This window comes from Mesorhizobium sp. M5C.F.Cr.IN.023.01.1.1 (assembly GCF_003997585.1).
Taxonomy (GTDB): Bacteria; Pseudomonadota; Alphaproteobacteria; order Rhizobiales; family Rhizobiaceae; genus Mesorhizobium; species Mesorhizobium wenxiniae.
The window spans coordinates 1-48,461 of record NZ_RZSU01000048.1; the positions used below are offsets into that span (position 1 = coordinate 1).

The 48,461-nt window shown below is 62.5% G+C and carries 52 protein-coding genes and 1 pseudogene; 29 read left to right on the forward strand and 24 right to left on the reverse strand.

The annotated features are described in order from the left end of the window. From EOA78_RS19425 to lptF, 4 genes are all read right to left on the reverse strand, one after another. Positions 1–578 (reverse strand): peptidylprolyl isomerase (locus tag EOA78_RS19425; protein WP_164783826.1); only part of this gene is annotated, 578 nt, incomplete at its 3' end. Positions 579–814: 236 nt separating this feature from the next. Next, on the reverse strand, positions 815–3,232 hold the full coding sequence (locus tag EOA78_RS19430; protein ID WP_164783827.1) for an LPS-assembly protein LptD: 2,418 nt from the start codon (positions 3,230–3,232) through the stop codon (positions 815–817). Continuing rightward, entirely contained in the window at positions 3,232–4,314 is a 1,083-nt protein-coding gene (lptG, locus tag EOA78_RS19435) for an LPS export ABC transporter permease LptG (RefSeq protein ID WP_127316528.1), read from the reverse strand. The genes EOA78_RS19430 and lptG overlap by 1 nt, the downstream gene beginning before the upstream one ends. Positions 4,315–4,330: 16 nt before the next feature. Then, on the reverse strand, positions 4,331–5,533 hold the full coding sequence (lptF, locus tag EOA78_RS19440) for an LPS export ABC transporter permease LptF (protein WP_127316529.1): 1,203 nt from the start codon (positions 5,531–5,533) through the stop codon (positions 4,331–4,333). Positions 5,534–5,701: 168 nt separating this feature from the next. On the opposite strand from lptF, the gene EOA78_RS19445 reads away from it, so the two are divergent. The 3 genes from EOA78_RS19445 to EOA78_RS19455 are packed head-to-tail and all read left to right on the forward strand — an operon-like array spanning position 5,702 to position 8,069. Next, the gene (locus EOA78_RS19445; protein WP_127316530.1) at positions 5,702–6,034 is read left to right on the forward strand and encodes a hypothetical protein; all 333 of its coding nucleotides are present in this window, start codon (positions 5,702–5,704) and stop codon (positions 6,032–6,034) included. A gap of 54 nt (positions 6,035–6,088) precedes the next feature. After that, on the forward strand, positions 6,089–7,600 hold the full coding sequence (locus EOA78_RS19450) for a leucyl aminopeptidase (RefSeq protein ID WP_127316569.1): 1,512 nt from the start codon (positions 6,089–6,091) through the stop codon (positions 7,598–7,600). Positions 7,601–7,619: 19 nt separating this feature from the next. Next, the gene (locus tag EOA78_RS19455) at positions 7,620–8,069 is read left to right on the forward strand and encodes a DNA polymerase III subunit chi (RefSeq protein WP_127316531.1); all 450 of its coding nucleotides are present in this window, start codon (positions 7,620–7,622) and stop codon (positions 8,067–8,069) included. A 129-nt stretch (positions 8,070–8,198) separates the two neighbouring features. On the opposite strand, the gene EOA78_RS19460 is transcribed toward EOA78_RS19455, so the two are convergent. Next, positions 8,199–8,921, reverse strand: a complete 723-nt coding sequence (locus EOA78_RS19460; protein WP_127316532.1) for a haloacid dehalogenase type II — start codon at positions 8,919–8,921, stop codon at positions 8,199–8,201. Positions 8,922–9,114: 193 nt separating this feature from the next. Beyond that, complete coding sequence (locus tag EOA78_RS19465; protein ID WP_127316533.1) at positions 9,115–9,603, reverse strand: RidA family protein; 489 nt, start codon at positions 9,601–9,603, stop codon at positions 9,115–9,117. Positions 9,604–9,799: 196 nt separating this feature from the next. On the opposite strand from EOA78_RS19465, the gene EOA78_RS19470 reads away from it, so the two are divergent. From EOA78_RS19470 to EOA78_RS19515, 10 genes are all read left to right on the forward strand, one after another. Then, positions 9,800–10,492 carry a TetR/AcrR family transcriptional regulator C-terminal domain-containing protein gene (locus EOA78_RS19470; RefSeq protein WP_127316534.1) on the forward strand — a complete coding sequence of 231 codons (693 nt, stop codon included), beginning with the start codon at positions 9,800–9,802 and terminating at the stop codon, positions 10,490–10,492. A gap of 232 nt (positions 10,493–10,724) precedes the next feature. Beyond that, positions 10,725–11,465 carry a FadR/GntR family transcriptional regulator gene (locus tag EOA78_RS19475; RefSeq protein WP_127316535.1) on the forward strand — a complete coding sequence of 247 codons (741 nt, stop codon included), beginning with the start codon at positions 10,725–10,727 and terminating at the stop codon, positions 11,463–11,465. Then, complete coding sequence (locus EOA78_RS19480) at positions 11,462–12,637, forward strand: PLP-dependent transferase (RefSeq protein ID WP_127316536.1); 1,176 nt, start codon at positions 11,462–11,464, stop codon at positions 12,635–12,637. The genes EOA78_RS19475 and EOA78_RS19480 overlap by 4 nt, the downstream gene beginning before the upstream one ends. Before the next feature lie 27 nt (positions 12,638–12,664). Beyond that, on the forward strand, positions 12,665–13,924 hold the full coding sequence (locus EOA78_RS19485; protein WP_127316537.1) for a sugar ABC transporter substrate-binding protein: 1,260 nt from the start codon (positions 12,665–12,667) through the stop codon (positions 13,922–13,924). Between the two features lie 103 nt (positions 13,925–14,027). Next, entirely contained in the window at positions 14,028–14,963 is a 936-nt protein-coding gene (locus EOA78_RS19490) for a sugar ABC transporter permease (RefSeq protein ID WP_127316538.1), read from the forward strand. A 19-nt stretch (positions 14,964–14,982) separates the two neighbouring features. Continuing rightward, positions 14,983–15,816, forward strand: coding sequence for a carbohydrate ABC transporter permease (locus tag EOA78_RS19495; RefSeq protein WP_127316539.1), 834 nt, complete (start codon positions 14,983–14,985; stop codon positions 15,814–15,816). 10 nt (positions 15,817–15,826) lie between these two features. Then, the gene (ugpC, locus tag EOA78_RS19500; RefSeq protein ID WP_127316540.1) at positions 15,827–16,927 is read left to right on the forward strand and encodes a sn-glycerol-3-phosphate ABC transporter ATP-binding protein UgpC; all 1,101 of its coding nucleotides are present in this window, start codon (positions 15,827–15,829) and stop codon (positions 16,925–16,927) included. A gap of 194 nt (positions 16,928–17,121) precedes the next feature. Further along, complete coding sequence (locus EOA78_RS19505; protein WP_127316541.1) at positions 17,122–17,745, forward strand: hypothetical protein; 624 nt, start codon at positions 17,122–17,124, stop codon at positions 17,743–17,745. 7 nt (positions 17,746–17,752) lie between these two features. Next, positions 17,753–18,598 (forward strand): 23S rRNA (adenine(2030)-N(6))-methyltransferase RlmJ, encoded by an 846-nt coding sequence (locus tag EOA78_RS19510; RefSeq protein WP_127316542.1) that lies wholly within the window; start codon positions 17,753–17,755, stop codon positions 18,596–18,598. Between the two features lie 131 nt (positions 18,599–18,729). Then, positions 18,730–19,182 carry a hypothetical protein gene (locus EOA78_RS19515; RefSeq protein ID WP_127316543.1) on the forward strand — a complete coding sequence of 151 codons (453 nt, stop codon included), beginning with the start codon at positions 18,730–18,732 and terminating at the stop codon, positions 19,180–19,182. Here EOA78_RS19515 and EOA78_RS19520 read toward each other — a convergent pair. From EOA78_RS19520 to EOA78_RS36460, 3 genes are read right to left on the reverse strand one after another with little or no spacing between them, the layout of a single operon-like run. Next, the gene (locus tag EOA78_RS19520; protein WP_127316544.1) at positions 19,152–19,490 is read right to left on the reverse strand and encodes a transcriptional regulator; all 339 of its coding nucleotides are present in this window, start codon (positions 19,488–19,490) and stop codon (positions 19,152–19,154) included. The two genes, EOA78_RS19515 and EOA78_RS19520, sit on opposite strands and share 31 nt — an antisense overlap. Positions 19,491–19,523: 33 nt before the next feature. Further along, the gene (locus EOA78_RS19525; RefSeq protein ID WP_127316545.1) at positions 19,524–19,877 is read right to left on the reverse strand and encodes a hypothetical protein; all 354 of its coding nucleotides are present in this window, start codon (positions 19,875–19,877) and stop codon (positions 19,524–19,526) included. A 56-nt stretch (positions 19,878–19,933) separates the two neighbouring features. After that, positions 19,934–20,455 (reverse strand): hypothetical protein, encoded by a 522-nt coding sequence (locus EOA78_RS36460; protein WP_206533463.1) that lies wholly within the window; start codon positions 20,453–20,455, stop codon positions 19,934–19,936. A gap of 453 nt (positions 20,456–20,908) precedes the next feature. Between EOA78_RS36460 and EOA78_RS19535 the strand changes: the two genes are divergently transcribed. After that, positions 20,909–21,505 carry a glutathione S-transferase family protein gene (locus tag EOA78_RS19535; RefSeq protein WP_127316547.1) on the forward strand — a complete coding sequence of 199 codons (597 nt, stop codon included), beginning with the start codon at positions 20,909–20,911 and terminating at the stop codon, positions 21,503–21,505. 74 nt (positions 21,506–21,579) lie between these two features. Here EOA78_RS19535 and EOA78_RS19540 read toward each other — a convergent pair whose 3' ends face one another. Next, positions 21,580–22,230 carry an outer membrane protein gene (locus EOA78_RS19540; protein WP_127316548.1) on the reverse strand — a complete coding sequence of 217 codons (651 nt, stop codon included), beginning with the start codon at positions 22,228–22,230 and terminating at the stop codon, positions 21,580–21,582. Between the two features lie 405 nt (positions 22,231–22,635). Here EOA78_RS19540 and EOA78_RS19545 point away from each other — a divergent pair, with 405 nt between their 5' ends. The 5 genes from EOA78_RS19545 to EOA78_RS19565 all read left to right on the forward strand — a co-directional run bounded on the left by EOA78_RS19545 (position 22,636) and on the right by EOA78_RS19565 (position 26,926). Then, the gene (locus EOA78_RS19545) at positions 22,636–23,412 is read left to right on the forward strand and encodes an SDR family oxidoreductase (RefSeq protein WP_127316549.1); all 777 of its coding nucleotides are present in this window, start codon (positions 22,636–22,638) and stop codon (positions 23,410–23,412) included. Beyond that, positions 23,409–25,496, forward strand: a complete 2,088-nt coding sequence (gene uvrC, locus EOA78_RS19550) for an excinuclease ABC subunit UvrC (protein WP_127316550.1) — start codon at positions 23,409–23,411, stop codon at positions 25,494–25,496. The genes EOA78_RS19545 and uvrC overlap by 4 nt, the downstream gene beginning before the upstream one ends. A 99-nt stretch (positions 25,497–25,595) precedes the next feature. Further along, the gene (pgsA, locus tag EOA78_RS19555; RefSeq protein ID WP_127316551.1) at positions 25,596–26,192 is read left to right on the forward strand and encodes a CDP-diacylglycerol--glycerol-3-phosphate 3-phosphatidyltransferase; all 597 of its coding nucleotides are present in this window, start codon (positions 25,596–25,598) and stop codon (positions 26,190–26,192) included. A gap of 1 nt (position 26,193) precedes the next feature. Next, positions 26,194–26,451 (forward strand): molybdopterin converting factor subunit 1, encoded by a 258-nt coding sequence (gene moaD / locus EOA78_RS19560; RefSeq protein ID WP_065008951.1) that lies wholly within the window; start codon positions 26,194–26,196, stop codon positions 26,449–26,451. A gap of 1 nt (position 26,452) precedes the next feature. Beyond that, positions 26,453–26,926, forward strand: a complete 474-nt coding sequence (locus EOA78_RS19565; RefSeq protein ID WP_127316570.1) for a molybdenum cofactor biosynthesis protein MoaE — start codon at positions 26,453–26,455, stop codon at positions 26,924–26,926. A gap of 45 nt (positions 26,927–26,971) precedes the next feature. Here EOA78_RS19565 and EOA78_RS19570 read toward each other — a convergent pair whose 3' ends face one another. From EOA78_RS19570 to EOA78_RS19585, 4 genes and pseudogenes are all read right to left on the reverse strand, one after another. Continuing rightward, positions 26,972–27,469, reverse strand: coding sequence for a DoxX family protein (locus EOA78_RS19570; protein WP_127316552.1), 498 nt, complete (start codon positions 27,467–27,469; stop codon positions 26,972–26,974). A 2-nt stretch (positions 27,470–27,471) separates the two neighbouring features. After that, positions 27,472–28,272 (reverse strand): annotated as a pseudogene (locus EOA78_RS19575) (DNA-binding domain-containing protein). Next, positions 28,259–29,182: a DUF692 domain-containing protein gene (locus EOA78_RS19580; RefSeq protein ID WP_127316553.1), complete on the reverse strand. Its 924-nt coding sequence runs from the start codon at positions 29,180–29,182 to the stop codon at positions 28,259–28,261. Before EOA78_RS19580 ends, EOA78_RS19575 begins: the two are co-directional and overlap by 14 nt. Before the next feature lie 32 nt (positions 29,183–29,214). Next, entirely contained in the window at positions 29,215–29,538 is a 324-nt protein-coding gene (locus tag EOA78_RS19585) for a DUF2282 domain-containing protein (protein ID WP_164783829.1), read from the reverse strand. A gap of 275 nt (positions 29,539–29,813) precedes the next feature. Here EOA78_RS19585 and EOA78_RS19590 point away from each other — a divergent pair, with 275 nt between their 5' ends. Beyond that, complete coding sequence (locus EOA78_RS19590; RefSeq protein WP_127316554.1) at positions 29,814–30,578, forward strand: YbaY family lipoprotein; 765 nt, start codon at positions 29,814–29,816, stop codon at positions 30,576–30,578. Positions 30,579–30,715: 137 nt separating this feature from the next. On the opposite strand, the gene ndk is transcribed toward EOA78_RS19590, so the two are convergent. The 4 genes from ndk to EOA78_RS19610 all read right to left on the reverse strand — a co-directional run bounded on the left by ndk (position 30,716) and on the right by EOA78_RS19610 (position 33,106). Then, positions 30,716–31,138 carry a nucleoside-diphosphate kinase gene (ndk, locus tag EOA78_RS19595; protein ID WP_127316555.1) on the reverse strand — a complete coding sequence of 141 codons (423 nt, stop codon included), beginning with the start codon at positions 31,136–31,138 and terminating at the stop codon, positions 30,716–30,718. 129 nt (positions 31,139–31,267) lie between these two features. Continuing rightward, positions 31,268–31,564 (reverse strand): DUF1905 domain-containing protein, encoded by a 297-nt coding sequence (locus tag EOA78_RS19600; RefSeq protein ID WP_127316556.1) that lies wholly within the window; start codon positions 31,562–31,564, stop codon positions 31,268–31,270. A 129-nt stretch (positions 31,565–31,693) separates the two neighbouring features. Further along, positions 31,694–32,329 (reverse strand): 5,6-dimethylbenzimidazole synthase, encoded by a 636-nt coding sequence (gene bluB / locus EOA78_RS19605; protein WP_127316557.1) that lies wholly within the window; start codon positions 32,327–32,329, stop codon positions 31,694–31,696. Between the two features lie 81 nt (positions 32,330–32,410). Next, positions 32,411–33,106, reverse strand: coding sequence for a glutathione S-transferase family protein (locus EOA78_RS19610; RefSeq protein ID WP_127316558.1), 696 nt, complete (start codon positions 33,104–33,106; stop codon positions 32,411–32,413). 91 nt (positions 33,107–33,197) lie between these two features. On the opposite strand from EOA78_RS19610, the gene EOA78_RS19615 reads away from it, so the two are divergent. Next, positions 33,198–33,710: a DinB family protein gene (locus EOA78_RS19615; RefSeq protein ID WP_127316559.1), complete on the forward strand. Its 513-nt coding sequence runs from the start codon at positions 33,198–33,200 to the stop codon at positions 33,708–33,710. Positions 33,711–33,810: 100 nt separating this feature from the next. Continuing rightward, positions 33,811–34,599, forward strand: a complete 789-nt coding sequence (locus EOA78_RS19620) for a GGDEF domain-containing protein (RefSeq protein WP_127316560.1) — start codon at positions 33,811–33,813, stop codon at positions 34,597–34,599. Positions 34,600–34,688: 89 nt separating this feature from the next. Here EOA78_RS19620 and EOA78_RS19625 read toward each other — a convergent pair whose 3' ends face one another. The 3 genes from EOA78_RS19625 to EOA78_RS36040 all read right to left on the reverse strand — a co-directional run bounded on the left by EOA78_RS19625 (position 34,689) and on the right by EOA78_RS36040 (position 37,501). Further along, on the reverse strand, positions 34,689–34,991 hold the full coding sequence (locus tag EOA78_RS19625) for a DUF982 domain-containing protein (RefSeq protein WP_127316561.1): 303 nt from the start codon (positions 34,989–34,991) through the stop codon (positions 34,689–34,691). Between the two features lie 156 nt (positions 34,992–35,147). Next, positions 35,148–37,229, reverse strand: a complete 2,082-nt coding sequence (locus tag EOA78_RS19630) for an ATP-dependent helicase (protein ID WP_127316562.1) — start codon at positions 37,227–37,229, stop codon at positions 35,148–35,150. A gap of 101 nt (positions 37,230–37,330) precedes the next feature. Next, on the reverse strand, positions 37,331–37,501 hold the full coding sequence (locus EOA78_RS36040) for a hypothetical protein (RefSeq protein WP_082982452.1): 171 nt from the start codon (positions 37,499–37,501) through the stop codon (positions 37,331–37,333). Between the two features lie 149 nt (positions 37,502–37,650). On the opposite strand from EOA78_RS36040, the gene EOA78_RS19635 reads away from it, so the two are divergent. The 5 genes from EOA78_RS19635 to EOA78_RS19655 all read left to right on the forward strand — a co-directional run bounded on the left by EOA78_RS19635 (position 37,651) and on the right by EOA78_RS19655 (position 43,659). Continuing rightward, on the forward strand, positions 37,651–37,836 hold the full coding sequence (locus EOA78_RS19635; protein WP_065008966.1) for a hypothetical protein: 186 nt from the start codon (positions 37,651–37,653) through the stop codon (positions 37,834–37,836). A gap of 396 nt (positions 37,837–38,232) precedes the next feature. Further along, a complete protein-coding gene (locus EOA78_RS19640; protein WP_127316563.1) occupies positions 38,233–40,110 on the forward strand; it encodes an ABC-F family ATP-binding cassette domain-containing protein in 1,878 nt (625 codons plus the stop codon). 48 nt (positions 40,111–40,158) lie between these two features. Further along, a complete protein-coding gene (locus EOA78_RS19645) occupies positions 40,159–42,267 on the forward strand; it encodes a molybdopterin oxidoreductase family protein (RefSeq protein ID WP_127316564.1) in 2,109 nt (702 codons plus the stop codon). A 58-nt stretch (positions 42,268–42,325) separates the two neighbouring features. Then, on the forward strand, positions 42,326–43,024 hold the full coding sequence (locus tag EOA78_RS19650) for a DUF2270 domain-containing protein (protein ID WP_127316565.1): 699 nt from the start codon (positions 42,326–42,328) through the stop codon (positions 43,022–43,024). 362 nt (positions 43,025–43,386) lie between these two features. Next, positions 43,387–43,659, forward strand: coding sequence for a DUF680 domain-containing protein (locus tag EOA78_RS19655; protein ID WP_127316566.1), 273 nt, complete (start codon positions 43,387–43,389; stop codon positions 43,657–43,659). Positions 43,660–43,857: 198 nt separating this feature from the next. Here EOA78_RS19655 and EOA78_RS19660 read toward each other — a convergent pair whose 3' ends face one another. From EOA78_RS19660 to purM, 3 genes are read right to left on the reverse strand one after another with little or no spacing between them, the layout of a single operon-like run. Continuing rightward, positions 43,858–44,382 (reverse strand): histidine phosphatase family protein, encoded by a 525-nt coding sequence (locus tag EOA78_RS19660; protein ID WP_127316567.1) that lies wholly within the window; start codon positions 44,380–44,382, stop codon positions 43,858–43,860. Positions 44,383–44,398: 16 nt separating this feature from the next. Further along, positions 44,399–45,109: a phosphoribosylglycinamide formyltransferase gene (gene purN, locus EOA78_RS19665; protein ID WP_127316568.1), complete on the reverse strand. Its 711-nt coding sequence runs from the start codon at positions 45,107–45,109 to the stop codon at positions 44,399–44,401. Further along, positions 45,106–46,170: a phosphoribosylformylglycinamidine cyclo-ligase gene (gene purM, locus EOA78_RS19670; protein ID WP_245477593.1), complete on the reverse strand. Its 1,065-nt coding sequence runs from the start codon at positions 46,168–46,170 to the stop codon at positions 45,106–45,108. Before purM ends, purN begins: the two co-directional genes overlap by 4 nt. Positions 46,171–46,790: 620 nt before the next feature. Between purM and EOA78_RS19675 the strand changes: the two genes are divergently transcribed. Together EOA78_RS19675 and EOA78_RS19680 are read left to right on the forward strand one after the other, a co-directional pair. After that, complete coding sequence (locus EOA78_RS19675; RefSeq protein ID WP_127316572.1) at positions 46,791–47,348, forward strand: CDP-alcohol phosphatidyltransferase family protein; 558 nt, start codon at positions 46,791–46,793, stop codon at positions 47,346–47,348. Next, positions 47,320–48,461 (forward strand): AI-2E family transporter (locus tag EOA78_RS19680; protein ID WP_164783830.1); only part of this gene is annotated, 1,142 nt, incomplete at its 3' end. The genes EOA78_RS19675 and EOA78_RS19680, both read left to right, overlap by 29 nt.

Genomic DNA, 48,461 nt, shown 5'->3' on the forward strand with positions numbered 1-48,461 from the left:
CGCTTGGACAGCGTAGCGCTGCGCTCGGCCGCCGGCACGACGAAAATGACCTGCTGCAGCATGTACTCCATGGCGGTCGGCTTGGTGCCGCCATTGTCGAGCATGCGCCTGACCACGTCCTGCTCGCTCAACGCGCCGCCGCTCTTGGAGCGATGGCGCGCGGTCAGCGCCTGGTTCCAGGCCATCTGGGAGCGGATGAACTCCTTGAAATGTTCCTTGCCGACGCCGGACTGCGCCATGACGCCGTCGAGTTGTTTGAGCTGCATCTTGTTGGTCGTGGCAAAGCGCTGATAGGCAGCGTCGACCTGGGCGTCGCTGATGCGGATCCCGAGACGCCTGGCTTCGGCGACGCGCAGCGTCTGCTCGATCATTTCCTCGGCAGCGTCGCCTTTCTTGCGCTGCAGGCGCAGGAAGGCAGCCCGATGCTGGATGTCGCCGGTCGTGATCGGTACGTTGTTGACGACGTATTTGATCTGGCTGGCTAAGGCCGGCGGCGTCATCACTGTGATCGAGGCCGAGGTAGCCGCCACCAGCAGCGTGAACCCTGCCGAAAAGAGGTATTTCCTCATCGAAAGCATCCCAATATTATCTCGGTTCCGGCCCAATTCTATCCCATTTTGAGGGAGCTGGAATCCGTGCCTGCCCTATGCGGCGAAACGATGTCGTTAGAAGTGATGTGCGTCCAATAGGACGCACAAGATACGCTCTAACACTTTGAATCTACGCATCGTGCTTTCCGAAAATTAATTCCGATTTTCGGGCCGATGCGTTGGCCGGCCGCCCGTTCCGCCCGTCTGTAATTGGCAGGCGCCTGCTACTGGACAGCGTTGAAGGAGCTTTGTGTCGAGCCGAAATCGCCGAGCGTGCGGAACGACAGGTTGAAACCGATGTTCTGCGACACTTCCTTGGTGCTCAGGTCGCGGGATTCCGAGAATGTCATCAAGTAGGTGAAACATGAATCGCTATAGGCAAAGCCGACCCCGTCCTTAACCAGGACACTTTGCTCCAGATCGTAGGTGCCGGTACCGAAGACACGCCAGTTCTCTGCAAGTTGCGTCGAGGCGCCAAGCGTGACCTCGTGACGATCGGTCGTGAAGCCATAGAGCGGCTGCGCCTGGATGAAGGCGTATTTGGCGCTGAACGAAATCGGCAGGCCGGAATAGGCTGCCTTGACCTCGGCGCGGCGAACCTCGAAGCTCTGCTCGTCGAAACGGCCGCTGATCGAGCCGGAAAGCCCGCTGGGGCTGTTGAAGCCGACGAGACCGACATAATCGGAGGTCGCGGTCTCAAGGCCCGAATCGGCGCCGACGTTGACCAGGTCCGGCGCGGCGAAGGAGTTCTGGCCGTCAAGCTGGTACGATTGGCCGAACAGCGCGTTGGTGCTCCAGCCATTGTCATAGGCGCCGGAATAGCGCAGCCCGACATTGGCGCGCGTGCCGCCTTCCAAGCGGTCGTAACCGGAGAACTTGTCGCGCTCGAACAATGTTGTGGCGTCAAAGACGAAGCTCTGCGCGTCCTCGTTGGGAACAGCGAGGCCGCCGACATACTGCTCGTTCGGACGCACGAACACCTGCGCCATCGGCTCGAAGATGTGGCTGGAACTGGTCGACGAGAACAGCACCGGCCAGCGCATTTCCAGCCCGGCGGTCGCCATGAAGCGGGCGAGCGACGATCGCATATCGTCGTCGACGCTGAGGTTAGACGCCATCTGATTGATGGCATTGAGCGATCCCGAAGAGGCATTGACATAGCCGGCGTCGCCGCGCAGCGCCAGCAGCGGCGTCAGCAGCAGCCCGCCATCGGTGGTGAATGTGCGCTTCCATTCCGCTTCGGCGGTGAGACGGCCCGACTGGCCCTCGATGCCGCGGACACTGGTGACGGACGCAGCGTTGTTCGGATCGGCAAGGACCCTGTCCAGCCTGTCTCGGCTGATGGCCTGCGCGTTTACATTGAACGACAACTGCCCGCCGCCCACTGCCATGTCTGGGATGTAGGCGTAGTCGAGCGAGGGCAGCACCCAGGGCTGCTTGCCGGCGCGCGCGGTCGGATCGTCGGAGAGCGTCTCTTCCTGGACCTCGAAGCGCATGGCGCGCACGTCGAAATAGTTGCGGCCGTTGAGGCCGGTCAGGTAGATCGAGGAGCGATGCACACTGTCGTTGAAGTCTTCGATGGCGTAGGTGCGCGAGAAGTTCTTGTCGGTCTGCAGCAGGACATCCCAGCCGAAGTCCCAGCGCGGATTGATGGCGAACTGGCCCTTGGTGCCCATCATGCCGCGGAATTTGTTCGGGTCGCCGGCCGTCCCTGAATCAACATTGTGCCCGTCGCTGTCGATGAACTCGTCGGGATCCACTTGCCGGATGCCGGCGATCTTCAGGCTGTACTGGCCGTTGTTGAAGCGCTGACGCCAGTCGGCTTCGCCGAGAAAGCCCTGCTTGGTGTAGCCGCTGCCGGTGACGGTGAGATCGTAGGTTGGTGAGAGAGCGAAATAATAGGGGACTTTGACGCCGACGCCGAGATCGCTCTTGTAGGAGATGCCAGGGATCAGGAAGCCGCTCTTGCGCTTGACGGTCGGGTCGGCAATCTCGAAAGCCGGCAGATAGGCGAGCGGAAAGCCGAAGAACTCGAAATTCGAATTCTCGAAGCGAACCGTCTTCTTCTCGCCGTTCCAGATGATTTTTCTGGCCTTGATGCGCCAGGTCGGCGCTTTGTCGGGTTTGTCCTCGCACGGCTCACAGGCCGTGTAGACGCCGTTGTGGAACGTCGTCAGCACGCCGCCCATGCGTTCCGCGCTTTCGGCGGCGAAATAGGCCTTGTCGACGGTTTCGACACGCAGCGCGTTGACGAAGCCGTCGGCGAAATCGTCGGTGATGTCGACGTGCTGCGAGTAGATCTTGCTGCCGTCGCTGTTGACGACCTCGACATTGCCGCTGGCGACGAGCCGCTTGGTGTTGCGATTGTATTCGACCCGCTGGGCGACGAGGCGGTTGCCGCCGTAATCGATCTGCACGCCGCCGACGGCCGTCACTGTCTGGTTGTCGTTGTCATAGACCAGCGTATCTGCCGCCAGCAGCATTTGCGAGCCGGCGGGGACGTCGGCTGCCATGTCGCTGATATCCTGGGCAAAAGCCGGGATACTCGGGACGACACAAGCGAGCAGGCATGCCAAGGCGCTCGCCCCATAGAGGCGCGCCAAACCGGCCTGCCTATGGATGCGCAAAACTGCCCCCCTCACTAGCCGTCTTCCTTGTACAGCAAGAAAGTCACCCCGTAGAACATAGCCACGACAACCGGAACCCATGCAGCCACGACTGTGGGTACGAATCCCGCCACGCCGAATGCCTTGACCAGCACCGTCACGACATAAAGCAGAAACCCGGCCAGGACGCCACCCAGAATCATCGTCGCGGATTGTCCCATCCTCGCAAATCGCATCGACACTGTTGCGGCGATCAGCGTCATGGCGACGAGAAGGAACGGCAGCGCCACCAGCGAATGGAACTGCATGGCAAAGGCATTTGCCTTGAGGCCGAAGGAGCGGGCAACCTCGATCTTGCCGGGCAGATTATAGAAAGGGATGGTTTCCGGGCGCGCCAGCCGCTCTTGCACGAATTCGGGCTTGAGATTGGTCGGCACCCGGTCGCTTGCCACCGATTGGATATTGCCGTCCCGGAAAACCTTGACGTCCTGCAGTTCCCAGTAGCCATCCCGCAAAAAGGCGTGCGCCGCGTCCTTGCGTTCGACGATGTCGCCTTGCGGGTTGAAGGCGAAGAAGACGGCATCGGCCATCTCCAGGCCCTGATTGAGAATGGCGCGCGCGCCGATGATGGTATCGCCGGAACTGGTCTTCTGCCGGATCCAGGGCTCGGCGTCGGCCGAGACGGTGTTCGACTTGCCGGAGCGGAGCTGGGTTTCGATTTCTTCAGACCAGGAAAACGCATGCGCGGCGATCGGATTGATGACGCCGACCGACAACACCCCGAACAGCAGCGCCCCGATGCAGCACGGCAGCAGGAATTGCCAGGCGGACACGCCGGCGGAGCGCGCGATGACCAGTTCATACCTGCGATTGAGCGAGACCAGTGTCGCCATCGCCGAGAACAGGCCGACGAACGGCACCGTCTGCAGCATGATCATCGGCATTCGCAACCCTGAAATGGCGAACGCCGTGCCGTAGGTGAAACCCGGCAAGCCGGTCGTGCGGCCGGAAAGTTCGGTGAAGTCGATCAGGAACACAAGCGCCAGCAGGCCGATGAAGAACCAGATGGTGATCGTCACGTAGCGGAAGAAGAAGTATCTACCCAGAGTCCAGCCCATTAGCGTATCCAGCCCATTAGCCGGCCCCTTGGCCAGAAGCGCCGCGCCTGGCGAAGCGGAGCTTCAGGGCGCTCCAGCCGCCACTGAAGCGGCCGGCGAAATTCGTCATCCAGTCGGCCCAGGCGACCGGCAGTTCCATGGTCCGGTTTGAGACGATGAACCATGTCGCGACCGCGGACGCCACGATAGGAACGCCGTAGACCATATAGGCGTATTGCGGAACGTTGTCGGCCTTGCCGGCGGCAAAGAAACCGAGCCAGCGCACGAAAAGCGCAATCGCGATCGACGTGATCAGCGGATGAATGCGCGCCTCGCGATGGGAGCGCGCGTCTCCCGCGACCCCAAGCGCGATCAGCGCGAAGACGAGTGAATAGGACCATTCGGAAAAACGCTGGTTGAGTTCGGCCAGGTACTTGTTCGGCTTTTTCTGGAACACCTTGTCGTTCGGACTGGGATTGAGCAGGTACTGGGTCGTCCGGTCCTTCGGCAAAAGCAATACGTCCGATGAGGCTGACATGAAGGCGGACAGGTCGAAGGCATAGGAGGTGAACCGGATGACCGAAAGATCGCCGGCCAGCGTCTCGCGATGGATGACGCCGTCATTCATCATCAGCACTTTCTCGTCGCCGTTTTCGATGATGGCGCCGGTCTTGGCATAGTAGACGAGGTTGGCGCCTTCTTCGCGCGAGTCGGCGACGAAGATGCCGCCGAGGCGGTTGTCCGGAAGCCGCTCGCCAATCTGCAGGAACAGGCCGTCGTCGATCTTGCGGAAGGTGCCTTCCTGGATGATCAGCGACAACAGATCGGCGCGCGACGACGCCACCAGCTCGCGGTTTTTCTGTCGTGCATAGGGATCGACGCCGTTGTCGACGGCGAACGAAAAGACGCTGGCCGCCAGCGCCAGGAACATGACCGGCCTGACGATGGTCCAGCGCGAAGCGCCCGCTGCGTTCAAGACGGCAAGCTCAGAATCGGAATTCATCGCGCTCAGTGTCTGAGCGACCGCGACCACCAGGGCGAAAGGCACGACGATCGGGACGATCGACGGAATGATCAGCGCAGCGACCTCGAAGAAGGTCAGCACCGACTGCCCGCTGTCGGTGACGAGGTCGATGCGGGCGAGCACCTGCGTCGTCCACACGATCGCCAGCGTCCAAATGAGCGCTGCCAGGAAGACCGCCAACGCACGACGCATGATGTAGCGTTCAACGACCTTCATGAAGGCTTTTCTCGATTTTGCCGAACGGCATCATGCCTCCGGACAAGGTAGTCGCCCGGCGACGCCTGTACAACCGGTCGGTTGGCGGTTCGATCTGGTTCCGTCCCACATCGATATTTCCGGTGGGCCGGAGTGTCGGCGGCAATGGATAAGAAAGGGCGAACATCAATGGTTAACAACACGTTGCGGCAGGAAAGCGGGGCCGTGCCGCGACGAATCGCCATCGATTCCATCCGCCATATGGGATCGGATTCCGGCAAAGTCTTGCCAAATGCCGGAAAACGACCAAATGTCGCGCCGATCACGGTTATGGCCGCCGTTGCTGCGACAGGTACAGGCATGGAAGCAGAAGTAACAGAAGCAGCCAAGCCGGCCAAGCATTCGCGGTTGCTTCGCCAATGCCCGAATTCAGGCCAACGCAATCGCGCAGCAGATCGTCAGGCAGGGGCGATGATTGAAAATTGGGGTGGTGCTTCCGGTCGGAAACAGCCAAATATCTAGTTTCATCAAGGCACTCTCCCAAAAACCCAACGCCGTTCCCGAAAGCAGGACATGATGACTTCGAGACCTTCGATCGCCTTCGCCAAATTCGCAGCGCCTAAAAAGGGCAGTGTCTTCGTGCTGGCGGCCAACGATGGCGGTCTCGGCGACGCCGCAAAGGCTTGCGATCCGGCAAAGACCCTGGAGCGGGCGTTCCCGGTGGCCGACTTTTCCGGCAAATTCGCCGGCTTGGTCGAAGTGCTGGCGCCCGAGGGCACATCGCTCGACCGGCTGGTGGCGGTCGGCGCCGGCAAGGTCTCGGGACTCGACGATCATGCCTGGCTCAAGCTTGGCGGCACCATCGCTGCATCCTTGCGCAAGGCGACGGAGGTGGCCGTCGTGCTCGATCTTCCGGGTACTGACGTCGGCGGCAGGCAAGCGGCACAGCTTGCCGCGGGCATCCTTCTGCGCAGCTACGCTTTCGACAAGTACAAGACGAAAAAGGACAATGGCGATGGCCAGCGCGATGGCAAGAAGGCCGAGCTCAAAAAGCCCGTCAAGGTGACCATCCACACCACCGATCCGGCGGCCGCGAAAAAGACCTTCGCCGACGAGGCGGCGGTGATCGACGGGGTTCTCCTGGCGCGCGATCTGGTCAATGAGCCGGCCAATGTACTCGGGCCGGTGGAATTCGCCGCCCGCGTCAACGAACTGGAAGCGCTCGGCGTCACGGTCGAGATCCTGGTCGAGAAGGAGATGAAGAAGCTCGGCATGGGCGCGCTGCTAGGCGTCGCGCAAGGCTCGCCGCGTGGCGCCCGCCTGGCCGTCATGCGATGGGACGGCGGCAAGGCCAAGGACAGCCCGATTGCCTTCGTCGGCAAGGGTGTCACTTTCGATACCGGCGGCAACTCGATAAAGACGGCGTCCGGAATGGAGGACATGAAGGGCGACATGGGCGGCGCGGCCGCCGTGACCGGGCTGATGCACGCGCTGGCAGCCCGCAAGGCCAAGGCCAATGTCGTCGGCGTCATCGGGTTGGTGGAAAATGCCGTTGACGGTCATGCGCAACGCCCGGGCGACATCGTCACTTCGATGTCGGGCCAGACCATCGAGGTGCTCAACACCGACGCCGAAGGCCGCCTCGTTCTGGCCGATGCGCTGTGGTACTGCAACGATCGCTACCAGCCGAAATTCATGGTCAATCTGGCAACGCTGACCGGCGCCACCATGGTCGCGCTCGGCCAGCACTATGCCGGCCTGTTCTCCAACAATGACGAACTGGCGAACAGGCTGACGAGCGCCGGGCAGGCGACGCAGGAACGCGTGTGGCGGATGCCGCTCGGCACCGAATACGACAAGCTGATCGATTCGAAAAATGCCGACATGAAAAACATCGGCGGCCGCTACGGCGGCGCTATCATCGCCGCACAGTTCCTGCAGCGCTTCGTCAAGGATACGCCCTGGGCGCATCTCGACATTGCCGGCACGGCGATGGGCGCGCCGTCCAACGAGATCAACCAGTCATGGGCCTCCGGCTTCGGCGTCAGGCTGCTCGACCGGCTGGTGCGCGACAATTACGAGGGGTGAGGCCTTTCAAGGCGCAATCATGGCCGACGTGCTGTTCTATCACCTGACCGAATCGACTCTGGAGGATGCGCTGCCCGGCCTGCTCGAGCGCAGCGTCGATCGTGGTTGGCGCGCCGTGGTGCAGACCGGCACCGAGGAGCGGCGCGACGCGCTGGACCAGCATCTTTGGATCTTCACGGACGATTCCTTCCTGGCGCATGCGACGGATCGCGAATCCTACCCGGCCGAGCAGCCGATCCTTTTGACAACCGGCCATGACAATCCGAACGAGGCGCAGATACGCTTCCTGGTCGACGGCGCGGTGCCACCTGAGCTTGTCGGTTATGAACGCGCCGTGTTCATGTTCGACGGCCACGATGCGGCCCAGGTCGAGGCGGCGCGCACGCACTGGAAGACGATGAAGGAAGCCGGCCACGTGGTCACCTACTGGCAGCAGACGTCAGACCGGCGCTGGGAACGCAAGGCGTAAAGCTGCCGCGTTGGCTATCCTCAACCTGCGATCAGATCGCTGAGCAATTGGGGTCACCATGCCGAAGAGAGCGTCGGACCGAAATTGGGAGAACCCTGGAGGGGGTGGTTTGCTGATCGTTGAGACGCGCTACAACTGAAGCCGTTCAGCCAAGTCAATGAAGTCGCTGGCCACCAAGTCCCAGGCTTGATCGGGGTGCAAGTCCGTGGTCTGCGCTAACCCGTGCTCGGTCGGACGCGGGACAAAGGCTGTTCGTAGTCCGCATGCCCGAGCCGCTGCAAGGTCGCCATTGTGGGCGGCCACAAGACAGATCTCATCCGGCTTCATTGCCAGCACGTCAGCGGTGCGAAGATAAGCTTCCGGCATCGGCTTGTACGCTTGCACGACTTCGGCGCCGAGGATCGCATCCCAGGGGATGCGACTACGCTTCGCCATGTTGAGCATGAGGACGATGTTGCCGTTCGAGAGCGGCGCGATGATATAGCGGACCTTCAGCCGCGTGAGGCCAGCCACCGCGTCCGGCCATGGCTCCAATCGGTGCCATGCCAGGTTCAGTTCGTCCAGTTCGGAGGCTGGCACCGAAGCCGGGTCGATCCCGAATTCCGGCAAAACAGCTTCCAAATTCTCCCGATGCAGCACGTCGAGACGTGTAAAGGGCCGCCGGCCGCTGCACACCTCCTCCATCGCTGGCGAGTAACGGCGGCGCCAGGCATCCGCGAAAGCGGTAGGAATGGCCGTTCCGGCTCCATACCGCTTCAGGAACGGTTCAGCTTCGCGCGCCACGCCGCTGCGCCAATCGACGACAGTGCCGAATACGTCGAAGACCAAGGCACGTACACCATCCAAGACCATTACATTCGGCTCCTCGATCCGCACAACTGCATACCGTCGCATTCGGGTGGCGAGCGCCCCTTGCGGCTGTCGCAAAAATCGGTCGCGAAACACCACTTTTGCGAGGGCATTTGCGACAGGCAAACCATTGACTGGATGGACAGGGTGAAACTATCGCGAAGCTTAGGATATTTGCGAAAGGCGATCGGCACCACTACTCCAGAATGACGACGGCTTCCACCTCGAAGAGCATGGGGTCAATTGCAAGTTTGGGCACGGGAATCATGGTCTGCGCCGGCAGCGCCTCGCCGAATATTTTCTTGACGTTCTTGGTCAACACCTCAAGCTTCGACATATCGTGATCGACCACGAAGACCGTGAGCTTTGCGACCTGATCCGGCCTGGCACCGAGCGCATCGAGGGCGGTGCGCAAATTTGCGTAGGCCTGCTCGACCTGGACAGCGAAGTCGGGCGACAAGGCTCCCGTACTGTCTTGGCCGCCCTGTCCGGAGATGTAGGCCACCCGGGCTTCGCGGGGCGTGATCACCGCCGTGCTGTAGCCGTTCGGCGACGGGTCGTACAGGTTTTGTGGATTGACGATGGTCAGCTTGAGATGGTTCTCATTCGCTGTCGTCGTAGTGGGAACTCCGATGGTCATGATGATTAGCCCTCCGGTAAGCAGATGCTTGATTGCGCGTGACATGATTTTCTTTGGCTTTGCGGACTGCGAGCAACGTACCCTCGCGGCCGGCATGATTGAACTTTAACCGTATCGCCTATTACGATGAGTCGTGCGACGTACGAGTCATCCTATGGTACACCGTACGAGTCAATCATCCAAGATCGACATTCCTTGCGTTGCCGGTCAAAATCGACGTTCTCAACAGCGAGGAAGACGGATGGCAGCCAAACGTACCGGCGCCCGGAGCAAACGGTCTCAACCGATAAGTGAGTGGCTCCAGCCCACGCAGGCGCGCAGTGAACCGCCGCTCTCTCGGGAACGCATCGTAGCGACCGCGGTAGAACTGCTGGACGCGCAGGGAGTCGACGGATTGACGATGCGTCGGCTGGCCGATCGCCTCGGCTCGGGCGTGATGAGCCTGTATTGGCACGTCGACAACAAAGAGGATGTCTTTGATCTGGCGCTCGACTCGGTGCTCGAATATCGCGGGCCGCCACAAATGGGTGAGTCTCAAGACTGGCGCGGAGAAGTCGTTCATATGCTTGAAGACTGGCGCGTCAGCATGCTGCGCCATCCTTGGTCGGCATCGCTGTTGCCGCGCCGGGCGCTCGGCCCGAACATGCTCAGCCGCCTGGAACTGCTAAGCAAGACCTTGTCCAGAGCCGGTGTAGCGGACGCAGATCTGAACGTCGCGATATGGTCGCTCTGGAACTATGTGATGGGCGCCACCATCACCCGGGCGAGCTTCGATCTCTCGGACGACGACAGGGTCGCCGCGCAGCAGCGCCTTACACGTCTCAGCGAACGTTACCCCACAATCGAACGCTCTCGTCTGCTTTTGGACAACGATTGGGACGGCGCTTTCCGGAAAGGCCTCGGCTTTCTGCTCGATGGCCTCTCTCCAAGATGAGGCTGAACGGTAGCTTTGGGACTCAAAGCCACTGTCGCAAAATCCCGATTAGAACGACAGTTTGCACCTGATTTTTGCGACGTCGCATCAAAAGCCTTTGCGGCAAGGTTCAAGGTTCCACAAGTGGGTCGTGAGCCGAAATGCAAGCTGAGACACTGTTCTGGCACTTGACGAAAGGTCGGCCGCGCGCAATTCTGCTAAGATGTCAGACCAATTTTGGACGTAGGTACCCATGCGAGCGCGCGGCGAACTGCCCGGGGCACCTGGCACGCGTGTGGCAATCGCCACGCTCCCGCCGTTGGACCGCGGCAAGCAGGTTATGGAAGCGCTAGCCGATTATGTCGAGCGCGCGGCGCTGAAGAGCGGTGACCGTCTTCCGACCGAACGCGAATTGATGGCCGCGCTTTCCGTCGGGCGCTCGACGATCCGCGAGGCGATGGGGCGTTTCGAAGCGCTCGGCGTCACCGAGACCCGCAAAGGCAGCGGCACCTATCTGCTGAAGCCGATATCCGTCGGCACGATCCATTTGCCGCTGTCGCTCGATACGGCAGAGCTGCGCGATGGCCTCTTGCACACCCTCGAGGTACGCCGCGGCATCGAGGCCGAGGCAAGCATGGTCGCGGCGCGGCGGCGCACAGTCGACGATCTGCGGACGATCGAGGAAAAACTCGTCGAGATGGAGCGCGTCCATCTCGCCACGGGCACGTCGGGTCCGGAAGACTTGGCCTTTCACCTGGCCGTCTACGACGCCACGCACAACCCGCTTTTCCGCCAACTCCTGGGGCAGATGCGCGATGCGTTCGAGCGCTTCTGGGACCATCCTTTCGACCGGCAGGATTTCGCGCGGCGATCGTTCCCGTATCACCGCGAGCTGTTCGATGCCATCGTCGCCAGGGACGCGGAGCTGGCGCGCGGAAAAACGCTGAAGATCCTCGAGATAGTGGAAGAGGATATCGAGGAAATGTCGAAATGAACGGTGCCGATTTTTTCGACCAGGCGTCGCTGATCGCCGCCCATGACGAGGGCAACGCCTTCGATGCCGTCGTTCCGCCGATCGTGCAGACCTCGCTCTTCACCTTCCCGAACTATGACGAGATGCTCGAGACATACCGCGGCGAAAAGGTGCGGCCGACCTACACGCGCGGGCTGAACCCGACCGTGCGCACGTTTGAGGAAATGCTGGCAAAGCTGGAGGGCGCCGAGGACGCGATCGGTTTTACAAGCGGCATGTCCGCCATCTCGTCGGCAGTGCTGAGCTTCGTCGAGCCGGGCGACCGCATCGTCGCGGTCAGGCATATCTACCCGGACGCGTTCCGACTGTTCGGGACGCTGCTCGCGCGCATGCGCATCGAGGTGACCTATGTCGACGGGCGCGACGAGGCGGCTGTCGCGAGCGCCCTGCCTGGCGCCAAGCTGTTCTATATGGAAAGCCCGACCAGCTGGGTCATGGAAACGCATGACATCGGTGCACTCGCTGCGCTGGCAAAATCCCGTGGCATCCCGACCATCATCGACAACAGCTGGGCCAGCCCGGTCTTCCAGCGGCCGCTGTCGCTCGGCGTCGACGTTGTGGTCCACTCCGCATCCAAGTATCTGGGTGGCCACAGCGATGTGGTGGCCGGCGTGGTCGCGGGCTCGAAGGACTTGATCGGCCGCATCCGCGGCGAAGCCTATCCATATCTCGGCGGCAAGCTGTCGCCATTCGACGCCTGGCTCTTGATCCGCGGCTTGCGCACGCTGCCGATCCGCATGCGCGCGCATCAGGCCTCCGGCCTCGAAATCGCACGGCGCCTGCAGGATCATCCGATCGTCGAGAAGGTCTGTCATCCGGGGCTGGCCAACCAGCTTCCTGCGGGGCTCACCGGCACGTCGGGCCTGTTCTCATTTGTCTTCCGCGACGGCATCGATATCCGCACGTTTGCCGACCGCCTCAAGCTGTTCAAGCTGGGCGTGTCCTGGGGCGGCCACGAAAGCCTCATCGTGCCCGGCGAGGTCGTGCTGCAGCAGAAGGCCCAACCCAATTCCGCGATGGCGTTCGGCGTCCATCCGCGGTCCGTGCGTCTCCATGTCGGCCTTGAGGGAACCGAGGCGCTGTGGAGTGACCTGGAAACGGCGATCGACGCCGCTTCCGAAGAAAAGACCTGAAGCAACCAGACAAGAAGGGAACGGAAAATGAAGAAGCTTCTTATCGCCGCATTCGCCACCGTACTGATGTCGGGTGCTGCACTCGCCGACACGACGCTGAAGCTCGTGGAGGTGATCACCAGCCCCGAGCGCACCGAAACCCTGAAATCAATCGTCTCCAAATTCGAGGCTGCCAACCCGGGCACGAATGTCGAAATCATCTCGCTGCCATGGGGCGAGGCGTTCCAGAAATTCGCGACCATGGTGTCCGCCGGCGAAATCCCCGACGTCATGGAGATGCCGGACACCTGGCTCTCGCTCTATGCCAACAACGGCCTTCTCGAAAGCCTCGAACCCTATCTTGCCAAATGGGAGCACACCTCGGGCCTCACCGATCGCGCGCTCGAACTCGGCCGCGACGTGAACGACACCGCCTACATGCTGCCCTACGGCTTCTATCTCCGGGCGATGTTTTACAACAAGAAGCTGTTCCAGGAGGCTGGTGTCGCCGAGCCGCCCAAGACGATGGACGAGTTCGTGGCGGCGTCGGAAAAAGTCTCCAAGCTTCCGGGCAAATATGGCTACTGCCTGCGCGGTGGACCGGGCGGCCTCAACGGCTGGATCATGTTCGGCGCAACCATGGCCGGGTCCAACAAATTCTTCAACGATGATGGCACCTCGACGATGAACAGCGAAGGCTGGATCAAGGGACTGACCTGGGTCGTCGATCTCTACAAGAAGGGACTGGCGCCGAAAGACAGCGTCAACTGGGGCTTCAACGAAATCGTCGCCGGATTCTACACCGGCACCTGCGCAATGCTTGATCAGGATCCGGACGCACTGATCGCGATCGCCGAGCGGATGAAGCCGGAAGACTACGGCGTCACGACCATGCCGAAGGGGCCAGGCGGCAAGACGTTCCCGACCATCGGCTATGCCGGTTGGTCGATGATGGCGGCCAGCCAGAACAAGGACCTGTCCTGGAAGCTGATCGAAACGCTCGAAGGGCCCGAGGGCAACGTCGAGTGGAACAAGCGCACTGGAGCGCTGCCGGTCCACAAGTCGGCCGAAAAGGATCCCTTCTACTCAAGCGAGCAGTTCAAGGGCTGGTTCGCCGAACTCGAGGACAAGGATGCAGTGCCGACGGTCATGCCGACCTATCTCGAGGAGTTCGCCTTCTTCAAGGACTCGATGGTCATCAAGACCAGTCAACAGGCCCTGCTCGGCGATATCACACCCGAGGAAATGGCCAACCAGTGGGCCGACTATCTGACCAAGGCGCAGCAGAAATACCTGGCCAAGAAGTAAACGGCGGACCTAGAGCATCGGAGCCGCCCATCGTGGGCGGCTCCGATAGATCTCATCCATGGTCGATTGGAAGGATGGCCAATTGGAACGAAAGCGTTAGCTGATGGTTTTTGACGCCACCGCCGGGTTCACGGAACCGCGCCGCCGGTCGCTGGTCGAACGGATCACGCGCCATGCCGAGCCGTATCTTTACACCGCCCCGGCGCTGATTCTGATCGTCACCATCATGCTGGCGCCGCTGGTGCTAGGCCTGTCCTACGCCTTCCGCGACGTGCACTTGCTCAACCCCTTCTCTGGCGGCTATGTCGGGCTCGATCATTTTCGCACCCTCTATGACGACGACAATTTCTATCGGGCGCTGCGCAATACGCTGTGGTGGACCGGCGCATCCGTCTTCCTGCAATTCGTGTTCGGCCTGGTCCTGGCGCTGTTGCTCGACCGGCCGTTTGCCGGCCGCGCCATCGCGCAGGCGCTGGTGTTCCTGCCCTGGGCGGTGCCGACCTTCCTCACCGGGCTCAACTGGGCGTGGCTGTTCAACCCCGTCATCGGACCGCTGCCGCATTGGCTTTATGTGCTCGGCCTGATGAGTGAGCCGGCCAACATCCTTTCCAATCCGCAGCTCGCCATGTGGGGACCGATCATCGCCAACGTCTGGTGGGGCATTCCCTTCTTCGCCATCACGCTGCTGGCGGCGCTCCAGGCCATCCCGCGCGACCTCTACGAGGCGGCGGCGATCGACGGCGCCGGCGCGGTCAGGCGGTTCACGTCAATAACGTTGCCATTCCTTGCGCCGACCATTGCGATCACTGTGCTGTTGCGCACCGTCTGGATCGCGAACTTTGCCGACCTGATCATCGTCATGACCAGCGGCGGCCCAGCCGACCGCACGCAAATTGTCGCGAGCTACATCTTCACGCAGGCTTTCAGGGCCCTTGATTTCGGCTATGCCTCGGCCATTGCGCTGGTGCTGCTCGTTCTGCTGCTCGCCTATTCGATGCTGATCGTCATGCTTCGGCAAGTCCTGATGGATCGGGCTTGATGGATCGGGCGATGACCAGATGAACAGGTATTCGATTTTCGGCACCGCGCTGCACCGCCTGGCGATCCTCTGCTACGTGGTCTTCGCGCTGTTCCCGCTGTTCTGGCTGTTGAAAGTATCGGTGACGCCGAACGATCTCCTCTATTCGGAGGGCGTGCGGATGTGGCCGTCGCGGATGAGCTTTGAACATTTCCGCTTCGTGCTCGCCCACAGCGCATTCCCGGTCTTCTTCAGGAACAGCATGATCGTTGCCGGCGCAACGGCCGTGATCGTGACGCTGCTCGCGTCTCTCTCTGGCTATGCGTTGTCGCGCTTCACCTTCCGCGGCAAATACTGGCTGGTCGCGCTGATGCTGCTCACCCAGATGTTTCCATTGGTGATGCTGGTCGCGCCGATCTTCAAGATGCTCTCGCCGCTCGGGCTGACCAACAGCCTGACCGGGCTGGTCGTCGTCTACACCGCCTTCAACATCCCTTTCGCGACGTTCCTGATGCAGTCGTTCTTCGACGGCATTCCCAAGGAGCTGGAGGAGGCGGCCAAGATCGATGGCGCTACGCAGTTCATGGCATTTCGCCAGATCATCCTGCCGTTGACGCTGCCGGGCATTGCGGCGACGCTGGGTTTTGTGTTCACCGCCGCATGGAGCGAACTGCTGTTCGCGCTGATGCTGATTTCGGGCAACAGCGCCGCCACGTTTCCGGTCGGTCTGCTCACCTTCGTGTCGAAGTTTTCGGTCGATTTCGGGCAGATGATGGCGGCCGGCGTGCTGGCACTGATCCCGGCCTGCCTCTTCTTCCTGTTCATCCAGCGCTATCTGGTCCAGGGCCTGACGGCTGGCGCGGTCAAGGGCTGAGTGAGGGTTCATGGCATCGATCGACATCCGCAACGTCCGCAAGAATTTCGGCATCGTCTCCGTGCTGCACGGCGTCGATCTGGCGATAAAGAACGGCGAGTTCGTGGTGCTGGTGGGCCCGTCGGGCTGCGGCAAGAGCACGCTGCTGCGGATGATCGCCGGGCTCGAGGAGGTGACCGAAGGTGAGATCCGGATCGACGGCATGCGCGTCAATGAGCGGGCGCCCAAGGACCGCGACATCGCCATGGTGTTCCAATCCTACGCGCTCTACCCACACATGAACGTCGCCGAGAACATGAGCTATGGCCTGCGGATCCGGAAGGCCGCCCACGAGAAGATCACAGCCGCTGTCAGCAATGCCGCCCGGAAGCTTGAGCTGCAGCCGCTGCTTGCGCGGCGGCCGAAGGCACTGTCGGGCGGTCAGCGCCAGCGCGTCGCGATGGGCCGCGCGATCGTGCGCCAACCCAAAGCATTCCTGTTCGACGAGCCGCTGTCCAATCTCGACGCGCGCCTGCGTGAGCAGATGCGGGCAGAGATCAAGAAGCTGCACCGCGATCTCGGCGCGACCTCGATCTATGTCACCCACGACCAGATCGAGGCGATGACACTGGCCGACCGGATCGTCGCCATGCATGAGGGCGTGGTGCAGCAGGTCGGCAGCCCGCTGGAGCTTTACGACCGCCCTGCCAACCTGTTCGTGGCCGGCTTCATCGGATCGCCGGCCATGAATTTTCTGTCGGCACGCTATGAGGTCGGCGCAGGCACGGCCGGCGCACGATTGCCTGACGGAACGCTGATTGGGCTTTCGTCTGGTTATCAACTGGAGGAAGGCGCGGCGGTGACGCTCGGCATCCGGCCGGAGCATGTCGAGATGTCGCCGGCCTCGGAGAGCAGCCTGAGGGCGACGGTCGACCTGATCGAGCCGACCGGCTTCGGCATCATCCTGCATCTCGGCCTGCACGGCCTGCCATTCAATGTCTTCACGCTCGACCGGGTGGCGCTGACGGCCGGCCCGACGGTGACGGTGGCGTTCCCGCCGCAGCATCTGCATTTGTTCGATGAGACGGGAAAGCGCGCATTGGAATCGAGCCTCCAGAAGGGGAAGGGCTGATCCTCCTTATCGATCGCTCAGATCATTCGGATTCTCCCAAAACCGGTTCCCACTCTCAGGTCCCATGTTATTGTCTATCTTGGCACCGCCGAATTCGATACGACGTCCGAGCTCGGCCTCGACATGCTCTTGGACGAAATGGAACGCGCCCGCGGCGGCGCTAATGCTAATATCCGGGCAAGGTAGTCGAGCGCATGCGCTTTCTGTTTTTTCTGATCCTGCTCGCCGGCACCGGCATCGGCGTCGTCTATCCCTGGGCGATGGGCAATTTCTCCGGCCATGAGATCGGCACCTGGCGGGTCTACGAGCAGGGCCGGTTCAAGCCGGTGACGGTACCGCTCGCCGCTCGCGACGCGCCGGTGCGGGTGCTGGTCGACCTCACCGCGAGGGCCGAACGCATCGTCGTCTCGCAACAGCGCACCGTGCTGACGCTGACCGCCGCCACCGGCGGCAGGACGGTGCTCGCCTCGACGCTGCAATTCAACCATTCGGAAAATCCGCGCCAGGTCAGCCCGCAACTGCCGGACAAGATCTTTCGCGACGAGGCAGGACTGATCCCGACGGTCAGCCCCGGCCCCTACATCTTCACCGTCGGCCCAGGCGACGCCGAGGGCATCGAGATGCGGGCGGTGGACCTAGTGCTGCGCTCCGGCGTTGGCGAGGTCGATCAACGGGCGCAGCCGGTCGGCTTCTCGTTGATGGCAGTCGGCCTGATCGGGCTGGTGCTGGCGTTTCGTTTCGGTGGCGGCGGCCGGCCGCAAAATCCGAATTCGCAGCCGCCACCGCCGCGCTGGGGCAGGGGCGGGTCGTCGAATTGAGTATCGCATGAACTACCACCACGCCTATCACGCCGGAAACTTCGCCGATGTCGTCAAGCATGTCGTGCTGAGCCGGCTCGTCGAATATCTGAAGCAGAAGGACAAGGCGTTTCGCGTCATCGACACCCATGCCGGCATCGGCCGCTACGACCTGTCATCGACTGAAGCGCAAAAGACCGGCGAATGGCAAGGCGGCATCAGCCGGCTTTTCGATGCCGCGCTCGACGCGCCGGCGGCAGCACTTCTGGCGCCTTATCTGGAAGCCGTCCGTTCGCTCAATTCTGAAGCCGGCCTGAAAAAATATCCGGGCTCGCCGCTGATCGCGCGTCATCTCATGCGCAAGCAGGACCGGCTGTCGGCGATCGAGTTGCATCGCCAGGATGCCGCGAAGCTGAGAGCGCTATTCGCCGGCGATTTCCAGACCCGGGTGATCGAGCTCGATGGCTGGCTGGCGCTCGGCGCGCATCTGCCGCCGAAGGAAAAGCGCGGTCTCGTGCTGGTCGATCCGCCGTTTGAGGAGGAGGGCGAGTTCGACCGCCTCGTCGACGGGCTGCGGAAAGCCCACAAGCGCTGGCCGGGCGGCATCTATGCGCTGTGGTATCCGGTCAAGGACCGCAAGGCGGTCATCGCCTTCCGGAAAGCGCTGGTGCAGTCAGGCGTCCCGAAGCTGCTCGACATCGGCTTCGAGATCAGGCCGCCATCGGCCGAGCCCAGCCTCGACGGCAGCGGGATGGTGGTGGTCAACCCGCCGTTCACGCTGGAGCGCGAGCTGCGCACGCTGCTGCCGGCCTTGCACAAATTGCTTGTCGTCGAAAAACCGGCGCACTGGACGCTGGAATGGCTGGCGGCGTAGGGCGGCAGAGGTATCCACGCGCCTGCATTGGCTGAAGGCGATTTCAAACTAAGAAACCATCGTGTCTACAACCGCTTGACCGCGCGCAAGCGAATCCGCACAGTGCGCGCAGTCGACCATAAGAGGCTGCCATGACTCGCTTCGCCCAATCCGCCCTTGCCGCAATGCTCGCCCTTTGCACGCCGCTCGGCGCGTCCCTCGCTGTCACTCAGGCAGCAAAGGCGGCCGACCTTGCCGTCTATACCGAAGAAGACAGCGGCGTTTGCGGTGAGGCCTGGGTGCTGAACAAGATCACCAGCCGCTTCTCCTACCAGGTGCGCCACGTGCCGAATCTGCCCGATGTCGAGATCACCGATTTCCAGCGAATCCACCAGCACCGCTATCTACCAGCCAATGAAACCTGGCCGATCGGCCGTCGCTATTGCGGCGCCACCGTCAGCCTGTCCGATGGCCACACCCGCACCATCTGGTATCTGATCGAGGAAGGGCAGGGCTTTGCTTCGATCGGCGATAATGTCGAATTCTGCGTCGCGGGCTTCGACCGCTGGATGGTCTATAACGGCCGCTGCCGCGTCCTGCGCTGAACGCATTTACCTGGCTGCTCCGCCTCATCGAGGATGGCGCGAAGGAAGGCGGCGTGACCGCGAAAGGCGCGCCGTCCGATTGACGTCGCCTTGACCCGCGTTTGCGGCCGGCGTCCGACAAACAGCTTTTCGACATCGACATATCCCGCCTTGGCAAGCGTATCGATATGCGCGCCGAGATTGCCGTCGGTGACATTGACGATGGCCTTCAATCGGGTGAATTCCAGCGCTTCGCGCCTTTCCAGAGAATTCAGCGCCGCCATGATCCTGAGCCGCACGCTCTGGTGGATGATTTCGTCGGCAGCCATCATTGGGCCTGCTATGGTGTTAGGCGTTCAGTCTCACTGATCTGGGACAGCGCCGCTAGATCTTGCGCGAATGACATTACGCTTCTCCCGCATACCAGAATACTCTGTCGGATCGAGTAATCTGTCAACTAGCAGAATGGTTGCCTTCTCGAGCCCAGACAAGTCATGGCGCAGAACGAGCCGGGCTTTGCTTTTGTAGCTTGTGTAGATCGTCTCGTTGGCCAAGACGATGAGATCGATGAAGCAGCCCATCATGATGTTGCCGGTCGATGATAGACGAGCAAAACGCTTGCTAACCTTCAGCACTTTGTAGTGGGATTGGTTCCGGCTAAGCGCGCAGAATGTCTGTCGCAAACCCTCGGCAAGCTCGAAGAGCAGCAGCGACATTTTGCGAAATCAGGACGAGCGTGTGTCGCCGGTAATCAAAATTTAAACTGAAAAAATCATGCTAATGCTTCGCTGGCTAGACAAGCGCGAGTCAGATATGCATTACGCGCCGGGTCATTAACGGCCGTCGGCACAACGAAGGGGCATGATATGGCTAAACAGTCATCCAAAGCGCCGGCATCCAAGTCTCCGGCAAAGAAGGCACCGGCAAAGAAAGCACCAGTAAAAGCAGTGGCGGAAAAGACAGCAGCAGCTGTGAAGAAAGCAGCACCTGCTGCCAAGCCGAAGGCCACCGCGGCCAAGGCAAAAGCAGCGCCGGCCAAGAAGCCGGCCGCGAAAGCCGCGGCAAAGCCGGCAGTGAAAAAAGCAGCACCAGCCAAGGCCACAGCCAAGAAGCCGGCTGCAAAGGCCGCGGCGAAGCCGGCAGCGAAGAAAGCAGCACCTGCCAAGGCTGCACCGGCCAAGAAGGCTGCGCCGGCAAAGAAAGCGGCTGCAGCGAAGTCTTCGGTAGCAGTGAAGAAAGCAGCGCCGGCGGCCAAGCCGAAGGCGAAGGCAGCGCCCGCGAAGGCGAAAGCCAAGAAGTAATCGCGTTTCTTTAGCTCGCGGAGGACAGTACTGAAGACCGTTGAGGGCGGGTGCCGGAAAGGCGCCTCGCTCGCAGGGTCAGTGCTCGGGCAAGAATAGAGGCGGAGGGAAGACAGCTTTTCGCAACTCCCAGGACTTCGCCGTACGGCGAAGTCCGGTGGGGCATTTCTATGTGCCCGGAGAGAAATTCTCTGTGCAAGAGCGGGTTGGCTAGGTTCGGATCCGCCTGACCTGTTCAGATCCTCTTGGGCTGCAACTGCCGTACCGCTTATTGCCTAAAATCGCGGAGGAGGACGTCGTTCTCCGTGGCGCCCGGTTTTTCCGCCTGTGGCTGTTGATCATGCCGGTATGTCCAGTCAACAGTGCACAAAAATCAAAGCGCTACGGCATCCTTTGCGCGTCCAATAGGATGTGCGGCGCTGTAGCCGGCAACCAGGAACCCGATCATGCCCAGACTGCTCTACGCCTCCACGTCACCCTACAGTTCTAAGGTGCGCATGGCCGCGCTTTATGCCGGCATCGCAGTCGATCTCGTGCCGATAAAAACCGAAGACAAGCCGGCCGAGCTGATCGACGCCAATCCGCTCGGCAAGATCCCGGTGCTGGTGCTCGACGACGGCCGCTCGATCCACGACAGCCGCGCCATTACCCAGCATCTCAACCGCATGTCGAAGAACGCGCTGTTCCCGCGCAATCCCGACAAGCGCCTCGAGGCAGAAGTACTGGAGGCACTGGCCGACGGCATCTGCGACTGCGCGCTGTCGATGGTTTATGAGCGGCGCACGCGCCCCGAAGACATGGTCTACCAGCCTTGGCTCGACCGCCAGTGGGCGAAGATAACCGGTGCGCTCGATCTGCTCAACGCCAATCCGCCAAAGCTGCCGAAGAAGATCACCGCCGGCCAGCTGGCGCTGCGCGCCTGCCTTGGCTATCTCTCGCTGCGCTTTGCCGGAAAATGGGAAAAGGGCCGCAACCGGCTGGTCCGCTGGGCAGCGCGCTTCGACGAGAAGTTTCCGGAGCTGAAACCCTGCGTCCCGGCGTGAGCGGCAGCCAGAGAAGGGGTGATAAAAAAGCCGGGCACGAGGCCCGGCTTTTTCGTGTCGTGGCTTGGACGATTTTAGAACTTCATACCGACGCCGAAGGTGACGCGGTTGTCGGTCGACTTGACCTTGCCGATACCGTCAAAGTCCTTGTCGCCGAAGTCGGTGTAGCGATACTCGACACGGCCGAACACATTGTCGGTGATCTTGATGTCGGTACCGACGCCGGCCGTCCAGCCGAGCATGGTGTTTTCGTCGCTGGAGCCAGCGGCCTCGATTTCCTGGTTCTTGAGCGCGCCACCGGCGGTGCCGTAGAGCAGGATCTCCGGGGTGACCGCGTAGCCGAGGCGGGCGCGCAGCGAGCCTTCGAAGCCGCCCTTGGCCTCGACGCCGCCATCGTCGCCCTCGATGCCGCTATAGCCGATATCGGCTTCAGCACCGTACACGAAGTTCTCCTGCTGCCACTGATAGCCGCCGAAGACGCCGCCGACAAAACCATCGGTGTCGACGTCAGTGCCGATATCCTCGGCATCTGCGTGACCGCTGAAGCCGTAGCCGACGCTCACACCGGCATAGGGACCGGCCCAGGAAGCGACCGGAAGCTCGGCGATCGGGGCGGGTGCCGGCGGCTCTTCCGAGATGACGTCAGCAGCATAGGCGGTTCCGCCGAGGGCGAAGAGCCCGAGCGCCACCGCCAGCGGTCGCGCAAATTTAAGATTGGCTTGCATTGTTCTTTACTCCTTAAGCCACAGGCACAGGCTTGCTTTCACGAGCGCCCTCAACCCGCCGGGGGGACAAACGGATCTGGCGCTCAACGGTTCCGAATGTCGTGTCAAAATGCGGCTGAAGCGAACCTGAACTTGGGTCATTACCGGGCACGAATGAGGCCGAACTTTGACGTTGCATCTGCGCAACAGATGGTGTCAGGAGGCTCTGCCGTGCCATGCTGAACACCGCTTGGAGCAAGGAGTCCGCCGCCCTATATTGCGGTCTGGCAGCCGAGTCCCGGCCACAGTCGAAGACCGATCCGGCCGCTTTGCCACAATGCTGCCCAAGGTCCGAACGGCATTTAACGCTTGGCCGGCCATATTTCGCTGGCGGGCTGAAATCGAAGCCCATTGAGGATTGACAGGATGAGCAAGGCCGCTGGAACGGCGCTGGTGACGGGCGGGGGCAAGCGGATCGGCAAGGCGATCGTCGAGGATCTTGCCGCGAACGGTTTTGCTGTCGCCATCCATTGCAACCGCTCGCGGGCCGAGGCGGAAGCGTTGGCCGCGCGGATCAACGGCGGCCATTTTGGCCAGGATGGCCGTGCCGCTGTGGTCGCCGTCGACCTGACCGACATGGCCGCGGTCGGCGACATGATCGGCCGCGCCGAAGCCGCGCTCGGACCTGTTACACTGCTGGTCAACAATGCCTCGCTGTTCATGGACGACACGGTTCAGGACGTCGACTGGCTTGCCTGGGACCGTCACTTCGCCGTCCATGTGAAAGCGCCGGTACTTTTGGCGCAAGAATTCGCCCGCGCGCTGCCAGAAGGCCAGGAAGGGCTGATCGTCAATATAATCGACCAGCGCGTCTGGCGCCCGACGCCACGCTATTTCTCATATGCGCTGTCGAAATCGACATTGTGGACGCAGACACAAATGATGGCGCAGGCGCTGGCACCCCGCATTCGCGTCAACGCCATCGGCCCCGGCCCGACGCTGAAGAGCGCGCGCCAGAAAGACAGCGATTTTGCCGCGCAGGTCGACGGCCTGATCCTGAAGCGCGGCCCGGAATTGCCTGAATTCGGCGCCACCATCCGCTATCTCTGGGGCGCGCGCTCGATCACCGGCCAGATGATCGCGCTCGACGGCGGCCAGCACCTTGCTTGGCAGACGCCGGATGTGACAGGCATTATCGAATGAGTCCCATGGACCAGAAACACAAACGAGGCGGCGCCGCCGACGACCTGCCCCCCGATGTCGACCTCGAGGACGAGGCGGCGGAGGAGATCGTGGAAACGTCAGCACCCGGTTCCGGCGGTCCTGACGTTGCCTTCACGGTCATCGATTGGACGCCGCATGCCGGCGATGCCGACGGCATGGTCGGCGCCGAAGTCATCCAGACGCTGGTCAAACGGCTGCCCAACGCGCCCGGCGTCTACCGCATGATGAATGCCGCAGGCGACGTGCTCTATGTCGGCAAGGCGCGCAGTCTGAAGAAGCGGGTGACCAATTACGCGCAAGGCCGTTTCCACACCAGCCGCATCGGCCGCATGGTGCGCGAGACCGCGACGATGGAATTCGTCGTCACCCGCACCGAGATCGAAGCGCTGCTGCTGGAAGCCAACCTCATCAAGCGCTTGCGGCCGCGATTCAATGTGCTGATGCGGGACGACAAGTCGTTCCCCTACATCCTTTTGACCGGCGATCACGTCTCGCCCGGCATCTACAAGCATCGCGGCGCGCGTTCGCGCAAGGGCGATTATTTCGGCCCCTTCGCATCGGCCGGCGCCGTCGGCCGCACCATCAACTCGCTGCAGCGCGCCTTCCTGCTCAGGAGTTGCACCAACTCCTTCTACGAGAACCGCACCCGGCCGTGCCTGCTGTTCCAGATCAAGCGCTGCGCCGGCCCGTGCACCGGCGAAATCTCGCATGGCGACTATGCCAAGCTGGTCGCCGAGGCGAAGGAGTTCTTGTCCGGCCGCAGTCAGAAGGTGAAGACCGATATCTCCGCTGCCATGCAGCAGGCTTCGGAAAATCTCGATTTCGAGCGCGCCGCCATCTATCGCGACCGGCTGGCGGCGCTGTCGCATGTGCAGAGCCATCAGGGCATCAACCCGCAGACCGTCGACGAGGCCGATGTCTTCGCCATCCACCAGGAAGGCGGCCAGGTCTGCATCCAGGTGTTCTTCTTCCGCACCGGGCAGAACTGGGGCAACCGCGCCTATTTCCCCAAGGCCGATCCGGCGCTGGACGCGGCCGAGGTGCTGGGCTCGTTCCTGGCGCAATTCTATGACGACAAGCCGACGCCGTGTACCATCCTGTTGTCGCATGGCGTCGAGGACCAGGAGTTGCTGGCCGAGGCGCTCTCCACCCGCGCGGGCCGCAAGGTGGCTATCTCGGTGCCGCAGCGCGGCGAGAAGAAGGATTTAACCGACAACGCACTGCAGAATGCCCGTGAGGCGCTCGGCCGCCGGCTGGCCGAGACCTCGACGCAAGGGCGGCTGCTCACCGGCTTCGCCGAGACCTTCGGCCTGACGAAAACACCGGTGCGCATCGAGGTCTACGACAACTCCCACATCATGGGCACCAACGCCGTCGGCGCCATGGTTGTCGCCGGCCCTGAAGGCTTCGTGAAGAACCAATACCGGAAATTCAACATCCGCTCGACCGAGATCACGCCGGGAGACGATTTCGGCATGATGCGCGAGGTGATGGAGCGGCGTTTTTCCCGACTACTGAAGGAACATGGCGACGTGCCGCCGAGCGAACAGCCGGCGGACGACATCCTGTCCGAACAGGGCGGCGATATCGAGGATGCGGGCGGTTTCCCGGCCTGGCCAGACGTCATCCTCATCGACGGCGGTCAGGGCCAGATGACAGCGGTGCGCAAGATCCTCGCCGATCTCGGCATCGAGGACCGTGTTCAGGCCATCGGCATTGCCAAGGGCCAGGACCGTGATGCCGGCCGCGAACGCTTTTTCGTCATGGGCAAGCCACCGTTTTCGCTCCCCGTGCGCGACCCCGTGCTCTATTTCGTCCAGCGGCTGCGCGACGAGGTCCACCGCTTCGCCATCGGCACGCACCGCGCCCGCCGCAAGAAGGAGATGGTCAAGAGCCCGCTCGACGAGATCAGCGGCATCGGTCCCGGCCGCAAACGCGCGCTGCTCATGCATTTCGGCACCGCCAAGGCGGTCAGCCGCGCCGCGATCGAGGATTTGGTCAAGGTCGACGGCATTTCCGAGCAGGTGGCGAAGCTGGTCTACAACCATTTTCACGAGAGCTGATGGATTCGGCTATTTTCGGTTGGTCCATCGACTATCGCCTGTTGACCCCCCACATTCGCTTCTGATTTGAGTAGGCAGGCAGAAAGAGTTCCCAAAAATATGGCCCAGCGCGCATTCAACCTGCCCAACATGCTCACCTATGCCCGCATCCTCGCGGTGCCGCTGGTTGTGCTGTGTTTTTTTCTCGAAGGACATCTGAAGTCGAGCGACTTCGCCCGCTGGTCGGCGCTGATCATTTTCCTGCTGGCCTCGATCACCGACTATTTCGACGGCTATCTGGCGCGCGCCTGGCAGCAGACCTCGAATATCGGCAAGATGCTCGATCCGATCGCCGACAAGTTGCTGGTCGCCACTTGTCTGCTGCTGCTGGCGGCCGACACCGATCGCCATGCCGGCATCGCAGGCTGGTCGCTGTGGGCGGCGATCATCATCCTGTGCCGCGAGATCCTGGTCTCGGGCCTGCGCGAATATCTGGCGGCGCTGAAGGTCTCGGTACCGGTGACGCAGCTGGCAAAGTGGAAGACCACCATCCAGATGGTCGCCATCGCCTTCCTGCTCGCGGGACCTGCCGGCGACAAGATCTTCCCGCTGACCACCCAGACCGGGCTCGTGCTGTTGTGGATCGCCGCTTTGGTCACGCTCTACACCGGCTACGACTATTTCCGCGCCGGCCTCAAGCACATCATGGACGAGTAGGATGTCGACGAGGCTCATTTATTTTGCCTGGGTGCGCGAGCGGATCGGCAAGCCGCAAGAGGATGTCGAATTGCCCGCCGGCATCGAGACGGTGGCCGACCTGCTGCGCTGGCTGAAATCGCGCGGCGAGGAGTACGAGCACGCGCTGCAATATCCTGATGTGATCCGCGTCGCCATCAACCAGGAACATGTCGAGCACCGCGAGAAGATCGCCGGCGCGCGCGAGATCGCGCTGTTCCCGCCGATGACGGGTGGCTGAAATGCCCGGCGCGGTGGTGCCGACGGTGCTTATCCAGGCGGAGGATTTCGATGTCGCCGCAGAGATCGCCAAGATGACGCAAGGCCGCGCCGACATCGGCGCCGTGGTGACTTTCTCGGGTCTCTGCCGCGATGAAGCGGGCAGGCTCGCGGCACTCGAACTCGAACATTATCCCGGCATGGCCGAGGCCGAGATCGGCCGCATCGCCGCCGAGGCGGTTCACCGCTGGCCGCTGCAGGGCCTCACCGCCATCCATCGCCATGGCAGGATCGCGCCCGGTGAGAACATCGTGCTGGTGGTCGCTGCCTCCACGCACCGGCAGGCGGCATTCGAGGCGGCGAATTTCCTGATGGATTATCTGAAATCGCGCGCGCCGTTCTGGAAGAAGGAACACCATACCGACGGGTCCGAAGGCGGCTGGGTCGATGCCAAGGAGGCCGACGACGAGGCCGCAAGCCGCTGGAAGCGAAATTGACGTTTCGCGTCACCGCCAGAGGGGTGGAAACCTATCAGCCCCCGATCAGCCCTTGTCGGTGCCAATCCAGTGATCGAGCGCAATCCGGCCGGGTCCCCACGCCATGATGCCAAGCGCCATAGCGGCCCAGGTGACGTGCAGCGGCCAGCCATCCGGCACGGTGAGCTGTATGATCAACGTCATCAGCAGCAGCCCGAATGCCGCCAGTCGTGTCGCCAGGCCGAGAACAAGGAGAATTGGCAGCAGGATTTCCGCCGATCCTGAGACGAACGCCACCAGCCCAGGTGCAGGAAAATCGTAAGGGCCGCCGGGCAGATGCAGCTTGAGCTCCGAGCTGAAAAGCAGCACGGCGACATCGTTCAGCTGCAAAAAACCGTCCCATTTGTTGACTCCGGACCGCCAGAACGGGACGGCGAGTGCGCATCGCAGGACGAGCTGCGTCAGCGACGGTGTTGCACTCGTGCGAAGGGCGGCATTCACCCTCTCGACGAGGGCGGCGATCCCTCGCGGCTCGATGCTGGCGTTCTGCCCATGGTTCGTCATGCTCATCCTCCCTGGTGTGCCGCTGTGAAGGCGCCTGCTTGCAGCAGGTCGGCAATGTTGGCGGAAAGGTCGAATTCGGCACGCTCCGCAAACGCTGCCGCGGCCGCTGCGCCGAGCGGCTCACCCGCCATGAGGCGATCCAGAAAAACCGCGCTGCCGGGCGGCAGATGGAGGACATAGACTTCGAGGCCGGGCCGCGTGATCAGCGCATCTTCACGGCCGCTTGCGTCGATCCGCCCGACAGGACCGTCGCTCCGGTTTGCCGCGAAGATCGTCACGACCGGATAGCGCTAGCGTATGGCGCGCGTTGCCGGGTGCGGCACGAACACGGTATCGGCCAGTCGTTCGGGCGGGATCGACGCCAGTGCTCCGGAAGCCAACGGTTTCGCGTCGGCGGCATGATAGGCGTCGAGCCAAGCCCGCTCCATGCGCGCCACGTCGGCCAGCCACGGCATCGACTGCGCGTATTCGTAGCGCTCGATGAAATCGGGAAAGTCGCGGCCGTATTCGAATAGAAGCGGCGAGGTGGGCGGTGTTTCGCGAACATGAAAGCGCGCCATTGCGCGAAAAAAGTCCGGACCGGTGATGCGCAGCGTCGCTGGAAAGCTGGCGGCCAGCGCATCGATCAGGCTGACCGTGACGTTGTTGCGGTAGACGGCATATCGCTTGATCGCAGCCTTCCCGTTCGGTCCGGAGACAACGTCAGGCGGGGCTCGGTCAGGATCGAGCAAACCGGCGGTGAATGCCGCGGCATAGTCAGACCGGCGGCAGAGGTCGCCCGACTGGAACTCATCCTGCGGCATGGGCTTTTCCGAACATATGATCGCTGTCGGCATGACGGTCGAGGATCGTTTGGGCGGCGGCCGCCTCTGCCTTGAGCACCGGCCAGTCGGGAATGTCGCTGTCCCATTCGATCAGCGTCGGGAGCGGTCCGCATCGGCCGGTGATGACATCGAAAAGTTTCCAGACCGCGTCGGCGACGGGGCCGTCATGGCTGTCGATGAGCAGCACGTCGCCCTCGTCATCCTCCTGCTCCGCGTGCCCGGCAAGATGGATTTCGCCGACATGATCGAGCGGGAAATCCGCGAGGTAGGAAAGGGCTGAATAGCCGTGATTGGTGGCCGAAACGAACACGTTGTTGATGTCGAGCAGCAGGCCGCAACCGGTACGCCGCACCAGCTCGCGAATGAAATCTGTCTCGCTCATCGTCGATTCCGGGAAAAGGACGTAGGTCGAGGGGTTCTCGAGCAGGATCGGGCGGCCGATCGCCCGCTGCATTTCGTCGATGTGATCCGCGACCCGCGAAACCGTTGCCGGCGAATAGGGCAGCGGAAGCAGGTCGTTGTAATAGGTGGTGCCGTGGGTCGACCAGGCGAGATGCTCGGAAACGAGCGCCGGCTCATAGCGGTCGACGAGCGCCTTGAAACGGCCGAGATGCGCTTTGTCGAGCGGACGCGGTCCGCCGATCGACATGCACACCCCGTGCAGCGAAACGGGATAATCGCGGCGGATCTTGGTCAACGCATCGTGAGGCGGGCCGCCGGCACCCATATAGTTTTCGGCGTGGACCTCGAAGAAACCGTCCTTGCTGCCGCCGGCAATGATCGCGTGCAAATGTTCATGCTTGAAAGTGGTGCCGGCAAGGCCGGCGACCGGGTGTGCCGGAAAGCGCGAGGTTTTCGACATGCGGGATGCTGGGGCCAGTCCGTTCATCTTCGTCTCCGCTTTCCGGGCAGTTGCATTGCTTACGACGGGATGTCGCGGGTCAGTTCCGTGGGCGAGCCCTTGCGGTCGCCGGGTAGGTCCATCGTCGTGCAGGTGCCGCCGTCGACAAACTTCCAGGCGTTGCCTTGGTAATCGACAGTCGAGGTGCCTTGGCAGGTAGTGCCAGGTCCTGCCGCGCAGTCGTTCTGCCCCTTCAGGGCGACGCCAAAGCACTTCTCCTTGCCGGCATCCATCGCCGCCTTGACCTCTGCCTCGGATAGCGGCGCGGCCGTCGCAAAAGAAGCAAGAGCCGTGGCAACGGCGCCGGCCAGAAAGGCTGCGCTCACGGTTGATCTCGTTGTCATGATTTCACCTCCGATTGGGTTGTTGCGCGCCCGTTCCTCAAGCGCGCATTGGTAAGTTCGGTCCGGAGGCCGCTGTGTTACATCTTTGGGGAACACGACTTCGTGATCGCCTGGGACCTGGCTTATAATTTTGCCGGTGATGCCAAGGAGGCCGACGAACAAAGACCACAAGCCGGATGGCCCGCCGTGCGAACAGTGCGTGTGTGGGGCGCCACGGAACCACCGCAATCCTGCGAGACGTTGCGACCAGTTTAGTGCGCTGGGGGAGCAGAATCATGCTGGGCAGGATCGCCGAGTTCTTCATATTCGGTGTCATGCCGCTGGTCGTTGGTATACTGGTGCCTGAGTTGTCCGTCGCTGCCGAGAAGACCCTGAAGGGCGAGGTGACGTATCGCGAGCGCATCGCGCTGCCGCCCAACGCCGTGCTTTTCGTGCAGCTTGCCAATGTCCCGCAGGCCGATGCGCCGGCCGCTGTCATCGGCGAGCGCAAGATGGCGCCGGCCGGCCAGGTGCCGATCAAGTTCGAGATCAGCTTCGATCCCCAGGTGATCCGGCCTGATATGACCTATTTGCTGCAGGCGCGCATCACCGTCGACGACAGGCTGTTGTTCATCTCCGATATGCGCCACCACGTCGATCCGCTGAGCGACGCGCCGCAGACCATCATGCTGAAGATGGTGACGTCGAGCGAGCAGCCGGCGTCGGCGCCGGTGTTCGGGCAGAGCTGGCTGATCGAGTATATCGACGGCATTGGTGTGATCGCCGAGCCGCAGGCGACGTTCAGGATCAGCGAGGCCGGCAAGGCCGGCGGCAACGGTCCTTGCAACGTCTACTTCGCCATCGCCAAAGTCGATGGTTCGACGATCGCCATCAATGACATCGGTTCGACCTTCAAAGCCTGCGCGCCCGAGATCATGGCCGAGGAAAAGGCGCTGTTCGAGGCGCTGGCCAAGGCGGCGACCTACCATGTTGACGCCGGCAAGCTTGTTATCGCAGACAAGGACGGCCGCGTCATCCTGCGCTTCAACGCCGCGAGCTGATCGTTCAAACCGGTTTCGGTTTTTGAGCATCATGCGCGGTTGGAGGGCGCCGGCATCCGGTGCAGGATCGCCGCAACGAAAAAGGCCAGCATTGCGCCGGCCTTTTTTGCATGTGACGTGGTGATGGACTTATCGGCTTAGCCGACGATCTCTGTGTCCGAGAACCAGTATTTGATCTCCTGCGCGGCGGTCTCCGGCGCGTCGGAGCCGTGCACGGAATTCTCGCCGATGGACAGCGCGTGCACCTTGCGGATGGTGCCGTCGGCGGCGTTGGCCGGGTTGGTGGCGCCCATCACTTCGCGGTTTTTGGCAATGGCGTTCTCGCCTTCCAGAACCTGCACGACCGTCGGGCCCGACGACATGGACTCGACCAGCTCGCCAAAGAACGGACGCTCCTTGTGGACGGCATAGAAGCCTTCCGCCTCGCGGCGGCTCATCCACACCCGGCGCGAGGCGATGACGCGCAGGCCGGCTTCTTCGAGCATCTGGGTGATGGCGCCGGTGAGATTGCGCCGGGTCGCGTCCGGCTTGATCATGGAAAAGGTGCGTTCGAGCGCCATGGGATCGTCCTTGTGATGGAGGGTGGAATTCAGGGTGGCGGGCTCTATACAAGCCGCCCGCCGGCTTGCCAAGGGGAGGCTGGCACTAGCCGCCGCATAGCCTGTCGCCGTCAGCCAGAACCAATGTTGTCAGAACTGCATCTCGATCGTCAGGTTGGCCGTGTCGCCAGCCCGAAGGCCTTCGCGGACACGGACCGCCGTCTTGATCGGCAAGAGCAGGCTGCCGGACTTCTTGTCAGGAAACAGCGATGTCCGCCATCTGGTCTGGCCGATGATGGCTTCCACGCCAAGCGAGCCCCAGGGCCGTGCCATCCCCGCCGTCGCCGTCTTGATCCGTGCCCCAAGCTCCGGCGGCAGCGTCACGAAATGCCAGCCGCCCTTGCCTGGATAGACCCAGATCTCGGCCTGCACGTCGTAGCGAAACATTTTGTGCCTTCCTCCGATCAAGCCGTCGCGGCTGGCTTCGCCATGGTGCCTCGTCGGCAACGCCGGCGACTGGCGAAACATCCATGATATCCATTCTTCCTCGCAAAGACTGGCAGCGCCGCCGTTGCACTACCGCCTTATTACGATCGAAGCGCGCCGGACTTCCCAGCCTTCCCGTTCCAGTTCCGGCACGCTGTGGTTCTCGCTCGGATAGCCGACGCAGAAGTAACCGATCAGCGTCCACTCCGGCGGCGCGTCCAGGATCGTCGCCATTTCGGCCGGATCGAGGATCGAGACCCAGCCCATGCCTATTCCTTCCGCGCGCGCCGCCAGCCAAAAGGTGTGGATCGCCATCACCGCCGAATATTCGATGGTGGCGGGCATGGTCAGGCGGCCGAGCCCATGTCCCTGTTCTGTCGCGCGGTCGGCGAAAACCGCGAATTGACAGGGCGCCTCGTTCAAGCCGGCGAGCTTCAGGCGTGCATAGCGCGCGGCGCGTTCGCCGTCGAACGATGCGAGCGCCTCTGCATTGCAGCGCTCGAAGCATGTCCTGACCGCGGCGCGGCATTCCGCACTCTCGACCATGACGAAACGCCAGGGCTGGCTCAGCCCGACCGAGGGCGCAATGCCGGCGAGGTCAAGCAGCCGCTCCAGAGCGCCTTCCGGAAGCGGCGTCGGCTTGAATCGCCTGACGTCCCGCCGCCACAGGAAGAGGTTGCCCAACTCGGCGCGAAAATCGTCCGGGAATTCCGGGCCTGACGTCATGGGGTCGTGCTGCCTTTGTTAGGGGAGTAGGGGAGTAGGGCAGTAAGTCATGGCGGTGCGCATACCTACTGCCCTACTGCCCTATGCGGCAGCCGCCGCCACCTTGCGGCCGAGGCCGCCATGCAAATCGAGGCAGCGCTCGAACCACTGCGCCACCACATCGCTGTCGTCGAGCAACCGGTAGGGTGAGGCGATGCGCGCCCATTGCAGCGCGCCGAAGACGATGTAGTCGGCAAACAGCGGTGATTGGCCGCCGATGAACGGCTGATAGGTGAGCATCGAGCGCAACGGCTCCAGCGAGGCGCGGAAGGCGCCAAGGCCGAGGTCTCGCGCCGCCATCACCTCTTCCAGTCTCTTGCCGAAGCGCTGCTCGCGGCTCTGGCGGAAATAGGCGGCGTTCGGCTCATCCTGCATGGCGTGGAGGTCCATGATCGCCGCAGTGGTGACATAGGGGTGGATGGTCAGTTGCGACCAGCGTTCGATGAAGCGCGCCATCGCCTTGCCGCCGTCGCCGGAAAACAATGTCGGCCGCTCAGGATAGGCCTCATCGAGATAGAGCGCGATGGCGAAGGAATCGGCGACCACCTTCTCGCCGTCGCGGATCACCGGAACGAATTTCGAAGCGCCGCCTTCAACAGTGGGCACTTCGAGAAAACGCGTCGGCACGGTTGAGATGTCGACCCCCTTGTGGGCAAGCGCCATCGTCGCCTTCCAGCAATGTGGGCTGAACGGACGGGCGGCATCGCGTCCGACGAGGTCATAGAGCAGAATGGTCATTGGCGGCAGCTTCCTTGCGGTCTACTAGAGCGACGTTTCGGGCCGATGCGGTAGGCACCCGAAACGGGGTCTCGCGGGTCGGGAGAAAAAGATGAAACAGCACTTCAGGATGTTTGCGGCCTACAATCAATGGGCCAATAGCCGCATCTACGATGCCGCCGCCGATCTCGACGAGGAAGAATTTCACCGCAATGTCGGGGTTTTCTTCGGCTCGATGATGGGCACGCTCAACCATGTTCTGACTGCCGACCGCATCTGGATGAGGCGCTTTACCGGCGAGGGCGACGCGCCGGCCAGGCTCGATACGATCCTGCACCGCGCCTTGCCGGGCTTGCAGCTGGCGCGCGAGGCCGAAGACAAAAGGATTATCGACTGGGTCGGGGCGTTAAGCGACAAGGCTTTGTCCGGCCGCTTCTCCTACATGACCGTCTCCGATATGCGCACCGTCTCGCAGCGATTGGCGCCGGCGCTTGATCATTTCTTCAACCACCAGACCCATCACCGCGGCCAGGCGCACGCGATCCTGACCGTTCTCGGCCGGCCTTCGGTGCCGCTTGACCTGACGCTGTTCCAGCGCAGCGAAGAGGGCCGCGCCTTCGCCTGATTTGGGATTATCCGGATCGATCACGATCGAATTGAAGCAAAGTCTTAGGACTTCATTCGTGTTCCCGCTTCAAAATAGCCTGCCATAGCGGGAGCAATGCATGCGGATCGATTTTTCCCCCACGAGTTGGGGCAGGGTGGTGGCGGTCACCGTCGCCGGCACCGCAGTGTGCATCGCTGCCGCCTTCTTCGTCGATTCCTTCAATTTCCCGTATCTTTCGCCTGAAGCGCTGTGGCGGGCGAAACTCACCGATCTGCTGCTGCCGCTGGTGCTGGCCGGTTCGTTCCTGTCTTTCCTGATGTGGAAAATGCGCCAGCTGGCAATCGCGCAAAAGGAACTGACAATTGTCGCGGCGACCGACAGCCTGACAGCGGTGTTCAACCGCGGCGCGTTTTCAATGCTTGTCGAAGCCTATCTCGAGCAAGCTCGCAGCCATTCTGTCGCCAGCTCCGGCGCCTTGCTGATTGTCGACGCCGATCATTTCAAGTCCGTCAACGATCGCCTCGGCCACGACTGTGGCGATCAGGCCCTCAAGCTGATCGCCAAGACCATTCAAGACCAGCTGCGCGGCGCCGACATCGTCGGGCGAATTGGCGGTGAGGAATTCGCAGTCTTCCTTCCCGGCGCCGACCCTTCGCATTCCTCACTGGTCGCGGAGGCGATACGGCGCCGTATCCGCGAGGCGGATTTTTCCCCGGGCGGGCAACCCTGTCCCCTCTCGGTAAGCATCGGCGGCGTCGCCTTCAGCGGACCGACCACCTATGCCGAGATGTTCGTTGTGGCGGATAAACACCTATACAGGGCTAAATCAAACGGCCGAGACCAAGTCAGCTTTGAAGCGGCGGCATTGAGCGGTTTGCCGAACGGCGACCTGATGACGGTCCATTGAGGGCCGCGCCTGATACCCCATGGTCGGAAAACCCGTCGAAGATGAACAGCATCTTCGGCGGGCGATAGTCGCAAAAGAGGCCTAGCCAGTCATGCGGCGTATCCGCCCTGGCCCCGCGCGACCGGCTTGACCGAGACTGCCGGTTGGGCCGAAGGCCAGAGAATGCCTGCCGCCGCCGCGAAGGTGATCAAGGCATCCCGCGCCGCTTCGGGTGACATCTCGCCGGCGCGCGCCGCCTCGCAGGCCTTCACCGCCGCGCCATAGCTCAGGCGTCGCCGCGATGGCGGGAACTCGGTCAGGAACTCATGCATGTCGAAGAGCGAAGCGATTATGCGCTTGTGGCCGGCGCCGACGGTAACGGCGACGGGGGTGAAGAGCATCGTGTCGTGCATTCTTGCCTCTCGAATTGGGCGGAGGTGACGGCGGACGCCGCTCTCCGATCTGAATCGGACGCCCAGAAACGCGGATTGCGGCATCAGGTTCCATGTTGCCGAGATTTGATTTTCGCCACCAAGCTCCGTGGCATCAGCGCCGTGTCGAAAGGCAGCCTACTTCCACATCTCGCGCATGCGGGCGCCAAGGTCGACGCGCACTTGCGGCTGGCGGCGCGGATCGTCCTTGGCCTGGACGCTCGCCCATGATGTCTGTTCGAAGGCGCCGAGGATCGAGGCCGGGATGAAGCGGGTGCGCGAGGCGTAAACGTGGCGATCGCCGCGCGCCGCCTGGCCGTGGACGAAGAAGCGCTGCGGCATGACCAGGTGCAGGCCGTCCTTGGCCCGCGTCATCGCCACGTAGAGCAGGCGGCGCTCCTCGTCGATATCCTCCTTCGAGCCGACGGCGAGATCGATCGGGATGCAGCCGTCGACGGTGTTGAGCACGAAGACGTTCTTCCATTCCTGGCCCTTGGCGGAATGGATGGTCGACAGGATCAGATAGTCCTCGTCGCGATGCGGCGGCCCGGCCTCGTCGCTGGTTGCATCCGGCGGATCGAGCGTCAGTTCGGTCAGGAAACGCTCGCGCGAGGCATAGCCCGAGGCGATCTGTTCGAGCTGCAGAATATCGGCCCGGCGCGTCGTTGCGTCCTCGTGGATGCGGTCGAGATGCGGCTCATACCAGAGCCTGACCTGTTCGAGATCAACAGGCCATTTTCCCGACCCGGTGCGAAGCTGCGAGAACAGCGCGACGAAACCCGGCCAGTCGTCGGCGGCGCGTTGCGGCGGCCGGTAGCGCGCCAGCCCCATCGTTTCGTCGAGCGAAGTCGCCATGGTGTCGACGATCTGCGAAGCCGCCGAAGGGCCGATACCGGGCAAAAGCTGCAGCACGCGAAAACCGGCGACGCGGTCACGCGGGTTCTCGGCGAAGCGCAGCACCGCCAGCACGTCCTTGACATGGGCGGCGTCGAGGAATTTCAGCCCGCCGAACTTGACGAACGGGATGTTGCGGCGCGTCAGCTCGATCTCCAGCGGCCCGCTGTGGTGCGAGGCGCGAAACAGCACGGCCTGCGCTTTCAGCGCCGTGCCGGCCTCACGCTCGCTCAGGATAGCCTGGCAGACGTAACTCGCCTGCTCGGCTTCGTCGCGAACGCTGACCAGCCTCGGCTTTTCCGCCGATTTGCGCTCCGACCAGAGGTTCTTGGTAAAGCGCTCCGAGGCCTCGGCGATCACCGCATTGGCGGCGGCCAGGATGGTCTCGGTCGAGCGGTAGTTGCGCTCAAGCATGACGATCTCGGCCGGCTGCGCGAACTGTTTGGGGAAGTCGAGGATGTTGCGCACTTCCGCCGCTCGAAACGAATAGATCGACTGCGCATCGTCGCCGACCACCGTCAGCCCGGAGCCGTCCGGCTTGAGCGCCATGAGGATCGAGGCCTGCAGCCGGTTGGTATCCTGGTATTCGTCGACCAGCACATGGTCGAAGCGCCCGCCCAGATGCGCTGATATCTCCGGCTCGCCGGCCATCTGCGCCCAGTAGAGCAGCAGGTCGTCGTAATCGAGCACGTTCTGCGCCTGCTTGGTCTCGACATATCGGGCGAACAGCGTCTTAAGCTGTTCTGCCCAACCCGCGCACCAGGGAAACACCGAACCGAGAATCTCGCCGAGCGGCGCCTGCGCGTTGACGGCACGCGAATAGATCGCCAGGCACGTGCCCTTGGTCGGAAAACGGCCTTCGGTTTTGGAGAAGCCGAGTTCGTGCCGGGCGAGGTTCATCAAGTCGGCCGAATCCTCGCGGTCATGGATGGTGAAGGCCGGATCGAGGCCGATCTCCAGCGCATAATCGCGCAGCAGCCTGGCGCCGATGCCGTGAAACGTGCCGGCCCAGCTCAGCGCATCGGTGATGATGGAAGCGTCTCGGCCGAGCACCTCGCCGGCGATGCGCTCGACCCGCTTGGCCATTTCCGATGCGGCACGACGCGAAAACGTCATCAAAAGGATGCGCCTCGGGTCAGCGCCCCTGACGATCAGATGCGCGACGCGATGCGCCAGCGTGCTGGTCTTGCCGGAGCCGGCCCCGGCGATCACCAACAGCGGCCCGGCGACCTTGCCGTCGCCATGCTCGACGGCAATGCACTGCTCGGCATTCAGCTTCGCGAGATAGGCAGGCCGGAAGGTCGAATCACGGGCAGCGAGGTTCATTGCCCATCAAGCATCGTTTCCGCTTTGTTCGCAACGGTTTCGGCGTGAAAGTTGCGATCGATGCGTCCGTTTCTACTGGCGCACCCGCCGATGAACTGGACCTAGCGCTCGGGCTCTACGCCCATTGCCGCCGACTGCCGCCGCAACGACTCGTCGTCATCGGGAGGCGGCAGCAACGGCGGATCGAAGTCGTCGGGCACCTCGTCAATGATTTCCCTGACTATACGGTAGGCCACGTAGACTGCGGCACCGGCTATGAGCAGACGGATCATGATTTTCTCCATTGGTGTGGACCAACCGAAGAGCCCGCGTTTTGTTCCTCGCTCTCTCGTTTTGTTCCCGCTTTCCGAACGCCCCGAGCTCTGCCTGAGCGTGCAACCAAATCGGCACCGTCTCGTTTGCCCGATGACAGGAGGTTGCGATGAACAAGCTTTCAATTTTGCTGGCCCCGACCTGGCTCGTTTTGGCGGCAGCGCTGGCTGTCGCGGCTTGCGATAACAACATCCCACCGACAAAAGCCCCCGGCGCCGATCAAAACCCACAGGTCGACCCTGCACCCAAGTCGACGTCAGGCGATGAGCAACCCGGCACGCCGCCGGCGCAGTGATGGAACGCAGAAAAAGTGGCCGGCGCCGCTTGGGAGGGGAGCGATGACGCCGGCCAGGCGGGTATCAGGTCCGCCGCGTACCTAGAGATAGCTGAGTCTTGCCGTTGCGTCATGGGGTGATCGCGGAAGACGACCGCGTTGGACAGTCAATCAACTGACAAATGTGACAAAACTGCAATTTTCCGATGCGAGAAGCCGATGCTCGCCAGGCGCCCCGTCGTCGCAGCAGTTCCGGCCCAACCCGGGGCTGGCTCTCTGATCCGGTGAGGCCGGCGATCGGAACTTTCCTCCCGCAGCATCAGGCAATCTGCCGCTGCCGGCCATTTTCATGCCTTATCCGGCCAAGCGGCGCTCAAGGTCTTGCGAAGCGCTGACGTCCCGTGCAAAAGCGCGGCCATGCTGATCATTAACGACCTTTCGCTCCGCATGGCCGGACGTCTGCTTCTCGACCATGCCTCGCTGACTTTGCCGGCCGGCAGCAAGGCAGGCCTCGTCGGCCGCAACGGCACCGGCAAGACCACTTTGTTCAAGGCGATTACCGGCGACCTCGCCTCCGAGACCGGTTCGATCAGCCTGCCGAAGAACACGCGCATAGGCCAGGTGGCGCAGGAAGCGCCCGGCACCGAGGAGCCGCTGATCGAGATCGTGCTCAAGGCCGACCTTGAACGCTCCGCATTGATCGAGGAGGAAAAGTCGGCGACCGATCCGCACCGCATCGCCGACATCCACATGCGGCTGGCCGATATCGACGCCCATTCGGCCGAGTCGCGTGCGGCCACCATCCTCGCCGGCCTCGGCTTCGACGACGACGCCCAGCGGCGGCCAGCCTCGTCTTTCTCCGGCGGCTGGCGCATGCGCGTCGCACTCGCCGCAGTGCTGTTTGCCGAGCCCGATCTGCTGCTGCTCGACGAGCCGACCAACTACCTCGACCTTGAAGGCACGCTGTGGCTGGAAAACTACGTGTTGAAATATCTGCACACCGTACTTCTGATCTCGCACGACCGCGACCTGCTCAACCGCGCCGTCAACTCGATCGTCCATCTCGACCAGAAGAAGCTGACTTTCTGGCGCGGCGGCTACGACCAGTTCGAACGCCAATACACCGAGCAGCGCGAATTGCAGGAGAAGGGCAGGGTCAAGCAGGAAGCCGCGCGCAGGCACATGGAATCCTTCGTCGAGCGCTTTCGGGCCAAGGCTTCCAAGGCGAGACAGGCGCAGTCGCGCATCAAGGCGCTGGAGAAGATGAAGCCGATCGCCGCAATTGTGAACGACAACGTGCGGCCGTTCTCCTTTCCCGAGCCGGTGAAGACGGTCGCCTCGCCGATCATCGCGCTGAACAATGTCAATGTCGGCTACACCGAGGGTCAGCCGATCCTGAAGAAGATGACGCTGCGCATCGACGCCGATGACCGCATCGCGCTGCTTGGCGCCAATGGCAACGGCAAGTCGACGTTCGCCAAGCTTCTGTCGGGCCGGCTGAAGCAGGAGACCGGCACCATGACGGTGGCGCCCGGGCTGAAGGTGGCGATCTTTGCCCAGCATCAGCTCGACGATCTCCGGCCGAACGAAAACGCCTATGAGCATGTCCGCCGGCTGATGCCGGAAGCGCCGGAATCGAAAGTGCGCGGCCGCGTCGCCCAGTTCGGCCTGACCACCGAAAAGGTGAACACCGCCGCCAAGGACCTGTCGGGCGGCGAGAAGGCGCGACTGCTGATGGGCCTGTCGGCTTTCGAGGGCCCAAACCTGTTCATCCTCGACGAACCGACCAACCATCTCGACATCGACAGCCGTGAATCGCTGATCCATGCGCTGAACGAGTTTCCCGGCGCCGTCATCCTGATCTCGCACGACCGCCATCTGCTCGAGGCAACGGCCGACCGGCTATGGCTGGTCAAGGATGGGACGGTCAATCCTTTTGACGGCGACCTCGATGACTACAAGACGCTGGTCACCGGTGTCTCCGGCGACCGCCGCGGCAAGCGCGAAGCCGAAAAAGCCTCGAAGGCCGACCGCCGCCGCGACGCGGCCGCACGCCGCGCCACCTTCGAGCCACTGGCCAAGGAAATCCGCGCCACCGAAGCGCTGATGGACCGCATCCGTAAGCGCATCGACTTAATCGAGGACGAGCTCGCCAACCCGGCGGTCTATGAAAAGGACCCGTCGACGGCGACACGGCTGGCCAAGGAGCGCTCGCAACTGGCCCAGACGCTGGCCGCCCATGAGGAAAAATGGCTGTCGATGTCGGCGGAATACGAGGAAGGCACGGCGGAGTAGCGCCATCTGGCCCTACGCGCCGCCGCCATAAACGGCTAGTTTGGCCCTATGAATCAGCACGCCAAGCTCAGGATCGGCCATTCGGCCTGTCCGCATGATTGCCCTTCGACCTGCGCGCTCGAAGTCGAGCTGCTCGACAGCAAGCGCATCGGCCGCGTCCATGGCGCAAAGGCCAACACGTACACATCAGGCGTCATCTGCGCCAAGGTCGCCCGCTATGCCGACCGCGTCCATCATCCTGACCGCTTGCTGAAGCCGCTGATCCGCGCCGGCGCCAAGGGCGAAGGCGTCTGGAAGGAAGCGAGCTGGGAGGCCGCACTCGACCTCGTCGCCGAAAAATTCATTGCGGCCGAGGCAAAATACGGCTCGGAGACGGTCTGGCCCTATTACTATGCCGGCACGATGGGGCTGGTGCAGCGCGACGGCATCGAGCGGCTGCGCCACGCGAAAAAGTACTCCGGCTTCTTCGGTTCTATCTGCACCAATCTGGCTTGGACCGGCTGGATGATGGGCGCCGGCGCGTTGCGCGGTCCCGACCCGCGCGAGATGGCCAAGTCCGACTGCGTGGTGATCTGGGGCACCAATGCCGTGGTCACCCAGGTCAACGTCATGACCCACGCGATCAAGGCGCGCAAGGAACGCGGCGCCAAAATCGTCGTCATCGACGTCTACGAGAATGCGACGATGAAGCAGGCCGATCTCGGCCTGGTGCTGAAGCCCGGCACCGACGGCGCGCTGGCCTGCGCGGTGATGCATGTGCTGTTCCGTGACGGCATGGCCGACCGCGCCTATTTGGAAAAATACACCGACGACCCGCACGGTCTGGAAGCGCATCTTCGGACGAGGACGCCGCAATGGGCGGCGGATATAACCGGGCTTTCCCTCGACGAGATCGAGGCCTTCGCCCGTCTCGTCGGCACGACGAAGAAAACTTATTTCCGCCTCGGCTACGGCTTCTCGCGCCAGCGCAACGGCTCGGTCAACATGCATGCCGCAGCCTCGATCGCCGCGGTCGCCGGCTGCTGGCAATATGAGGGCGGCGGCGCCTTCCATTCCAATTCGGGTATCTTCAAGCTGAACCAGGAACTGCTGGAAGGCACGCGGATGCGCGACCCCGCGATCCGCCATCTCGACCATTCGCGCATCGGCCCGGTGCTGACCGGGGCGGCGGATGCGCTTTATGGCGGCCCGCCGGTGACGGCGCTGCTGATCCAGAACACCAATCCGGTCAATGTCGCTCCGGAGCAGCGGCTGGTGAAGCAGGGCTTTTTACGCGACGACCTGTTTTCCTGCGTGCACGAGCAGTTCATGACCGACACCGCAAAACTCGCCGATGTCGTGCTGCCGGCGACGATGTTCCTCGAGCATGACGATGTCTACAAGGGCGGCGGCAACCAGCACATCACGCTCGGTCCGAAGCTGATCGACCCGCCGGAAGGGCCGCGCACCAACCATTTCGTCATCGAGGAACTCGGCAAGCGGCTCGGTGTTGGCGACAGGCCTGGCTTTGGCATGACCGAGCAGCAGCATATCGACATCATTTTGGGCAAGCGCGGGCTCGGCAGTTTTTCGAGCCTCAAGGAAGAAAAGTGGCTCGATTTGCAGCCGGATTTCGAGGCGGCGCATTTTATTGACGGCTTCGGCCACGCGGACGGAAAATTCCGCTTCCGCGCCGACTGGACCGGGCAGGCGGCGCCCAACCGGCCGCCGAAAAGCATGGGCCTGTTCGGGCCGGTGGCAAGCCTGCCGGAATTCCCTGACCACGTCGACCTGATCGAGGTGGCGGATGCGGCGCATCCGTTCCGGCTGACCACCTCGCCGGCGCGCAATTTCCTCAACTCGACTTTTTCGGAGACGCCGGTGTCGAAGGCCAAGGAGGGCCGGCCGGAACTGCTTTTGCATCCGGACGATGCGGCAGCCTATGGGCTGGCCAATGGCGACCGCGTCGAGATCGGCAATGCGCGGGGCGAAGTCGTGTTGCACGCAAGATTGTTCGAAGGCATCAGGCGCGGCGTCGTAATCGCCGAAGGTATCTGGCCGAACAGCGCCCACGAGCGCGGCGAGGGCATCAACGTCCTGACCGGCGCCGACGCGCCGGCGCCCTATGGTGGTGCTGCGTTCCACGACAATAAGGTCTGGCTGCGCGCGGCGAAGTGAAGCGTCGGAACGATATATCCATCCGGCCGTTTTTGCGTGGGCGGGTGGAGGTATGGTGATGGCAGAAGCGTTGGCGGCGCCGGACCCAATCGGAAGGACACTTTCGTCCGGTGAACTCGTAACCACGATGTCGCACTTTCATCGCGCCGAGATTCTGCGCATGACGGGGTGGCGCGACCGCCTGGACCGGACGAGCAATTGGGCGATAACGGTTGTCGCGGCGATGTTGTCCGTCTCGCTTTCGACGGCCAGCGCGCATCACGGCGTGCTGCTTTTTGCCATGCTGCTTGTCTTGTTGCTGCTGTGGATAGAAGCGCGGCGGTATCGCTTCTTCGACGTTTATCGGGCCCGCGTGCGCCAGTTCGAACGGCACTATTTCGCGCAGATTTTCTCGCCGCAGCCGGACTTCGCGTCCGATTGGCTGTTGGTCGTCGGCGAAAGCCTGCGCGCTCCAAAATTCCTCATTTCGCAACGAGCGGCGTTGGCGCGCCGTCTGCGTCGAAACTATATCCACATGCTGCTGATCCTGCTGATGGCCTGGATCCTGAAACTGTCGACTCCCGGTCTTCTAACCGAAGGTGTCCGCATCGGCTTCGTCGGTTCGGTGCGCGAGGCCGTCACCAGCGCCGCCCTGGGGCCTATTCCTGGAGTGGTCATCGCCGTGCTGGTCGCCGCACTCTATGCCTGCCTGCTGGTCATCGCGTTCCTGGCTGCTCGCGACGATGGCGAACTCTCCTTTGGTGACGTGCACGTCTAGAGCAGCAACGCAAAGCCGGTAGACCTGCGAATTACATTTGTGCATCAGCATAAATCGAACCGATCGGTTCGTTTCTGTTGACGCGTCGTGCAGGACGGTGTGAACGCCGGCTCAACAAATACCGTGCACCCGCGGCAGGAAAATTCGCCTAACGCATTGAAAAGGATGTCGAAGATTGTGGCGAAGGAAGCCTTTTGGCGGATTTCAAGCACCCAATTCACGGCATGGCCGGAACATCTTTGTGATTGGAAACCGCCCCAATGCCAACCCACCTCGGGGTAGTCCGAGCGACGCGAAATCCTCCCAAGGCACGCCACGAGACGGACACAACACTGAAAAATATGAATACTGGAGTACCTGAAATGACCAAGATTGCTCTTACCGCTGCCGCCATCCTCATTGCCACAGGCAGCGCCTTTGCCGGCAGCGACCACTATGGTTCGGATGGCGTCAACCAGCCGGCAACGCCTCATGGCAATGCCGCTGTTGGAAACGTCGACAACACGTTCACGGGTTCGATCGGCAAGCTGCTCCCGACCGAGCACAACGCTGTCAACACCAATGCGACGCCCGATCCCGGGACGGCCCAGTCCGTCGTGCCTCAATCAGGCCGGGGCAACTGGGGCCGCCGCTAAGCCCTCAAGCTCCGGAACGCAAAGTGCGGCGGGCCTTGGCCCGCCGTTTTGCTTCTGCCTATCAAGAAGTCTCAGCCTAAGCACCCGCCCCGTTTTTGCACGCGCATAGGAGGCTGCAGCACTTGATTTTTGCGCATGATCCTTTCCGAACCGAAGGTCAGCGCAGCAAAAATCAATTCCGATTTTCGAGCCCATGCGCTAGCGCAGATCCTTCGGCCAAACGCAGTGCGTCAGCCGGGCATCGCCGAGCGCCAGCCGTGCCCAGTCACCGTCGAAAACGAAGCGGGCCAGGGCTGCGGTCGGGAATTTTTCTTCAAGCTTTTTGAGTGCCGCGGCATCCGATCCGGCGCCGGCAAGCCGGCGTGCGAATTCCTCCAGGCCGGGATTATGACCGAGCACTAAGAGGCTGCTCGTTGCCGCATTTGCCTGCCGCACCTTGGCGAGAACGTCTGCCGCGCTGGCCTCGTAGAGCGCCTGAACAAATTTGGCCGGCGTTTTCGCCGGCAGTTCCGCCGAGACCAGCCGCCATGTGTCGCGGCTGCGCAGCGCCGGCGACACCAGCGCTAGGTCCGGCAGCCAGCCCTGCCTGGCCAGTTCGCGCCCGACCAGCGGGGCGGCCTTCACCCCGCGCCCGGAAAGCGGCCGGTCGAAGTCGATAAGGTCAGGATCGTCCCAGCTCGATTTGGCATGACGCAGAAGAAGGAGTTGCTTCGTTGTCGCCATGCCAGCCTTCTCCTGCTCAGGGCGTGATGCGCGCCAGATGCTCGAGGTCGGTCTCCTCGCGCAGCGGATCGGGCGCCATGACCACGGAGGAGCTGTTGTCGGCATCGTCGGCGAAGTGGGCAAGCACGGTACGGCCGCCCTCCATCCGCGCCTTGCCTTCGGCGACCAGCCCGAGCGCCAGCGGATAAAGCCGGTGCTCGGCCTTCAGCACGCGCGCGGCGAGCATGTCCTCATTGTCGCCGACCATCACCGGCACGGCGGCCTGGGCGATGATCGGGCCGTCATCCATGTCCAGGGTGACGAAATGCACCGTGCACCCATGAATGCGGATGCCCGCGCGGATGGCTCGCGCATGCGTATCCAGCCCCTTGAAGGCCGGCAACAGGGCAGGGTGGATGTTGATCATCCGTCCCAGCCACTTCTCGACGAAGCGCGCGCCGAGAATGCGCATGTAACCGGCCAGCGCCACGATCTCGGCGCCGAACGAGACAAGTGCGGCGTCGATCGCCCCGTCATGCGCTTCCTTGCTGCTATACTCGGCTCGCGAGATCACCTTGGTGGCGATGCCGCGCGCCGCGGCGATACCGAGACCGGCGGCATTGGCCCGGTCGGAAATGACGCCGACGATCTCGGCCGGATAGTCCAGGTTGCTGGCCGCGGCGATCAGCGCCGTCATGTTGGAGCCGCGCCCCGAAATCAGCACCACGGTGCGTTTGCGCGCGCTCATAGGCCGATCGAGCCCCGATAGATCACGCCGGCGTCGCGGCGCGGCACGATGCGGCCGATCGGCGTCACGCTCTCACCGGCCTCCTGCAGGACGGCCGCGACCTGTGCCGCCTGGCCGGAGGCGACGGCGAGGATCATGCCGACACCGCAGTTGAAAGTGCGCATCATCTCTGCGGGCGCCACGCCGCCGGTCTTCGCCAGCCACGAGAATACCGCCGGCACCTCGATGGCATCGAGATCGAGCTCAGCGGAAAAATCCTTCGGCAGGACGCGCGGGATGTTTTCAGGAAAGCCGCCGCCGGTGATGTGGGCCAGCGCCTTGATGCCATGCGTGTTACGGATCGCCTTGAGGATCGACTTGACGTAGATGCGGGTCGGCTCGAGCAGCGCCTCGGCCAGCGTGGCTTCATCGTTGAAGGGCGCTGGATCGGTCCACGCAAGGCCGCTGGTGGCGACGATGCGGCGGACCAGCGAAAAGCCATTTGAATGCACGCCCGACGAGGCCAGCCCCAACAGCACATCACCCTCGACGAGGTCGTCGGTCGGCAGCAATTGGCCGCGTTCGGCCGCGCCCACGGCAAAGCCGGCAAGGTCGTAGTCGTTGCCGTGATACATGCCGGGCATTTCCGCCGTCTCGCCGCCGATCAGCGCGCATCCGGCCTGCCGGCAGCCCTCGGCGATGCCGCCGACGATCGAAGCACCCTGGTCTGGATCGAGCTTGCCGGTGGCGAAATAGTCGAGGAAGAACAATGGCTCGGCGCCCTGCACGACGATATCGTTGACGCACATGGCGACGAGGTCGATGCCGATCGTGTCGTGCTTGCCCGCATCGATGGCGATCTTCAGCTTGGTGCCGACGCCGTCATTGGCGGCGACCAGCACCGGGTCGGTGAAGCCGGCGGCCTTGAGGTCGAACAGGCCGCCAAAGCCGCCGATCTCGCCATCGGCGCCCGGCCGGCGCGTCGCGCGCACCAGCGGCTTGATCTTCTCGACCATGAGATTGCCGGCATCGATATCGACACCCGCCTCGGCATAGGTGAGCCCGTTCTTGCGCTTGCTCATTTTCCGGCGCCTGCTCATCGCTGTTTCGTTTGCTTGAGGGCTCTTCGCATGAACGGTTTTGCCCCGCAAGGCAAGCGGGCGATGGCGGTGTTCAATTAGACCGGCCGAACCGGGCTCCTTATGCTCCAGCAGTAGAAAGAAATGCCCGCCAGCGCAGCGGCGAGGGCACCGACGGTCGCTAAAGACCTGACCTCGTCGCTCGGGAGGACTCCGTAGGAGAAACCGGCGGCGATCAAACTTGCCGCCACACTCCAGACACCTGGGTTTACGGCGACTGACCGCCCGAAAACGAACGCCACGGCGGCAGCCACTAACCAGAGAGGCCAAGACGCCAGAAGGCCGACGACCAAGGCAAGAACGAAAGTGGTCAAAAGGTCATGCATCGCCGAGTCGCGGTGTGGAGTTGTGAAAGATGCGAAGGCTAAGAGGCTTTCTGTCACTCCGGCCAAATAGCAAAGTGTGACACGCAGGGCGATTGTAATTCTCTGTGCCATCGTCATTCGCTAGCTTCGTTTTTTCGGTTTGGAGTGGAGCAGGTGAGCGAGGAGAGAGCGTCGCCACTTGCCGTAGCCTCTCATCTCCATCATGTATCATCAAAACAGAAGCGACGGGATATGCGTTTGACCATCCCCAACATGATCACGATCATGCGTTTCGTGCTGGTGCCGGGCGTGGTGCTGGCCATGCTGCAGGCGCGATGGGACTGGGCTTTCGCCGGCTTCCTGATCGCCGGCATTTCCGACGGCGTCGACGGCTTCATCGCCCGCCACTTCAACCAGTTTTCGCAGCTTGGCGCCTATCTCGATCCGATGGCCGACAAATTGCTGCTGGTCTCGGTGTTCGTCGTGCTGGGCTTCATCGGTGAATTGCCGCTGTGGCTGGTCATCACCATGGTGTCGCGCGATGCGCTGATCGTCTGCGCCGTCGTTTTGTCCACCGTCATGGCCCACCCGGTCGAGATGAAGCCGCTGTTCGTGTCGAAAGCCAACACCGCCATCCAGATCGGGCTGGCGGCGGTGGTGCTGGGCGAGCTGGCCCTCGCCATCGACCTCGACCCGCTCAGGCCGGTGCTCATATTGCTGTCCGGGGTCTTGACCGTGGCTTCGGCCGCAGCCTATCTCGTGGCTTGGCTGAGGCATATGAGCGGCTATGGCGAAGGCTCCAAACCGGACACCTGACCAGGACATCGACGCGGCAGCCGAGGCTGCCGCTGCCGATGCTGCCGCGTCTGGCGTGTTTCGCCGCCAAATCCGCTTCTGGCTGATCAGCGCCGTCATCCTCGCGATCTTCCTCTATGTCTTCAGCGGCATCCTGCTGCCGTTCGTCGCCGGCATGGTGCTCGCCTACTTCCTCGACCCGGTCGCAGACCGGCTGCAGCGGCTCGGCCTGTCCAGGCTGATGGCGACGATTGTCATCCTGTTTGCCTTCATCGTCGTTCTGGTACTGGCCTTCGTCATCCTGATTCCGGTGCTGGCTTCGCAGATGGCCGATTTCGCCAGCAAGCTGCCGGAATACCTTACGCGCCTGCAGACCCTGATCACCAGCTTCGATCCGAGATGGCTGGAAGAGAAATTCGGCGTCGACGCCAATGGCCTGCGCGAAGGGTTGAATTCGCTGCTGACCTCCGGCTTTGGCCTCCTGACCACGGTGTTCACCTCGATCTGGAGCTCCGGCGTGGCGTTGGTATCGGTGGTCAGCCTGTTCGTCGTCACGCCCGTCGTCGCCTTCTACATGCTGCTCGACTGGGATCGCATGGTGGCGATTGTCGACAGCTGGGTACCGCGCGACTATGTCCAGACCGTCAGGGCAATCGCCAACGACATCAATACCGCCACCGCCGGCTTTGTGCGCGGCCAGGGCACGCTGTGCCTGGTACTGGGCGCCATGTACGCCACCGGGCTGACCTTGACCGGCCTGAATTTCGGCATCCTCATCGGCCTGTTCGCCGGGCTGATCTCTTTTATTCCCTATGTCGGCTCGCTGACCGGGCTGGTGCTGGCCGTCGGCGTCGCCTTCGTCCAGTTCTGGCCGGACTGGACCATGGTCGCCGCGGTGGCCGGCGTGTTCTTCGTCGGCCAGTTTATCGAGGGCAACATCCTGCAGCCGAGGCTGGTCGGCAAAAGCGTCGGCCTGCATCCGGTGTGGCTGATGTTTTCGCTGTTTGCCTTCGGCGCGCTGTTCGGCTTCGTCGGCTTGCTGATCGCCGTGCCGGCCTCGGCCGCCGTTGCCGTTCTGGTGCGCTTTGCCATTTCCCGCTATCTCGAGTCGCCGCTCTACAAGGGCCACAATAC

Coding starts and splice junctions, on each gene's coding strand:
- lptG (WP_127316528.1), bottom strand. CDS start 4,314: ATGGGCTGGACTCTGGGTAGATACTTCTTCTTCCGCTACGTGACGATC.
- lptF (WP_127316529.1), bottom strand. CDS start 5,533: ATGAAGGTCGTTGAACGCTACATCATGCGTCGTGCGTTGGCGGTCTTC.
- EOA78_RS19445 (WP_127316530.1), top strand. CDS start 5,702: ATGGTTAACAACACGTTGCGGCAGGAAAGCGGGGCCGTGCCGCGACGA.
- EOA78_RS19450 (WP_127316569.1), top strand. CDS start 6,089: ATGACTTCGAGACCTTCGATCGCCTTCGCCAAATTCGCAGCGCCTAAA.
- EOA78_RS19455 (WP_127316531.1), top strand. CDS start 7,620: ATGGCCGACGTGCTGTTCTATCACCTGACCGAATCGACTCTGGAGGAT.
- EOA78_RS19460 (WP_127316532.1), bottom strand. CDS start 8,921: ATGGTCTTGGATGGTGTACGTGCCTTGGTCTTCGACGTATTCGGCACT.
- EOA78_RS19465 (WP_127316533.1), bottom strand. CDS start 9,603: ATGTCACGCGCAATCAAGCATCTGCTTACCGGAGGGCTAATCATCATG.
- EOA78_RS19470 (WP_127316534.1), top strand. CDS start 9,800: ATGGCAGCCAAACGTACCGGCGCCCGGAGCAAACGGTCTCAACCGATA.
- EOA78_RS19475 (WP_127316535.1), top strand. CDS start 10,725: ATGCGAGCGCGCGGCGAACTGCCCGGGGCACCTGGCACGCGTGTGGCA.
- EOA78_RS19480 (WP_127316536.1), top strand. CDS start 11,462: ATGAACGGTGCCGATTTTTTCGACCAGGCGTCGCTGATCGCCGCCCAT.
- EOA78_RS19485 (WP_127316537.1), top strand. CDS start 12,665: ATGAAGAAGCTTCTTATCGCCGCATTCGCCACCGTACTGATGTCGGGT.
- EOA78_RS19490 (WP_127316538.1), top strand. CDS start 14,028: ATGGTTTTTGACGCCACCGCCGGGTTCACGGAACCGCGCCGCCGGTCG.
- EOA78_RS19495 (WP_127316539.1), top strand. CDS start 14,983: ATGAACAGGTATTCGATTTTCGGCACCGCGCTGCACCGCCTGGCGATC.
- ugpC (WP_127316540.1), top strand. CDS start 15,827: ATGGCATCGATCGACATCCGCAACGTCCGCAAGAATTTCGGCATCGTC.
- EOA78_RS19505 (WP_127316541.1), top strand. CDS start 17,122: ATGCGCTTTCTGTTTTTTCTGATCCTGCTCGCCGGCACCGGCATCGGC.
- EOA78_RS19510 (WP_127316542.1), top strand. CDS start 17,753: ATGAACTACCACCACGCCTATCACGCCGGAAACTTCGCCGATGTCGTC.
- EOA78_RS19515 (WP_127316543.1), top strand. CDS start 18,730: ATGACTCGCTTCGCCCAATCCGCCCTTGCCGCAATGCTCGCCCTTTGC.
- EOA78_RS19520 (WP_127316544.1), bottom strand. CDS start 19,490: ATGGCTGCCGACGAAATCATCCACCAGAGCGTGCGGCTCAGGATCATG.
- EOA78_RS19525 (WP_127316545.1), bottom strand. CDS start 19,877: ATGTCGCTGCTGCTCTTCGAGCTTGCCGAGGGTTTGCGACAGACATTC.
- EOA78_RS19535 (WP_127316547.1), top strand. CDS start 20,909: ATGCCCAGACTGCTCTACGCCTCCACGTCACCCTACAGTTCTAAGGTG.
- EOA78_RS19540 (WP_127316548.1), bottom strand. CDS start 22,230: ATGCAAGCCAATCTTAAATTTGCGCGACCGCTGGCGGTGGCGCTCGGG.
- EOA78_RS19545 (WP_127316549.1), top strand. CDS start 22,636: ATGAGCAAGGCCGCTGGAACGGCGCTGGTGACGGGCGGGGGCAAGCGG.
- uvrC (WP_127316550.1), top strand. CDS start 23,409: ATGAGTCCCATGGACCAGAAACACAAACGAGGCGGCGCCGCCGACGAC.
- pgsA (WP_127316551.1), top strand. CDS start 25,596: ATGGCCCAGCGCGCATTCAACCTGCCCAACATGCTCACCTATGCCCGC.
- moaD (WP_065008951.1), top strand. CDS start 26,194: ATGTCGACGAGGCTCATTTATTTTGCCTGGGTGCGCGAGCGGATCGGC.
- EOA78_RS19565 (WP_127316570.1), top strand. CDS start 26,453: ATGCCCGGCGCGGTGGTGCCGACGGTGCTTATCCAGGCGGAGGATTTC.
- EOA78_RS19570 (WP_127316552.1), bottom strand. CDS start 27,469: ATGACGAACCATGGGCAGAACGCCAGCATCGAGCCGCGAGGGATCGCC.
- EOA78_RS19580 (WP_127316553.1), bottom strand. CDS start 29,182: ATGAACGGACTGGCCCCAGCATCCCGCATGTCGAAAACCTCGCGCTTT.
- EOA78_RS19585 (WP_164783829.1), bottom strand. CDS start 29,538: ATGACAACGAGATCAACCGTGAGCGCAGCCTTTCTGGCCGGCGCCGTT.
- EOA78_RS19590 (WP_127316554.1), top strand. CDS start 29,814: ATGCTGGGCAGGATCGCCGAGTTCTTCATATTCGGTGTCATGCCGCTG.
- ndk (WP_127316555.1), bottom strand. CDS start 31,138: ATGGCGCTCGAACGCACCTTTTCCATGATCAAGCCGGACGCGACCCGG.
- EOA78_RS19600 (WP_127316556.1), bottom strand. CDS start 31,564: ATGTTTCGCTACGACGTGCAGGCCGAGATCTGGGTCTATCCAGGCAAG.
- bluB (WP_127316557.1), bottom strand. CDS start 32,329: ATGACGTCAGGCCCGGAATTCCCGGACGATTTTCGCGCCGAGTTGGGC.
- EOA78_RS19610 (WP_127316558.1), bottom strand. CDS start 33,106: ATGACCATTCTGCTCTATGACCTCGTCGGACGCGATGCCGCCCGTCCG.
- EOA78_RS19615 (WP_127316559.1), top strand. CDS start 33,198: ATGAAACAGCACTTCAGGATGTTTGCGGCCTACAATCAATGGGCCAAT.
- EOA78_RS19620 (WP_127316560.1), top strand. CDS start 33,811: ATGCGGATCGATTTTTCCCCCACGAGTTGGGGCAGGGTGGTGGCGGTC.
- EOA78_RS19625 (WP_127316561.1), bottom strand. CDS start 34,991: ATGCACGACACGATGCTCTTCACCCCCGTCGCCGTTACCGTCGGCGCC.
- EOA78_RS19630 (WP_127316562.1), bottom strand. CDS start 37,229: ATGAACCTCGCTGCCCGTGATTCGACCTTCCGGCCTGCCTATCTCGCG.
- EOA78_RS36040 (WP_082982452.1), bottom strand. CDS start 37,501: ATGATCCGTCTGCTCATAGCCGGTGCCGCAGTCTACGTGGCCTACCGT.
- EOA78_RS19635 (WP_065008966.1), top strand. CDS start 37,651: ATGAACAAGCTTTCAATTTTGCTGGCCCCGACCTGGCTCGTTTTGGCG.
- EOA78_RS19640 (WP_127316563.1), top strand. CDS start 38,233: ATGCTGATCATTAACGACCTTTCGCTCCGCATGGCCGGACGTCTGCTT.
- EOA78_RS19645 (WP_127316564.1), top strand. CDS start 40,159: ATGAATCAGCACGCCAAGCTCAGGATCGGCCATTCGGCCTGTCCGCAT.
- EOA78_RS19650 (WP_127316565.1), top strand. CDS start 42,326: ATGGCAGAAGCGTTGGCGGCGCCGGACCCAATCGGAAGGACACTTTCG.
- EOA78_RS19655 (WP_127316566.1), top strand. CDS start 43,387: ATGACCAAGATTGCTCTTACCGCTGCCGCCATCCTCATTGCCACAGGC.
- EOA78_RS19660 (WP_127316567.1), bottom strand. CDS start 44,382: ATGGCGACAACGAAGCAACTCCTTCTTCTGCGTCATGCCAAATCGAGC.
- purN (WP_127316568.1), bottom strand. CDS start 45,109: ATGAGCGCGCGCAAACGCACCGTGGTGCTGATTTCGGGGCGCGGCTCC.
- purM (WP_245477593.1), bottom strand. CDS start 46,170: ATGAGCAAGCGCAAGAACGGGCTCACCTATGCCGAGGCGGGTGTCGAT.